At 67.7% G+C, this 57,671-nt stretch carries 45 protein-coding genes and 3 pseudogenes (1 of these 48 running past the window's edge); 27 read left to right on the top strand and 21 right to left on the bottom strand.

What is annotated here, in order from left to right:
- Positions 1-2,084: the 5' portion of a dihydropteroate synthase gene (folP, locus tag DJ82_RS01045; protein ID WP_094580853.1), read on the bottom strand. It extends 361 nt beyond the left edge of the window; the window shows 2,084 of its 2,445 coding nt (coding positions 1-2,084); the start codon lies at positions 2,082-2,084; its stop codon lies beyond the left edge, outside the window.
- Positions 2,085-2,654: 570 nt separating this feature from the next.
- Here folP and DJ82_RS01040 point away from each other — a divergent pair.
- A complete protein-coding gene (locus tag DJ82_RS01040; RefSeq protein ID WP_094580852.1) occupies positions 2,655-3,089 on the top strand; it encodes an ester cyclase in 435 nt (144 codons plus the stop codon).
- A gap of 115 nt (positions 3,090-3,204) precedes the next feature.
- Here DJ82_RS01040 and DJ82_RS01035 read toward each other — a convergent pair whose 3' ends face one another.
- Complete coding sequence (locus tag DJ82_RS01035; RefSeq protein ID WP_094523105.1) at positions 3,205-4,098, bottom strand: bifunctional methylenetetrahydrofolate dehydrogenase/methenyltetrahydrofolate cyclohydrolase; 894 nt, start codon at positions 4,096-4,098, stop codon at positions 3,205-3,207.
- Positions 4,099-4,427: 329 nt separating this feature from the next.
- On the opposite strand from DJ82_RS01035, the gene DJ82_RS01030 reads away from it, so the two are divergent.
- On the top strand, positions 4,428-5,939 hold the full coding sequence (locus DJ82_RS01030) for an anthranilate synthase component I family protein (protein ID WP_094580851.1): 1,512 nt from the start codon (positions 4,428-4,430) through the stop codon (positions 5,937-5,939).
- Positions 5,936-6,571: an aminodeoxychorismate/anthranilate synthase component II gene (locus DJ82_RS01025; protein WP_094523109.1), complete on the top strand. Its 636-nt coding sequence runs from the start codon at positions 5,936-5,938 to the stop codon at positions 6,569-6,571. The genes DJ82_RS01030 and DJ82_RS01025 overlap by 4 nt, the downstream gene beginning before the upstream one ends.
- A gap of 16 nt (positions 6,572-6,587) precedes the next feature.
- On the opposite strand, the gene DJ82_RS01020 is transcribed toward DJ82_RS01025, so the two are convergent.
- Positions 6,588-8,438: a BCCT family transporter gene (locus DJ82_RS01020; RefSeq protein WP_094523111.1), complete on the bottom strand. Its 1,851-nt coding sequence runs from the start codon at positions 8,436-8,438 to the stop codon at positions 6,588-6,590.
- Between the two features lie 71 nt (positions 8,439-8,509).
- On the bottom strand, positions 8,510-9,745 hold the full coding sequence (locus tag DJ82_RS01015) for an NAD-binding protein (RefSeq protein WP_094557265.1): 1,236 nt from the start codon (positions 9,743-9,745) through the stop codon (positions 8,510-8,512).
- A 208-nt stretch (positions 9,746-9,953) separates the two neighbouring features.
- On the opposite strand from DJ82_RS01015, the gene DJ82_RS01010 reads away from it, so the two are divergent.
- Complete coding sequence (locus tag DJ82_RS01010; protein WP_094523115.1) at positions 9,954-10,334, top strand: Rid family detoxifying hydrolase; 381 nt, start codon at positions 9,954-9,956, stop codon at positions 10,332-10,334.
- A 211-nt stretch (positions 10,335-10,545) separates the two neighbouring features.
- Here DJ82_RS01010 and DJ82_RS01005 read toward each other — a convergent pair whose 3' ends face one another.
- Positions 10,546-10,821, bottom strand: a complete 276-nt coding sequence (locus tag DJ82_RS01005) for a hypothetical protein (protein WP_170938286.1) — start codon at positions 10,819-10,821, stop codon at positions 10,546-10,548.
- A 143-nt stretch (positions 10,822-10,964) separates the two neighbouring features.
- Between DJ82_RS01005 and DJ82_RS01000 the strand changes: the two genes are divergently transcribed.
- Both DJ82_RS01000 and fdhF read left to right on the top strand, forming a co-directional pair.
- Entirely contained in the window at positions 10,965-12,476 is a 1,512-nt protein-coding gene (locus tag DJ82_RS01000) for an NADH-ubiquinone oxidoreductase-F iron-sulfur binding region domain-containing protein (RefSeq protein WP_094523119.1), read from the top strand.
- Complete coding sequence (gene fdhF / locus DJ82_RS00995; RefSeq protein WP_094580850.1) at positions 12,473-15,757, top strand: formate dehydrogenase subunit alpha; 3,285 nt, start codon at positions 12,473-12,475, stop codon at positions 15,755-15,757. The genes DJ82_RS01000 and fdhF overlap by 4 nt, the downstream gene beginning before the upstream one ends.
- A gap of 63 nt (positions 15,758-15,820) precedes the next feature.
- Here the strand turns inward: fdhF and DJ82_RS14325 are convergent, their stop codons facing one another.
- From DJ82_RS14325 to DJ82_RS00980, 4 genes are all read right to left on the bottom strand, one after another.
- Positions 15,821-16,402 carry a BBE domain-containing protein gene (locus DJ82_RS14325; RefSeq protein WP_241881361.1) on the bottom strand — a complete coding sequence of 194 codons (582 nt, stop codon included), beginning with the start codon at positions 16,400-16,402 and terminating at the stop codon, positions 15,821-15,823.
- Positions 16,403-16,404: 2 nt separating this feature from the next.
- Positions 16,405-16,818 (bottom strand): FAD-binding oxidoreductase, encoded by a 414-nt coding sequence (locus tag DJ82_RS14320; protein WP_094523125.1) that lies wholly within the window; start codon positions 16,816-16,818, stop codon positions 16,405-16,407.
- A gap of 216 nt (positions 16,819-17,034) precedes the next feature.
- Positions 17,035-18,765 (bottom strand): formate--tetrahydrofolate ligase, encoded by a 1,731-nt coding sequence (locus tag DJ82_RS00985; protein WP_094523127.1) that lies wholly within the window; start codon positions 18,763-18,765, stop codon positions 17,035-17,037.
- Positions 18,766-18,896: 131 nt separating this feature from the next.
- Positions 18,897-19,268, bottom strand: coding sequence for a hypothetical protein (locus DJ82_RS00980; protein WP_094527690.1), 372 nt, complete (start codon positions 19,266-19,268; stop codon positions 18,897-18,899).
- 185 nt (positions 19,269-19,453) lie between these two features.
- On the opposite strand from DJ82_RS00980, the gene DJ82_RS14735 reads away from it, so the two are divergent.
- Both DJ82_RS14735 and DJ82_RS00975 read left to right on the top strand, forming a co-directional pair.
- Positions 19,454-19,627, top strand: a complete 174-nt coding sequence (locus tag DJ82_RS14735) for a hypothetical protein (protein ID WP_158217268.1) — start codon at positions 19,454-19,456, stop codon at positions 19,625-19,627.
- Positions 19,628-19,737: 110 nt separating this feature from the next.
- The gene (locus DJ82_RS00975; protein ID WP_094523131.1) at positions 19,738-20,031 is read left to right on the top strand and encodes a hypothetical protein; all 294 of its coding nucleotides are present in this window, start codon (positions 19,738-19,740) and stop codon (positions 20,029-20,031) included.
- A gap of 190 nt (positions 20,032-20,221) precedes the next feature.
- On the opposite strand, the gene DJ82_RS00970 is transcribed toward DJ82_RS00975, so the two are convergent.
- The 3 genes from DJ82_RS00970 to DJ82_RS00960 all read right to left on the bottom strand — a co-directional run bounded on the left by DJ82_RS00970 (position 20,222) and on the right by DJ82_RS00960 (position 23,481).
- Positions 20,222-21,082 (bottom strand): methylenetetrahydrofolate reductase, encoded by an 861-nt coding sequence (locus tag DJ82_RS00970; protein ID WP_094523133.1) that lies wholly within the window; start codon positions 21,080-21,082, stop codon positions 20,222-20,224.
- Positions 21,083-21,227: 145 nt separating this feature from the next.
- Complete coding sequence (locus tag DJ82_RS00965) at positions 21,228-22,415, bottom strand: hypothetical protein (RefSeq protein WP_094580849.1); 1,188 nt, start codon at positions 22,413-22,415, stop codon at positions 21,228-21,230.
- A gap of 130 nt (positions 22,416-22,545) precedes the next feature.
- Positions 22,546-23,481, bottom strand: coding sequence for a succinylglutamate desuccinylase/aspartoacylase family protein (locus DJ82_RS00960; protein WP_094580848.1), 936 nt, complete (start codon positions 23,479-23,481; stop codon positions 22,546-22,548).
- 296 nt (positions 23,482-23,777) lie between these two features.
- On the opposite strand from DJ82_RS00960, the gene DJ82_RS00955 reads away from it, so the two are divergent.
- The 9 genes from DJ82_RS00955 (at position 23,778) to DJ82_RS00925 (ending at position 34,901) form a co-directional block, all read left to right on the top strand.
- Entirely contained in the window at positions 23,778-26,351 is a 2,574-nt protein-coding gene (locus tag DJ82_RS00955) for an FAD-dependent oxidoreductase (RefSeq protein ID WP_094580847.1), read from the top strand.
- Positions 26,352-26,564: 213 nt separating this feature from the next.
- A complete protein-coding gene (locus DJ82_RS00950) occupies positions 26,565-29,114 on the top strand; it encodes an FAD-dependent oxidoreductase (protein WP_094580846.1) in 2,550 nt (849 codons plus the stop codon).
- Positions 29,115-29,151: 37 nt separating this feature from the next.
- Positions 29,152-30,405, top strand: a complete 1,254-nt coding sequence (gene ilvA, locus DJ82_RS00945; protein WP_094580845.1) for a threonine ammonia-lyase — start codon at positions 29,152-29,154, stop codon at positions 30,403-30,405.
- Positions 30,406-30,456: 51 nt separating this feature from the next.
- Entirely contained in the window at positions 30,457-31,059 is a 603-nt protein-coding gene (locus DJ82_RS00940; protein ID WP_094580844.1) for a cyclodeaminase/cyclohydrolase family protein, read from the top strand.
- A gap of 59 nt (positions 31,060-31,118) precedes the next feature.
- Positions 31,119-31,295 carry a hypothetical protein gene (locus tag DJ82_RS14730; RefSeq protein WP_158217267.1) on the top strand — a complete coding sequence of 59 codons (177 nt, stop codon included), beginning with the start codon at positions 31,119-31,121 and terminating at the stop codon, positions 31,293-31,295.
- A gap of 191 nt (positions 31,296-31,486) precedes the next feature.
- On the top strand, positions 31,487-31,639 hold the full coding sequence (locus tag DJ82_RS14865) for a hypothetical protein (protein WP_170938284.1): 153 nt from the start codon (positions 31,487-31,489) through the stop codon (positions 31,637-31,639).
- Positions 31,640-31,824: 185 nt separating this feature from the next.
- The gene (locus tag DJ82_RS00935; RefSeq protein WP_094523147.1) at positions 31,825-32,256 is read left to right on the top strand and encodes a universal stress protein; all 432 of its coding nucleotides are present in this window, start codon (positions 31,825-31,827) and stop codon (positions 32,254-32,256) included.
- A gap of 152 nt (positions 32,257-32,408) precedes the next feature.
- Positions 32,409-32,642 carry a hypothetical protein gene (locus DJ82_RS00930; protein ID WP_094523149.1) on the top strand — a complete coding sequence of 78 codons (234 nt, stop codon included), beginning with the start codon at positions 32,409-32,411 and terminating at the stop codon, positions 32,640-32,642.
- Positions 32,643-33,080: 438 nt separating this feature from the next.
- Positions 33,081-34,901 (top strand): BCCT family transporter, encoded by a 1,821-nt coding sequence (locus DJ82_RS00925; protein WP_094523151.1) that lies wholly within the window; start codon positions 33,081-33,083, stop codon positions 34,899-34,901.
- A gap of 101 nt (positions 34,902-35,002) precedes the next feature.
- On the opposite strand, the gene DJ82_RS00920 is transcribed toward DJ82_RS00925, so the two are convergent.
- Positions 35,003-35,287, bottom strand: coding sequence for a hypothetical protein (locus DJ82_RS00920; protein ID WP_094580843.1), 285 nt, complete (start codon positions 35,285-35,287; stop codon positions 35,003-35,005).
- A 47-nt stretch (positions 35,288-35,334) separates the two neighbouring features.
- Positions 35,335-35,739 carry a hypothetical protein gene (locus tag DJ82_RS00915; RefSeq protein ID WP_094589381.1) on the bottom strand — a complete coding sequence of 135 codons (405 nt, stop codon included), beginning with the start codon at positions 35,737-35,739 and terminating at the stop codon, positions 35,335-35,337.
- 195 nt (positions 35,740-35,934) lie between these two features.
- Here DJ82_RS00915 and glyA point away from each other — a divergent pair, with 195 nt between their 5' ends.
- On the top strand, positions 35,935-37,182 hold the full coding sequence (glyA, locus tag DJ82_RS00910; RefSeq protein WP_094580842.1) for a serine hydroxymethyltransferase: 1,248 nt from the start codon (positions 35,935-35,937) through the stop codon (positions 37,180-37,182).
- 371 nt (positions 37,183-37,553) lie between these two features.
- Here glyA and DJ82_RS00905 read toward each other — a convergent pair whose 3' ends face one another.
- Positions 37,554-38,930, bottom strand: a complete 1,377-nt coding sequence (locus DJ82_RS00905; RefSeq protein ID WP_094580841.1) for a glycine cleavage system protein T — start codon at positions 38,928-38,930, stop codon at positions 37,554-37,556.
- A 171-nt stretch (positions 38,931-39,101) separates the two neighbouring features.
- Positions 39,102-39,761, bottom strand: a complete 660-nt coding sequence (locus tag DJ82_RS00900) for a helix-turn-helix domain-containing protein (RefSeq protein ID WP_094523161.1) — start codon at positions 39,759-39,761, stop codon at positions 39,102-39,104.
- Positions 39,762-39,935: 174 nt separating this feature from the next.
- Between DJ82_RS00900 and DJ82_RS00895 the strand changes: the two are divergent.
- The 6 genes and pseudogenes from DJ82_RS00895 to DJ82_RS00870 all read left to right on the top strand — a co-directional run bounded on the left by DJ82_RS00895 (position 39,936) and on the right by DJ82_RS00870 (position 47,771).
- A pseudogene (locus DJ82_RS00895) lies at positions 39,936-40,571 on the top strand (IS6 family transposase).
- Positions 40,572-40,784: 213 nt separating this feature from the next.
- Positions 40,785-41,510, top strand: a complete 726-nt coding sequence (locus tag DJ82_RS00890) for a helix-turn-helix domain-containing protein (protein ID WP_241881355.1) — start codon at positions 40,785-40,787, stop codon at positions 41,508-41,510.
- Positions 41,511-41,768: 258 nt separating this feature from the next.
- On the top strand, positions 41,769-43,748 hold the full coding sequence (locus tag DJ82_RS00885; RefSeq protein WP_094580840.1) for an ABC transporter substrate-binding protein: 1,980 nt from the start codon (positions 41,769-41,771) through the stop codon (positions 43,746-43,748).
- A 17-nt stretch (positions 43,749-43,765) separates the two neighbouring features.
- A complete protein-coding gene (locus tag DJ82_RS00880) occupies positions 43,766-44,749 on the top strand; it encodes an ABC transporter permease (protein ID WP_094523165.1) in 984 nt (327 codons plus the stop codon).
- Positions 44,749-45,669: an ABC transporter permease gene (locus tag DJ82_RS00875; protein WP_094523167.1), complete on the top strand. Its 921-nt coding sequence runs from the start codon at positions 44,749-44,751 to the stop codon at positions 45,667-45,669. Before DJ82_RS00880 ends, DJ82_RS00875 begins: the two co-directional genes overlap by 1 nt.
- Complete coding sequence (locus DJ82_RS00870; RefSeq protein WP_094523168.1) at positions 45,666-47,771, top strand: ABC transporter ATP-binding protein; 2,106 nt, start codon at positions 45,666-45,668, stop codon at positions 47,769-47,771. Before DJ82_RS00875 ends, DJ82_RS00870 begins: the two co-directional genes overlap by 4 nt.
- Here the strand turns inward: DJ82_RS00870 and DJ82_RS00865 are convergent.
- A complete protein-coding gene (locus tag DJ82_RS00865; RefSeq protein ID WP_094557257.1) occupies positions 47,768-49,969 on the bottom strand; it encodes an acetate--CoA ligase family protein in 2,202 nt (733 codons plus the stop codon). The genes DJ82_RS00870 and DJ82_RS00865 overlap by 4 nt on opposite strands.
- 143 nt (positions 49,970-50,112) lie before the next feature.
- Positions 50,113-50,256, bottom strand: a pseudogene (locus DJ82_RS14725) (MFS transporter); the annotation flags it as partial.
- A gap of 205 nt (positions 50,257-50,461) precedes the next feature.
- Here DJ82_RS14725 and DJ82_RS00860 point away from each other — a divergent pair.
- Positions 50,462-51,096, top strand: a pseudogene (locus DJ82_RS00860) (IS6 family transposase).
- A 152-nt stretch (positions 51,097-51,248) separates the two neighbouring features.
- Positions 51,249-53,405: an ABC transporter ATP-binding protein gene (locus tag DJ82_RS00855; protein ID WP_094580839.1), complete on the top strand. Its 2,157-nt coding sequence runs from the start codon at positions 51,249-51,251 to the stop codon at positions 53,403-53,405.
- Between the two features lie 25 nt (positions 53,406-53,430).
- Here DJ82_RS00855 and DJ82_RS15100 read toward each other — a convergent pair whose 3' ends face one another.
- Together DJ82_RS15100 and DJ82_RS15095 are read right to left on the bottom strand one after the other, a co-directional pair.
- A complete protein-coding gene (locus tag DJ82_RS15100) occupies positions 53,431-53,868 on the bottom strand; it encodes a hypothetical protein (protein WP_176451065.1) in 438 nt (145 codons plus the stop codon).
- Positions 53,865-54,734, bottom strand: coding sequence for a hypothetical protein (locus DJ82_RS15095; protein ID WP_094580838.1), 870 nt, complete (start codon positions 54,732-54,734; stop codon positions 53,865-53,867). The genes DJ82_RS15100 and DJ82_RS15095 overlap by 4 nt, the downstream gene beginning before the upstream one ends.
- 250 nt (positions 54,735-54,984) lie before the next feature.
- On the opposite strand from DJ82_RS15095, the gene DJ82_RS00840 reads away from it, so the two are divergent.
- Positions 54,985-56,916 carry an aldehyde ferredoxin oxidoreductase family protein gene (locus tag DJ82_RS00840; RefSeq protein WP_094580837.1) on the top strand — a complete coding sequence of 644 codons (1,932 nt, stop codon included), beginning with the start codon at positions 54,985-54,987 and terminating at the stop codon, positions 56,914-56,916.
- A gap of 52 nt (positions 56,917-56,968) precedes the next feature.
- On the opposite strand, the gene DJ82_RS00835 is transcribed toward DJ82_RS00840, so the two are convergent.
- A partial coding sequence (locus DJ82_RS00835; RefSeq protein ID WP_094580836.1) for an NAD-dependent epimerase/dehydratase family protein occupies positions 56,969-57,671 on the bottom strand: 703 nt, incomplete at its 5' end.

Genomic DNA, 57,671 nt, shown 5'->3' with positions numbered 1-57,671 from the left:
GTGTCGTCGACCACGTCGTCGTACTCGACGTCGACGTCGGGATCGACCGGCGTCTCTATCGAGTGCATCACGACCACCGGCACTTGGTGTTCGGCGGCGACCAGCCGCATCTCCGGATCTTCGAGCCCCGAGACGTCGTTGAGCACGTCCGCGCCGGCCGCGAGCGCCGCCCTCGCCACCGCGGCCTTCCGGGTGTCGATCGAGACGAACACGTCGAGATCGGCCAGCGCCTCGACGACCGGGCGCACGCGGTCGATCTCCTCGTCGACCGGCTCGGGATCGGCGCCCGGTCGGGTCGACTCCCCGCCGACGTCGACGATATCGGCGCCGGCTTCGACCATCGCCTCGGCGCGGGCGACGGCGTCGTCCCGGGCCTCGAAGCGCCCGCCGTCGTGGAACGAGTCCGGCGTGACGTTCAGCACGCCCATGACCGCGGTCCCGGAGTCCCACGGATAGACCGCAGCGTCCGTGTCCGTTTCGGACGCCGCTTCGAGGTCCAGCGTCTCCCGGAGGTCGTCGCCCACGACCTCGAGGCCGTGGGGCTCGCCGTCGAGCGCGTCGAGGAGCCGTCGGAACTGCGCGACCGTCCCCATCAATGCGATGTCGACGGGTTCGCGGCCGCGCGTCGAGAGCCCGGAGACGACGCACCGGCCGCCGATCGACAGCAACTCCCGCCTCACGTGATCGGCCTGGCGGGGGGAGAGTCGGGTGGTAACGACTCGGTGCACGCCGTCCGCACGCGCCCGCTGGACGTCGCCGGCGCTCACGTCGGCGGCCTCCATGACCGCGGCGGCGGTTTCGAGGTCGTCGACCCGCCGAGGCACGTGCAGCCGCGTCCAGCGCCGGCGGGCCTCCGCGACGACCCGTAACGATCCGCAGATCAGCACGGCGTCGCCCGCGTCGGCGGCCGACAGCGCGGCGTCGACGGCGTCGGCCAGGGACCCTCGCGTGCCCGCGTCGACGGCGTCGTCGAACGCCGACGCGAGTATCGCTGGCGTCTCCGCTCGTTCGAGGTCCGGCCGGCAGGCGTAGACGCGGTCGGCGTCCGGCAGCGCCGCCGCCATCTCCGCAATGTCCTTATCGCACATCGCGCCGAAGACGATGTGGAGCGAGTCGCACTCGAACGTCGAGAGCGTCTCGGCCACCCCCTCGCAGCTGGCCGGGTTGTGCGCGCCGTCCAGCACGACGAGCGGATTCCGTTCCATCACCTCGAAGCGGCCAGCCCAGTGCGCGTTCCGGAGCCCGCGCTCGACGGCGGCCGGGGAGACGCCGTCGAACTGCCGGGCCAGCGCCGCGGCGACGCCGGCGTTGCGGACCTGGTACGCGCCCAGCAACGGGAGGGACGTCCTCGCCGACCAGTCGTCGGTTTCGATCCCGACGGCCTGTTCTAAGCCCTCGCGGCCGCCGTCGGTCACCCGGAGGTCGGCGTCGGCGGCGGTTCCGACACGGTAGACGTCGGCGACCGACTCGACGGCCGACAGCGCCGCGCCGGTCGCGGCGGTCACGAGGGGCGCGACGGCGGGGGCGACGGCGGCCAAGTCCCGGGCGATCTCCTCGACGGTGTCACCGAGCATGTCCGTGTGCTCGAGCGAGACGCTCGTGACTGCCGCCGCATCGGTATCCAGCGCGCTCGTCGCGTCGTACCGGCCGCCGATGCCGACTTCTAATACGGCGACGTCCACGTTCGCGCGGGCGAACGACCAGACGGCCAACGCCGTGAGCGTCTCGAAGAACGTCGGCGGGTCGCCCTCGGCCGTCCGATCGTTCACGTAGGGTTCCACCCGCTCGACGAATTCGGTGACGGCCCGCTTCGAGACCGTTCGCCCGTCGAGGCGTATCCGCTCTCTGACGTCGTTCAAGTGGGGCGAGGTGTAGATGCCGACGTCGTATCCGGCCTGCCGCAGCACGCTCTCGACCATGCGAGCGGTGCTCCCCTTCCCGTTCGACCCCGCCACCTGAACGACCTGCAATTCCTCGCCGGGGCCGTCGAGGTGGTCGAGCAGGCGTCGCGTCGACTCGACGCCCTCGGCCGGTGGGTACCGGCGGAGGTCGAAGAGGAAGTTCGCCGCCTCGTGGTATTCCATATCAAAGGGAGTAGGGCGAACGGTTTATCGGTTTTTCCCCGCCGGCACGGAGCCGCCTCGGCGAGGAGGTTCGCGGACGCGTATTACGGGCGTTCAGGGCCGTTCCGTCCGGGAGACGGGAAAGAGATCGTCGGCCGGTAGCCGGTGGAAGGCAGATCTCACGGCGAGCGACGGCGCCGGGGACCGAGTCGTGGCAGTTTCCGGGGTCTTGACCGGTTGCGTTCGTCGGGAGCGACGGACCCCCGGATACGCCTCCGCCCCGAGTCCTGTCGTCCGACTGGTCGGTCGTGGATCCGAATCTCTACGTCCCAGTTCACTGGGAAGTTCGGGTTTACCGCGTCCGGAAGGCGGTCGGTTCCCGGGTCCGGGCTCGGATCGGGATCGGGAGACGACGACGAACCGACCGGTCGCCGAAACGAGAACCCGACCGACTGAGGCACCTCCGCAACGCTCCGAACGTCGAATGCGACGATTAATGATAACATCTAACACGAATACGGCCGATCGTTCGAACGGCGCCCACAGCGACCGGGCGGCCCTGATCCGAGCGGAATCGACCGAGGTGTACCTATGTCAGAGACGCAATCCCCAAACCGAGAACTGGTACGCGACTACCTGAAGGCGTTCAACGAACAGGACCGGGACCGGATGACCGAGCTGCTCGCCGAGGATGTCGTCGAGCACGGGATCGTCGAGGAGCTGCACGGGATCGAGGAGATACTCGGCTTCCTCGACGCGCACTTCGAGACGTTCCCCGACTACGGCGGAACCGCGGAGGCGATGACGGCGGAGGACGACCTCGTCACCGTTCGATACACCGTCGCCGGGACCCACACCGGCCAGTACCGCGACATCGAACCGACCGGCCACACCGTCGAGTGGACCGGCATCGCGATGTACCGCATCGAAGGCGACGAGATCGTCGAGATCTGGATCGAAGAGGACCGGCTCGGCCTGCTCGAACAGCTCGAGGTCGTCGACCCGCCGACCCACCTGCGCATCTGAGACGGCCGCTCCGCCCCGTGACGCCATCCCGCTCGAACCGCCACGCTCTCCCTCCAAGTATTTCGTCTTATCTCGGAAGGTGACGAACGGCCCGGATCGGCCGCCGCCGATCGGGCTACGGTAACTCGACGTCGACGCCCGACTGGAGGCCGGCGGCCTTCGTCGTGTTGTACATGAGCATCGCGATCGTGAGCGGGCCGACGCCGCCGGGGACCGGCGTGATGGCCGACGCCTTCTGTTTCGCGCTCTCGAAGTCGACGTCGCCGACGAGTTCGTACCCCTTCTCCGTGTCGGCGTCGACCCGATTCACACCGACGTCGACGACGACGACGCCCTCCGAGAGCATCGATCCGTCGATCATCTCCGGGACGCCCGCGGCCGCGATGACGATGTCGGCGGCGCGGGTCTTCGCCGCCAGATCGGTGGTCCGGGAGTGACACACCGTCGTGGTGGCGTTGCCGCCCGGCGCCTTCTGTACCAGGAGGTTCGCCATCGGCTTCCCGACGATGTCCGACCGCCCGACGACGACGGCGTCTTTCCCCTCTGTGTCGACGTCGGCGGCCGCGAGGAGCTTCTGGATGCCGTGCGGCGTACACGGCTTGTATCGCGCGTCTCCGGCGACCATGCGGCCGACGTTCTCGGGGTGGAAGCCGTCGACGTCCTTCATCGGGTCGATGCTCCGGAGGATCCGCCGGGCGTCGACGTGGTCGGGAACCGGCATCTGCACTAAGATCCCGTGCACCGAGGGGTCCTCGTTTAGCTCCTCGACTCGGTCGAAGAGCCGATCGGCGGGCGCGTCGGCGTCGATCTCGTGGTGGTAACTCTCGATGCCGATCTCCTCGCAGGCCCGTCGTTTCATCGAGACGTACGTCTCGCTCGCCCCGTCGTCGCTCATCAGTACCGTCGCTAGCCCCGGAGTGACGCCCGCGTCCGCGAGCGTCCCCACGCAGTCGCCGACGTCGGCTCGGATCCGATCGCCGATCTCGTTACCGTCGATTATCGTCGTCATGGTGGTGATGTCGTTGTCATGGTGATGATGTCGTTGTCATGGTGATGGTGGTTTCCTCGCCGTCGCCGACGGCCGGAACGCGCCGACGGAACGCGACGGCCGATGTAGCGTTATCAGTTCGCATGCTACTGTTCGGTCGGGGCGTAAAGTCGCGGGCGGGGAATAGTACGGGTATTAAAATACCCACCGATTTTCGTTCCGCTCGTGTGACAATTCGAGTTTGCGTCGGATGGATCGTCACTCCGCAGAACGTTTTTGACCGAACGTCCGTTATCCGTGGTATCAGTTCCGAACGATCTGTGACGGTCGTTCGGAGATGACTGTATCAAATGACAGATCCACTCGTCGTCACGGAGAGGGAATCGTTCATCGAGATTGCCGCCGCCGCCCCGGACGGTTCGCGGGTCCCGGTCGAGGTCCGCGTCACCGTCTCGGACCCGTTCGAGTCGTATCGGCGGGCGAGCGACGCGAACGGCGACGGCGTCTACCTGGAAACCACGGGGGGACAGCCGGGTTGGGGGTACTTCGCGACCGATCCGGTCGAACGGGTGCAGGTGGACGCGGAGGCGCCGTCGCCCGACGGAGCCAGCCCGAGCGTCGAGGCCATCGACGCGCTGCTCGACCGCCAGCACCTCGTCCGCGGCGACTGCGACGTGCCGTATCCGTGCGGCGCGTTCGGCTGGCTCTCGTACGACGTCGCCCGGGAGCTCGAGGACCTGCCGACGACGACGGCGTCGGACGGACTGCCCCGGCTCCAGCTCGGCGTGTTCGACCGGGTCGCCGCCTGGGAGGAGCCCCGCGACGACGACGCGACCCGGCTTCGCGTGACCGCGTGCCCGGTCGTCGACGGGTCGCCGGCTGACGCATATAAGGCCGGCCGAGAGCGGGCGCTCGCGCTCGTCGAGGCGGCGCTCCACGGCGACGGCCGGACCGCCTCGCCTCCGACGCCTGAGAGGCGGGCGACCTTCGAGAGCGAGTGCGGTCAGGAGGCGTTCGCCGACCGGGTGCGGGCGATCAAAGAGCACGTCCGGGACGGCGACACCTTCCAGGCGAACGTCTCCCACCGGCTGGTCGCCCCGGTGACGGTCGATCCGGTCGACGCGTACGCGGCGCTGCGGCGGGTCAACCCGGCTCCCTACTCCGCGCTCGTCGAGTTCCCCGGGGTCGACCTGGTGAGCGCGAGCCCCGAACTCCTGATCGACGTGGAGGGTGACCGTCTGCTGACCGAGCCGATCGCCGGCACACGGCCGCGCGGCGAGACCGCGACGACCGACGCCGACCTCGAAGCGGACCTGCTGTCCGACGAGAAGGAGCGTGCCGAACACGCGATGCTGGTCGACCTCGAACGCAACGACCTCGGCAAGGTCAGCGAGTACGGCACCGTCGACGTGCGGGAGTACCGCCGGGTGGACCGGTACTCGGAGGTGATGCACCTCGTCAGCCTCGTCGAGGGCCGGCGCCGCGACGACTGCTCGATCGCCGACACGGTCGCCGCGGTGTTCCCCGGCGGCACCATCACCGGCGCGCCGAAACCCCGGACGATGGAGATCATCGACGAGATGGAGACGACCCGACGAGGCCCCTACACCGGCTCGATCGGCGTGTTCGGCTTCGATGACCGCGCGACGCTCAACATCGTCATCCGCACTCTCGTCCGGTACGACGACGAGTACCGGTTGCGGGTCGGCGCCGGCATCGTCCACGACTCCGTTCCCGAACTCGAGTACCGGGAGACGCTCGACAAGGCCCGCGCGCTGGTGACGGCCGTCGACGAGGCGCTCGGAGAGCAGGGGGCCCTCGCCGTGGACGCCGCGAGCGACCCGCTGGAGGGCGGCCGATGATACTCGTTATCGACAACTACGACTCATTCGCGTACAACCTGGTCCAGTACGTCGGCGAGTTCGACGACGTCGTCGTGAGGCGGAACGACGCAGTCGACGTCGCGGACGTCCGTGCCCTCGATCCCGACGGGATCGTCGTCTCGCCCGGGCCCGGCACGCCCGAGGCGGCCGGCGTCTCGATCCCGATCTTCGAGGAACTCTCCTACCCGACGCTCGGCGTCTGTCTGGGTCACCAGGCGCTGTGTGCGGCCAACGGGGCCACGGTCGGCCACGCCCCCGAGGTCGTGCACGGGAAGCCCTCGCTGGTCCGCCACGACGGGGCGGGGCTCTACGACGGCGTCGATGACCCCTTCGAGGTGGGTCGGTACCACTCGCTGGCCGTCGAGCGCGACGACATCCCCGGCGAGCTCGAGGAGACCGCTCACACCATCGCGGAGGGGCGGGCGGACGGGGCAGACGGCGTCGACGGGTCGAACGAGGCGGACGGGACGGACGGCGACGACGGCATCGTGATGGGCGTTCGCCATCGAGAACGGCCGCACATCGGCATGCAGTTCCACCCGGAGAGCATCCTCACGAGCCCGGGGAAGCGCATCATCGAGAACTTCTGTACGAGCATCGCGGGCGGGTGAGACGCCCGCCGCGGGGTCAGTCGTTGTCCGGTGGATCGAGATCCGGGTGGGTCTGGATCTCGGGGAGCCGGTTCCGGACGTGGCCGATGACTGAGGTGTGGCCTCTTTCGTGCCGATAGAACGTGCCCGTGAGCCCGATCAACGCCACGAGCGACAGGACGGCGAACGGCCCGCCGGTCAGGACGGCCAGCGCCTGCAGCGTCCCGGCGCCGCCGACGAGCAGCACGGCGACGGCGACGCTTCCCTGTAGGACTCCCCAGAAGACGATGCTCGCGCTCGAGGGCGCCAACCCCCGCTTGGCCGCGAGCGTCGCGACGACGAGCGTCGACGTGTCCGCCGACGTGGCCATGAAGGTGATGATGAGCGCCAGAAAGAGGAACATCAGCAGTTGGCTGAGCGGGAGCGCCTCGAACAGCGGGAAGCCGGCGACGGCCTCGGCACTCCCGTACGACGACATGGCCGCGAGCACGTCCGCCCGTCCGGTATGCTGGACGAACAGCGACGTACCGCCCAAGATCAGGAACCAGGCCATCGTCGCGGCCGAGGTGGCGATCACGCTGACGAACACCACCGTCCTGATGCGGCGTCCGCGGGAGAGGGCGGCGATGAACAGGCCGGCGAACGGCGCCCACGAGAACCACCACGACCAGTTCCAGACGGTCCAGTCGGCGACCCACTGGCCGTCGAGGTAGACGCTCAGCGGGACGAAGTTGACTGCGTAGCTCCCCAGCGCCTGCGTCCCCCGCTCGAAGACGAACGTTCGGGGGCCGACGGCGACGATGAGCGCGGCAAAGAGACCGAAGAGCAGCATCGTCACGCCCGAGATGCGCCGGATGCCGCGGTGGACGCCGCTCACCGCCGACAGGCAGAATATCAGCGTGAGCCCGCCCACGAACAGCACCGGGCCGAGCCGCCCCGCCGTGACGCCCCACTGGAAGCTCGTGCCCGTGAGGAACTGCTCGCTCACCAGCGCGACGGACGTCGCGATGCCGCCGATGATCGCGAACACTGCGAGCGTGTCCACGAGCGTGCTCCACCGGGAATCCAACCCGTCGACGCCGAGGAACGGCGCCAGGATCGTCGAGACGCGGAGCGGGGCGCCCCTGTTGAAGACGAAGTACGCGATTGGGACCCCGATGACGGCGTAGGCGCTCCACGCCGACAGTCCCCAGTGGAACAGGGCGTACGTTAACGCACCGCCGATGGCGGCGCTCGACTCCGGCGCGGCGTCGACGTACGGCGGCGGGGTCTGGTAGTGGAACAGCGCTTCCGCCGGTCCCCAGAACACCACTCCCGCCGCGATGCCGGCGGTGAACACGAGCGTAAAGAGCGTCGGCAGGGTGTACGACGGCTCGACGTCGGGACCACCGAGCTTGATCCCACCCCAGGGACCGAGGAGCAGGAACAGACAGTAACACACGGACACGAAGACGGCGGCGAGGAACACCGGACCGCCGACGCTGAGTATCGCGTCGGTCACGCCGCCGACGACGCCGGAGACGGCGTCGGGAAGGGCGACCTGCAGGAGGAAGAACAGCGCGAACAGGACGACGGCCGGCGCCAGCGTCGCCAGCTCCTGTCGGGCGAGGAACCCGCGCAGCATCTCTCGGACGCCCCGACGACGGACCCGCAACAGATACGACTCCGGCAACGCCCCCTCCTCATCCGACGAGTGAGGGAGAACGGCGAGGTAGCCGAGGCCGGAGCTGAAGAACACCAAGGCGATCGTCAGCCACGCTTCGCCGGAGACGGTTTCACCGATAAAACCGGGAAAAAAGAACCCGGCGAGCACGATGGCCCCTGAGACGGCACACAGCGGCACGAGGACGCTTCCGGCGACTCCACCGCGCTGGCTCCCGGTACTCATACGGACCCATGTTAGCGAATCACACTGATAAATGTGTACCGTGCAGGGAGCGATCGCGCGTCGGTTGGAGCCTACTCGTCGTCGGCGTTGCCGCTGATCTCGCTCAACGGCGATCGCGAGTCGCCACCGAGCACCGATCGGCCGAGGAGCCGCCCGCCGATCTCGAGGGGGTTAATGACGTCGTCGGCCCCGACCGACTCGAGCTTCTCGACGTTCCGCGCCTCGTTGGCGGCCGCGACGATCCGCACGTCCGGGTCGACGTTCCGCGTCGCGAGCACCGCGAGCACGTCCCGTGCGTCGTCGTCGCTGCCGACGACGACCCCGCGGGCGGCGTCGGTCCTGGCGTCGCGCAACACCGACTCGTCGGTCGGGTCGTCGGTGAGGACGTTCACTCCCTCCGTGTTGAGCTGGGAGGCGGTCTCCTGGTCGGGCGTCACCACCACCAGTTCCGTCTCCGCACCGAGTTCTTCCAGGAGCGATTCCGTCACGTCGCCGTACCCGAGGACCACGACGTGGTCCTCTAAGAGTGTGAGTTCAGATGCGGTCATGTTTCCGAACGCCGCGGCCATTCGCGATTCGATCGCCGGACCGATGAGCGCACCCACCGCGACGGTGAAGGCGCCGGTACCGAACAGGATGATGGACAGCGAGAACCACTTCGAGATCCCCGTCGTCGGGGTGATGTCGCCGTAGCCGACGGTCGCGATCGTGACGATGACGTAGTAGAAGGCGTCCCCCCACGTGGAGATGCCGCCGAACTGGTCCCGTAACCCGTAGGAGCCGACCGTCCCGTAGAGAACCACGCCGAGGATGGCGGACAACGACGCGATCTGCAGCGACGAGAGGTCGAGCGACTGGCGGAACTGGTCGCGGTTCCGGACGTGGAGCGGGAAGGTGATCGCGATGAGCACCAACACCGGGATGTCGGTCGGCCGGAGCGTCGTCAAGGGTAACACGGCCAGCGCCGGGACGACGACGGCGGCGGCGAGCCAGGCGATGCGTTTCCGGCGCTGGAGGCCGACCGCGAGGATGCCGAGGACGAACGCGAACAGGACGCCCCCGAACCGCGCCAGCGGCACCGCGAGCGACGTCGGCAACAGGCCGGCCAGCGGTCCCGCCAGCGTCACCGACGGCTGACTGAGGTTCGACAGTCCCGTCACAAACGACAACAGCGTGAGGGCGGCGGTCAGTGACACGGTCGATCGCGCGCCCGAGAACTCCCGCCACTCGACGAGCGGTATCCTATCGGCGGGATAGAAGATCTCCTCGATGGCCCGCTGAACCGGACCGCCTGATGAGTCGGACACCGGGGGTCAATTCTCAGACTCCATATAAAAAACGCTCGCCGTCAGAGGGGCGGACCGCGGAACTGAGCGGGCGGAGATCGACCGCAGTCGGTACCGCCGCCTCGCCGCGTCGAGCGAACCGTTCCACGACCGATCCGGAATCCGATAGGTCGTGTCGTCGGTGGCGGCCACGGCCGGATTTATACGGGGTCCGCGGGTAACTCCGCCCATGAAGCGCACTATCAGCACGGACGATGCGCCGGCGGCGGTCGGGGCGTACAGCCAGGCGACGACGAACGGCAGTCTCCTCATCACCGCGGGCCAGCTCCCGCTCACCGTCGACGGCGAGCTGCTCGACGACGAATCGGTCGCGGAGCAGACCCGGCAGTGTCTCGAGAACGTCGCGGCGATACTCGAGTCGGAGGGGCTCTCGCTCAACGACGTGCTCAAGACGACGGTCTTCCTCGACGACATCGACGATTTCGACGCTTTCAACGAGGCCTACGGCGAGTTCTTCGACGAGGACCCGCCGGCCAGGAGCGCCGTCGGCGCCGGCGCCGTGCCGAAAGGCGCGGCGGTCGAGATAGAGGCGATAGCGACCACCGAGTGACGACGGGGACGGTGGCCGCCGGGCGGGCCATCGATCCCAGGGGGTTCGACGGCCGCTACACCGCTACTACGCCGTCAAGGGCCGGAGCCCCAGGGGCCTCCGACCCGGGCGCTCGCAGAGCGGCTCGACCAGGGCGGCGTCGTCGACGACGACACGCCGATCGCTCGGCTGCCGGCCCGACCCGTCGACGCTGGAGACGACCGACGGAGCGCTACCGGAGCTGCATCTCCTCGGCCCGCTCGACGGCCAGTTCGGCGACAGCCTCGAGGTCGTCCTCGGAGCGGTCCGCGAGCACCCGGAGCAGCATGCCGAGCTGTATCGCCGCGGTCTCGCGGAGTTCGGTCGCGTCGCCGGTGTCGTTGCCGAAGTAGTACTCGTGGCGGCCGTCGTCGTGGACGAGGCCGCCGTACACCGAGCGCAGTTCGCCGTCGGTGATGGCGTCGGCCGCCTCCGTCCGGACCTCCTCGAAGCGTGGATTCGTCACGATGGAAGGGGCGGGCGCTGGCACCTAACCCCTTCGCCGCGCCGGCGCCGCACCCCGGACGTGTCGGCCGACTGGTCGGTTGTGGTATCGGGCGTCGGGGCCGCGGCGGTTGCGGGTTTTTTCCGTTCACGACCACGAGCGAAGACATGTCACGACAGACAGGCGCAGTCGGTCGGTCGCCGGTCGTCCGCATGGCGACGAGCGACGGCGAGGACGCGGTGGCCGCGGCTCGTGCGGCGTCGGAGTCGGTCGCGGTCGTCCGGACGGGACCGACTGGAATCGGCGAGAGCGACCCGCTGGTCATGGCGACCGTCGACGGCAGGACGGCGTTCTTCGCCGGTCCCACGGACGCGGGCGTCGAGGACGTCGTCTCGACGGTGGCCGGCGGCGAACTGCCGACCGACGGAGCGGACACCGTCATCGAACACGAGCCCGGAACGGAGACGCTCCCGGTTCCGGATGCCGGGTCGCTCTCCGTCGGCCGGCGGGCGGTGCTCGGGCCGTGCGGCTGGGTCGACCCGCTGGACCCGACCGAGCGGCCGTTTCTCTCGGCCGAACGGTCCGCCGAGGCGCCCGCCGACGCCGGACTGCTCGGCCGCGGACGCGGTGACGCGGCGGCCGACGACCCGGTCGCAACGGAGTGGACGACGGCCCGGGAGGCGGACGGCGACCCGGTCGTGGTCGCAAACGCGAACGAGGCTTATGCCGAGCAGCGCGCCGACCGGACGCTCCTGTGGGGGGTGCCGATGTGCGTCCTCGACGGGATGGCCGCGGTCGCCGACCGCGTCGGCGCCGACGACGCCGTCCTCTACCTGAACGAGTCCGACGTCGCCCTCGTGCGACACCTCCGCGAGGCCGTCGACGCCGCTAGCGAGCACCTCGACCTCGACGTGCAACTGGTCGCGGGACCGGACGAGCACCGCGCGGGGGCGCCGACGGCGGCGCTGGAGGCGATGGAGGGCGCCGACCGCATCGAGCCACGGCTCCAGCCGCCCTCACCCGCCGAGCACGGCCTCTACGGCCGGCCGACGGTCGTCCACACGCCACGGACATACGCGCAGGTTCGGCACGCGATGGCCGAGCCGGACGCCTTCGACCCCGGGGCCGCGGACCCCGGGACCCGGCTGTTCACCGTGACGGGCGACGTCGCGGCCCCGGCGACGGTCGAACTGCCCTCCGCGAGTTCGCTCGCGGCGGTCCGCGAGGCCGTCGACCTCGAGGGGGCGTTCAAGATGGCCTGCGTCGGCGACGTGCTCGGCGGCTACACCCGTGACCTCGATGTGAGGGCGACGGCGGGGTCGCTCCGGGCGGCGGACCTCGGGACCGGGGGGGTCGTCGAGTTGCTGGACGAGAGCCGGTGTGCCCTGGCCGACGCCGGCGACCGCGCGACGTTCGCCGCCAGCGAGAACAGCGGGCGCTGCGTCCCCGGTCGCGAGGGAACCAAGCAGCTGGCCGAACTGCTGCGGGACGTCTACGACGGCGACCTCGAGGACGAGAAGATACGCGAGCTGGGGCGGGTGATGCGCCGGTCGAGTAACTGCCGGACCGGCGCGCACGCGCCACGGCCCGTGACGACCGTCATCGAGAGCTTCGGGCCGGAGGTGCGCGCCCACGCTGACGGCCGCTGTCCGGCCGGGAGTTGCACGGGGGAACTGTGAGCACCGACGACGCGCTCCCCGGCGTGCCTGACTTCGAGGACCCCCAACCCTCGACGCCGGTCACCGCCGAGTTCGACACCGGCACCGCCAACGATCCGGAGGTCGGGACCGACGAGGGACCGACGACCGTGACCGTCGACGGCGAGCAGGTGACGCTGCCCGGCGGATCGACGCTCATCGATGCGATGGAGGCGCTGGACGACGACGTCGTCAGCGTCGACCCCGGTGCCGACGGCGTCTCCGAGGACGCCGACGTGCCCGCACTCTGCTACTACGACCGCGACGGGGACTGCAGCGGGGAGATCGGTCCGCGTAGTGAGTGCCGGACCTGTATGGTCGAGACCGACGAGCACGGCCTCGTGCCGTCGTGTTCGTTCCCGGCCGAGGACGGCCTCGAGGTCCGGACCGACACGCCCGACGCCGCGGAGGCCCGCAGCGTCAACCTCGACCTGGTGCTGTCGAACCACAATCTCCGGTGTACGACCTGCAACGGCAACGGACGCTGCGAACTGCAGGACGCCGCCATCAGCGAGGGCGTCGACCACCCCCGGTACGGCGTCTTCGACGAGCGGGACGCGTACGAGCCCATCGACGACACCTCGTCGTTCATCCAGATCGACCGCAACAAGTGCATCCTCTGTAACCGGTGCGTCGAGGGGTGTAGCGACGTCCAGGTCGAGGGCGTCCTCCGTATCGAGGGCCACGGTGAGGACACCCGCATCGGCTTCCAGTCGGACGCCGAGACGATGCACGACTCCGACTGCGTCTCCTGTGGCCACTGTGCGACGGTGTGCCCGACGGGCGCGCTGACCGAGAAGGGCATCGGCGGCGTCGCGACCCTGCCGCTGCCGGGGTTCACCCAGCGCAACTCCATCGGCAAGGTCATCGAACACGAAGACGTCGAGACAATCGACGAGACGGACGCGCCGAACCGGACGTTCGGCGGGACCGCCGAGGTCGAGGCCGATGGGCTGGAGGGGTTCGTGTCCGCGGCCAAGCGCCGCGCCGGCGACGTGGCCACGGAGTACGGTCACAAGGCGTTCCTGGCCGGCGAGCACACTGCCGAGAGCATCGCCGCAAACACCCTCCCGGAGGGCCGGTTGTTCGACATCGCCGGCGTGGTCAGCGACTACCGGATCGGCAAAATCGACAAGCAAGAGACGACCTGCGGCTTCTGTGCGGTCGGCTGCCGGTTCGAGATGTGGGGCAAGGACGGCGACTCGCTGGGCGTCGTCCCGGTGGACGACCCCGACGACGCGCCGGCGAACAACTTCTCGACCTGTGTGAAGGGGAAGTTCGGCCACGAGTTCGCCAACAGCGAAAAGCGGCTGACGGAGCCGCTCGTCCGCGACGACGACGGCGAGTTCGAGGCCGTCTCTTGGGCGGAGGCTCTCGATCACGTCGCCGACCGGCTGTCGAGCATCCAGGCGGAGGCTGGCGTCGACTCGGTCGGCTGTCTAGCCTCCTCGAAGGGGTCCAACGAGGAGGCCTACCTCGTCCAGAAGTTCGCCCGCCAGGTGCTCGGGACGAAGAACATCGACAACTGCGCGCGGCTCTGTCACTCCTCGACGGTGGCGGCGCTCCAGCAGACCGTCGGCTACGGCGCGATGACGAACCGGATCAACGAGGACGTCGGCGAGGCCGACGCCTACCTCATCAGCGGCTCGAACACGACCGAGTCCCACCCGGTGCTGGCGACCCGAATCAAGCAGAACGTCCGGGACGGCGCCGACTTGGTCGTCTTCGACCCGCGGAGGATCGGCATCGCCGAGCACGCCGACCAGTACACCCGCACCAACCCCGGCTACGACGTCGCTTGGCTCAACGGGATGATGCGGTACATCGTCGAGAACGGCCTCCACGACGAGGCGTTCGTCGAGCGCAACACGAAGAATTTCGATGCGCTGAAAGAGAAGGTCCAGGCGTTCACCCCCGAGAAGGTCGAGGAGCTGGCGGGCGTCCCGCCGGAGGAGCTGGCCTCGGCCGCCGAGACGCTCGCGGCGGCCGACACCGTCGTTTTCGGCTGGGCGATGGGGATGACACAGCAGTCCCACGGCACCGAGAACCTGCTGGCGATGGCGGACCTGGCGCTCCTGCTCGGTCAGCTCGGCAAGCCCGGTGCCGGTCTCTCTCCCTTCCGCGGCCAGAACAACGTTCAGGGCGGCGGCGGAGACATGGGGACGCTACCGGGCAGCCTGCCGGGCTATCAGGACCCCGTCGACGACGAGGTCGGCGAGAAGTTCGCAGACGCGTGGGGCGAGCGCCCGCCCGAGGAGCCCGGCCTCAAGGTGCCCGAGATGCTCGCTGAGGCCCACGAGGGCAACCTGAAAGCGATGTATGTGGTCGGCGAGAACCCGGCCCTCTCGGAGCCGGACATCCAGCACGCCGAAGCGGCGCTGGACGACCTCGGGTTCCTCGTCGTCCAGGACATCTTCATGACCGAGACGGCCGACCACGCCGACGTGGTGCTGCCGGCGGCGACCTCGCCGGAGAAGCACGGCACCTTCACCAACACCGAGCGGCGCATCCAGCGGGTCCGGCCGACGGCCGACCCGCCGGGGGAGGCGCGGCAGGACTGGGAGATAACCCAGGCGCTGGCCCGCCGGCTCGGCTACGACTGGGACTACGACCACCCGCGGGAGGTGATGGACGAGATAAGCGACCTGACGCCCATCTACGGCGGCGTCTCCTACGAGCGGCTCGAGGGCGGCGACGTGCACGGCCTGCAGTGGCCCTGCACCGACGCCGACGACCCCGGCACGCCGTACCTCTACGACCACGAGGAGGGGAACTTCAACTTCGAGGACGGGAAAGCCCGGTTCGTGCCCGCCGACGGCGGCCATCCGGGCGAGATACCCGACGAGGAGTACCCGCTCACGCTCACCTCGGGCCGCGTGCTTTACCACTGGCACACCGGCCAGATCACCCGCCGCGTCGAGGGGCTGATGAGCCACGTCGGCGAGAGCTTCGTCGAGGTCAACCCCGAGACGGCCGACCAACTCGGCATCGGCGACGCGGAGTACGTCCGCGTCGAGTCCCGTCGCGGCTCCATCGTCGTCGAGACGCAGGTCACCACCCGCGTCGGCCCCGGGACGCTGTTCATCCCGATGCACTTCGCCGCCGGCGCCGTCAACAAGCTGACCGGCGAGACGTTCGACCCGACGGCCGGTATCCCGGAGTACAAGATCTCCAGCGTCCGCGTCGATCCGCTCGGCCCGGAGACCGACGAGACCGTGCTGCGCGCGCCCGGCGCCGGCCGGGGTCGCGCCGGCGACGACTGATGCGGACCGTCTTCGGACCGCCGTCGACGCCGCCAATCGCGGCGTGATCGGACGCTCCGACACTCAGCCGTCCGGCGGGACGTTCCGGTTCGACCGGAAGCGGTTCTGTGGGTCCCAGCGCCGCTTCACGTCGACGAGCCGCCCGTAGTTCTCGCCGTAGGCCGCACGGACGCGGTCGCGTCCCTCGTCGAGGGTGAGGACGTTCATCGCCGCCGCGCCGGTCGTGTACGGCCGGACGGCGTCGTGGAACTCGCGGACCCAGGCGACGTGGTCGTCGTCGCGGGCCGGCTCCTCCCAGCGGGCCTCCGCGAGCAGGTGGTGGGTCGCGTCCCGGTGGGGGTAGGCGGTGGCGTCGGTCGGCGGTGCGGTCTCGGCGCCGCTCCGCGGGGAGACGAACACCGTCGCGCCGGACGACGGCGCCCGGGCCGCGTGCTCCCCGATCGTCTCGATGGCCGAATCGGAGAGCGACGCGAGGTACTGGCTCCGCAGGGACGTCCGTATCGAGCCCCGGCTCTCGCCGGCGGCCTGGAACGACGCGTACGACCGCGGGCGGACGCTGTCGGCGATGGGGTCGCCGGCCGTCCGGAGCGGCGCCAGCGCGTCCTCGCCCTCTGTGGGCGGCCCGGCGTAGCACGCGATGCACATCGTCACGCGCGTGCCGTACACCTCCTCCGGGAGGATGTCGGCGGGGTAGACGAGCGGCCCGCCGAGTATCTCCGGGGCGAGCTCATGCAGCGGAACTGGACGGACGTGACGACGCCGACGTTGCCGCCGCCCCGGAGCGCCCAGAAGAGGTCCTCGTTTTCCTCCTCGCTGGCGCGGACGAGGTCGCTGCCGGCGGTTACCACGTCCGCGGCGAGGAGGTTGTCGCAGGTGAGGCCGTGCTTGCGGCTGAGCCAGCCGACGCCGCCGAGCGTCAGCCCGGCGACGCCGATGTTCGGGTCCTGGCCGCCGAGGACCGCCGGCCCGAACGCCTCCGTCTCGTGGTCGACGTCGCCCCAGGTCGCGCCGGGGCCGACTCGCGCGGTCCGCTCGCCGGGGTCGACCCGGACGGCGTCCATCGGCCGGCAGTCCAGCAGTACCCCTCGTCGGGCAATGCATAGCCGGAGACGTGGTGGCCGCCGCTCCGGACGCCCAACTGCAGGTCGTACTCGCGGGCGTCCTCGTAGCCGGCGTCACCCGGCTCGAGGACGTCGCCGCGCGCTCGCTCGCGGAGGGTCGCCGCTGGGTCGTGTGCCGGGTCGGTCACGCGGGAAGCGGGAGGGCGGCCGAGAGTGTTAGAACAGCCCGGATATGTTGCCGTCGTCGTCGATGTCCATGTCGGCGGCGGCCGGCCGCTCCGGCAGGCCGGGCATCGTGAGCGCGTCGGCGGTGAGCGCGACGATGAAGCCGGCACCCGCGGACGGGTAGACTTCGCTGATCTCGAGTTCCCAGCCGCTCGGGGCGCCCTTCCTGCTCGCGTCGTCGCTGAGCGAGTGGAAGGTCTTCGACATACAGACCGGCACGTCGCCGAAGCCGAGGTCTTCCATGCGCTCGATGTCCTCGAGCGCGTCGCCGGTGAACTTGACGCCGTCGGCGCCGTAGATCTCCGTGGCGACGGTGTCGATTTTCTCCTTGATCGGCGCTTCCTCGTCGTAGAGGAACTCGAACTCGTCCTCGTCGCTCTCGTCGACGGCCTCGATGACGTGCTCGCCGAGGTCCTCGCCGCCCTCGCTGCCCTTCTCGAACACCTCGGACTCGGCGACCCGGACGCCGAGGTCCTCCTCGCAGTGGTCCACCACAGTCTGGACCTCCTCGTCGGTGTCGTCCGGGAACCGGTTGACCGCGACGACGACGGGAACGCCGAACTGCTGGAGGTTCGAGACGTGCTTGTCCAGGTTTTCGAACCCGCGCTCGATGGCCTCGGTGCCGGCGTCGTCGATGGCGTCGAAGTCGGCCGGCCACATGTTCTCGCCGTGGTACTTCAGCGCCCGGACCGACGACACGATGACGACCGCGTTGGGCGTCATGTCGCCGAGCCGGCAGACGATGTTCATGAACTTCTCGGCGCCCAGGTCGGAGCCGAAGCCGGCCTCAGTGACGAGGTAGTCGCCCATCCCGTACGCGGCTTTGTCCGCGATGAGCGAGTTCGTTCCGTGCGCGATGTTGGCGAACGGGCCGCCGTGGATGAACGCGGGCGTCCCCTCGATGGTCTGGACGACGTTCGGTTTGATCGCGTCCCGGAGCAGCATCGCGGCCGGACCGGTCGCCTCGATGTCCTCGACCGTGACCGGGTCGCCGTCCTCGTCGTAGGCGAGGATGATGCGACCGACCCGCTCCTTGAGGTCGCCCATACCGTCCGCCATACAGAGGGCGGCCATGAGCTCCGAGGCGGCGGTCAGGAGGAAGCTGTCCTCGCGAGGCGTTCCGCCGGTCTTGCCGCCGAGGCCGATCACCATGCTCCGGAGCGCCCGATCGTTCATGTCGATGGCCCGGGGCCACCGGACGTCGGTGACGTCGACGTCGAAGTCCTCGTCCCCCGTCAGTTTGGCGTCCAACATCGCCGAGATGAGGTTGTGCGCCGAGGTGAGCGCGTGCAGGTCGCCGGTGAAGTGCAGGTTGATGTCCTCCATCGGAAGCACCTGCGAGCGGCCCCCGCCGGCGGCGCCGCCCTTGACACCGAACACTGGCCCGAGCGACGGTTCGCGGATCGCGATCATCGCCTCCTCGCCGAGGTGGTTCAGCGTCTGTCCCAGTCCGACGGTCGTGACCGTCTTCCCCTCTCCCTTGGGGGTCGGCGTCATCCCGGTCACGAGTACGAGGTTGTTCTCCCGGTCCGCGGCCTCGTCCCGAAGCCGATCGAGGGCGTGGTGTTTGACTTTCGCCGTGTACTCGCCGAAGTACTGGAGGTCGTCGAGGCCGAGGCCCCACGGTTCGACCAGCTCCCAGATCGGCTCCATCTCGGTCGACTGTGCGATGTCGTAATCCGTCGGTATCGGTTCGTTAGTATCTGTCACGTTTTCGTACATCCCAGCATCGCCGTATGAAGGTTAGCATATCTGCTAACACTCGGATAGGATGTGTTTGCGACGCCCCGCGGTGTGTCCCGCAATGAGTGACGCCTCGTTGACGGGATGAGATTTCCCCGGAAAATCGGCGCTCACCACAGTTCGGCGGCGTCACGGATCGCGTCCCGCGCCCGCTTCGCACAGTCCCGCTTGCCGCGCCCGAAGTGCACGGTGTTCTCGTCGACCGGCGTCGAGAGGAACCCACCCTCGTCGTTCTCGACGCCGGCCTGTTCGATCTGGAGGTAGCTGATGACGAGTCGCCCCTCGTAGGTGATGTCGCGAACGTCACCGATCCGGATCTGCTTGTCGGCGAACTTCGAGCGGCCCGGACGCTCGATGTGGATCCGCTCGTCGTAGACGTGTAGCGTCCCGTCTTGGAACCCACAGGAGACGAGTGGGTTCGAGTCGGGTGCGTCGTCGTGCATCGCGTCCGATCCGTCGGACGATCCCGGAACGTCGACCATTACGTCGTGGTCAGACCCAGAGCGGCGAAAAGGTTGTCCATGCAACGAGTGGGACGTGCCGTTCGGACGACCCATCGTAAACGTGTGACATACCCGTGTCTGATATTAACAAACAGAACAATACTACCGTTTTTCGAAAAGATATTTTCAAAATCCTCAAGACCCCTCGGTTCATATATAGTAGTATGACGGAGCCAACAAGCAAACGTCAAAAGAACGGTGCCGAAGACGAGTTCGTGAACTACATGCCGGGCATGCCGAGGCTGTCGAGCGAGCCGGGTCGGATCGAACGGTTCGTGACCCGTCTGTTCCGCCGTCGTGGCCCGCTTCGCGCCGTGTTCCGCGACCGGGACGAGTAGAACCGCCGTCGCCTCGCCCGCAGAACAGAATCGCCGGTCCCGTCCGCACAAAGGTTTATGCGCGGTTGCCTCCACATTTTCATATCCGGCGGGAACCGGAGCGGAAGATCATGTCATCACTCATCGGCGGAGCGCAGAACTGCAAACGATGCGGACACGAGGTAGAGAGCGGGCACGATACCTGTCCGAGCTGCTATTTCAACCCGAAGTCCAAGGGGCTTCGGGTCGCCCTCGCGCTGTTGATGGCCGTTATCATCCTGATGACGGCCGTGCTACTGCTCCCGTTCCTGTCACTGTTGTTCGTCAGGCTCGCTGGAGTCGCATTCCTCCTTGCCCTACTCGTGTTCGTCATCTCGTTCGTGTCGACCCCCTACCGGTTCGGATCCCTGTTCCTCTGGTTTTGAGCGCCGACGAGCGGTCACGTCCTCGCGTTCCCCGGCCCGTCGACCGCTCTCCGGGAACTCCTCGTTCGAAACGCTACTCGTCACGCGTCCGTCCGGTGAGGTCACTCGACGCGGACAGCAATTACGCTAGCGGGAGTCAAACGAACGACGTAGCGGGGATCAAACGAACGACGGCCACGGACGAGAACCGCTATCGGCCGAGCCGTTCAGTGCGCCACGATTCGGTGTCCGGCGTTTGGTTGAACGTGTAGATGTGGATCCCCCTGATCTTGTAGTGATCGTCGTCCGCGTACGGCGCGAGCCCGTCGATGAGGTCGTCGGGCTTGTACACCCCCCGCGATCCGACGAGCTGCCTTACGAAGCCGAGTATGCCGGTCGTCTTCCGAAGGAACTTGATCGAGTCGCCGACGCCGACCTTCTGTGAGATCTGCATCAGGCGCTGGTAGTTCATCACGCCCGGGATGCCGACCTCGACGGGGAGGTCGACGCCGTCGTCGCGGATGTCGTCGATCCACTCGAGCACGGCGTCGGGGTCGTAACAGAGCTGTGTGACGAGGTAGGTCGCGTACGGGCTTTTCTTCGCCATCGCGTCGGACAGGGCCTCCGCGTCGAGGAAGTCGTGTCCCTCGGGATATCCGGTGATGCCGACCTCGTCGAAGGAGTGGCCCAACTCGTCGAGAGCGACCAACAGGTCGTGTGCGGACTCGAACTCGCCGGCGGGCTCCTCGCGGTCGCCGCCCGGCACGAAGATGTCCGTCACGCCGGCGTCGGTGAGGCGCTCGGCGATCTCATCGAGGTGGTCGCGATCCTCGACGTAGCGCGCGGCGATGTGCGGCGAGACGTCGTATCCGAGTGCGGCCGCCTGCTCGGTGCGCTCGACCGTGGTGTCGATCCCGAGCTGTGGAGACGTGGTGACGGCGATCGTCGCGTCGTCCGGCAGGTGCCGGATCTCGTCCTCGAAGCTCTCGAACGGCATCAGTTCGAATCGTGCGTCAGTGAGAAGCGCTCCGACGCCGTCACTCCGCTTGATCGCTTGCGTTCCAGCCGACATTACTGGTCATGCGTAAGTGGTAGACCTATTTCCATCTGTGGGTTCCCCAGTCAACCAGTTTAAATGGTAGTCGTTACCATTACTCGTTCGACGCCCGGATCGCCGCGTAGCGCCGTCCGATCGCGGCTCGAATCGGGTCGCAGCGTCATCCGCTCGCAGTCGTACACTGCCGAACGCGTGCGGCGGCCTCCTCGTAGGTAACCTCCCTGTCGGGGGCTTTAGAGAGGCGGCACATCACGAGGTCTAGGAGGTCGAGTTGGTCCAGCAGTTCCCGGGCGTAGCCGTCGTCAAGGTCGAGGTCCCGTCTGACCTCGTAGACGGTCGACGACCGCACGACCGACTCGATGACATCTCCGATCTCGACGTCGTCCGGCAGGCCGATACCGTCGGCGACGAGTTTGGCGTCGGGGAACGACCGCCGCGAGTCCTCCTCCGTGGACGGTTCCACGGAGGAAGACTCCACGGGGGACCCGTCCCGTTCGGACGCCTCATCCCGTTCCGACGGTCCGTCCGCCGTCCCCTGATCGGTCCGCCCGTCTGTGGTCGCCGTCTCGTAGGCGGTCGGCTCGTGGACCCCGGCGTCGATCATGTACCGCCGGACCGTCTCGGCGGAGACGTCCATCGCGATCGCGTCCCGCATCTCGGAGAACGTATCGCACTCCGCGTAGAGCGCCCGGAGGTACTCGACGTCCTCGTACGGCGGCATCGACTCGTCGCGGACCGCCTCCACGCCGTCACTCGGGCCACTCTCGGACGGGTCACTCTCGGACGGGTCACTCTCGGACGGGTCACTCTCGGACGGGTCACCACCGGCCGGATCACTCCCGACCGGATCAGTCTCGGACGGGTTACTCTCTGCCGGTTCGACATCGCCGACGGCGTCGGTGACGGCCTCACGGCGAGCGTGTTCGACCATCGATCCGCCGTTGCCGTCCGTGACGGCGTCGCCCGTCACGCGGCCCTCCGATTCCGCAGGCCCGGCGGCTGGAGGATCGATGGTCAGGTCGAGGGCCACTTCGAGCGCCCCGTGCGTGACCTCGACCGTTCGTCCGCTCACCTCGACGGTCGCCGCCGTCGATGTCGGGAGCGGAACCAGCTCCGGCACCGTCAACTCGACCGCGAGCCCGCCGTCGTCGGTGAGCGACGTGGCCTCCACGGTCGGCTCCCGGTCCGTCTCGTCAGTCGGCGTCGAGCGGAGAGGCACCAGCACCTCCATATCGACGCGGAGCGCGGAGCCGTCCGTCGTCGCCTCGACGTTCCGGACCGACCTGCCGCGCGACTGCTGGTTCCCGACGAGCGTCGAGAGGACGTCGAAGGTGGTCTGGAGCCCCATGACAATGCTATTCTATGACATAACGTATAATAAGCGTGCGTGGGGAATACTGAACCCGTTTAATATAATAATCGAATACGTGAAGCTCTTTAAACCGGCGGCACGGGGTGTCGCGTCTGTTCGCCGAGTCTCACCCGCGGGTCGCGACCGCCGCGAGACGCTCCCCCTCGACGACGACCCCGCGAGCCAGCGAGTAGACGACGCCGGCCTCGGAGACGGTGACGGTCCCGAGGCGTTCGAACGAGGTCGGACGGTACACCGCACCCAGCGTGTCGCCCGTCTCGAGACGGTCGCCGACCGCGACCGACCGTCGGGGCTCAAACAACCCCGACTCCTCGGCGATGGTGTGTTCGAGACTGTTCCGGAGCACGGTCTGAACCGCCGGTGCGGACGGTTCTCCCTCGAGGACCCGCATCTCCCGGAGTACGTTCATGACGCCGCTAACGCCGGTTTCGACGGCCGATCGATCGACCGTTCGACTGTTCGATAGCTCCGCGGTGATCGCCGGGATCCCGACGCGCTCCGCGGCGTCCCGGAGCATCCCGGTGGGCCCCTCGTCCGGGTCGGCGAGCAGGTACTCCGTCCCGAAGGCCCTCGCGAGCCCGCGCGCATCGGAGCCCTCTCCGAACCTGACGTGTGCCAGCATGTCCGGCGTCCCGGTGTGGAGGTCGACGACCGCGTCGGCGTCGGTCACCAGCTCCCAGAGCCGGGCGGCCACCCGTTCCTGGAAGCTGCCGGTCTCGTCGCCCGGCCAGACCCGGTTCAGGTTCGCGTTCCGCGCGTCGTACGCCGTCGGCGTGACGTACGACCGGTGATCGAAGGCCAGCGGGTTCGCCACCGGCACGGCGACGACGGTGCCCGCGAGGTCAGCCTCGATGAGCCGCTCGTGGAGGTGCCGCAACGTGACCGGCCCGTTGAGTTCGATACCATGTTGTGCCGCCTGCAGGTAGACGGTCGGCCCGCTGCCCCCCGCGTACCGGTGGACCGTTGCGTCGACGGTCGCGCCGGAGGGATGTCGGCTGAGGCGGCGGTCGGTCGTCGTATGAGTTACCGGCTCGTACTCCATGGTCTGACCCGGCGGTACAGGGGCAAAAGCCCCGGGCTCACCCTCGTTCGTCGAGGGGTCGTGATCCCCTCGCGGACCGTCGCGACCGATCGCCACGGGAAACGGGAGGGACGCGACGGACATCGAACGCCGACGCGACGGACGCCGAGATGGGACACCAGACGACTCGAGCGAGGCGGGCGACGGCCGCGAAACCACATTCTGACAGGAGCCGGACGGGTTGAGGGGAAACGGGCCCCAAAGACGGCCTATGCGACAATTATATTCCGCCGCCATAGCGAGATACAGTCGTATTTATGCAGCCCACAGAAAGCCTGCCGACGCAGGCCGACAACGTCGTCATCGGTGCCGGAATCGTCGGCTGCAACGTCGCGTACCAGCTCACGAAACTCGGTCGGGAGGACGTCGTGGTCGTCGATCAGGGCCCGATGCCGACCACCGGCGGGTCTTCGACGCACGCGCCGGGGATCATGTTCCAGACCGCGGAGCCGAAGACGCTCAGCCAGTTCGCCGACTACAGCCGAGAGCTCTACTCGGAGCTCGAGGGCGCCGACGGCAAGCAGGCGTACAACGAGACGGGCGGCATCGAGGTCGCCCGCAGCGAGGAGCGAATGGCGTTCCTCCAGCGGCGGGTGGAGGCGGCGAAGGCGTGGGGGATCCCGGATCCGCAGCTGCTCTCCCCCGAAGAAGTGACCGAGCACCTCCCGCTGGTCGACGAGGAGCGCATCCTCGGCGGCTACTACTCGCCGACCGACGGGCAGGTCTCCGGCGTCATCGCCTGCGACGCGCTGGCGCGGGCCGCGATAGACCGGGGGGCGACGTTCGTTCCGCACACGCGCACGGAGGACGTCGAAACGGCCGACGGCGGGGTTCAATCGGTCGTCACCGAGAACGGCACCATCGAGTGCGACGACGTCGTCGTCGCGACGAACATCTGGGCGCGGCAGCTCGGCGAGAAGCTCGGCGTCCACCTGCCCGTGACGCCGGTCGAACACCAGTACACGATGACGGAGTCGCTCGACGAACTGGGCGACGCCGCCGTCGACGTCGCGAACCACCCGCTGTTCGAGAACTACCGCAACGTCTCCGGCGAGAAGGCGAAACGGTTGCTCGTCGGGCCGGACCGTCCGATCCTGCGCGATCAGGACAACGCGATGTACTTCCGGACCCACGGCGATTCCTACGGCATCGGCTCGTACAACCACGAACCGATCGTGCCGGATCCGATGGAGCTCGGCGGCAACGATCCGGACGGCGAGCAGGGATCGGTCCACGAGTTCACCGACCAGCACATGAACAACGCGACCCACCCGGACCGACCGCACAAGTCCCCCCGGCAGGCCAGCGACGAGCTGCTGCCGGCGACAGAGGGGAAGGAGCTCGAGTTCAAGTACAACGGGATGTTCGCCGAATCGCCGAACGGCCTGCCGGTCATGGGTCCGGTGCAAGAGTGCGACGGGCTCTGGACCGCGGCAGCGATCTGGGTGACCCACGCCGGGGGCGCCGGAAAGGCGCTGGCGGAGTGGATGGTGAACGGGGTCCCGCGGCTCGACGACGGCCCGATCGACCTCGCGGACAGCGACGTGAACCGGTTCGACGCCCACGAGGGGTCGTGGGACTTCGCCCGCGACATCGGCGCCGAGGAGTACCGCATCGTCTACAACGTCATGCACCCCAAGTGGGTCTGGACGGACAAACAGCGGGACATCCGGCGGACGCCGATGTACCACACCCACAAGGAGATGGGCGCGGAGCTGTGGGCCGAGGCGGGCTGGGAGGAACCGCAGTGGTTCGAGTCCAACGCCGACCTCGTCGACCGGTACGCCGACCGGATCCCCGACCGCGACGGCTGGGAGGGGAAGTACTGGTCGCCGATCGAGGGCGCGGAGGCCCTGCACGTCCGCGACGCCGTCGGGCTCCACGACATGACCTCGTTCAACAAGATCGAGGTCATCGGCAGCGACGCCGAGGCGTTCCTCGGGCGCCTCTGTACGAACGCGATCGACCTCGACGTCGGCGACATCACGTACACGCTGCTGTGTAACGAGGGCGGGGGCGTCCGGGCCGACATCACCGTCACCCGGACCGACGACGACCGCTATCTCCTGTTGACGACCGGCAGGGAGGTCGGGAACAACCACGTCGCATGGGTCCGCAACCACTCCCCCGACGACGTGGTCGTCAACGAGGTCACGTCCGACCTCGCGGCGATGGTCTGTACCGGTCCCGACGCTCGAAAGGTCCTCTCGAAGGTGATTGACACCGACCTCTCCGACGAGGCCTTCCCGTTCTACACGAGCCAGGAGACGTTCGTGAACAACGTTCCGGTGCGGGCGATGCGGCTCTCGTACGCGGGCGAGCTCGGCTGGGAGCTCTACACCCCCTCCGAGTACGGCGAGCAGCTCTGGGAGCACGTCCTCGAGGCCGGCAAAGAGTACGACATTCGCCCGTACGGCAACGGCGCGCTGAACGCGCTCCGCATCGAGAAAGGGTTCCGGCTCTGGGGCGAGGACCTCCACACCGAGCACAATCCCTACGAGGCGGGCCTCGGGTGGGCCGTCGACCTCGACACCGACTTCATCGGCAAGGCGGCCGTCGCCGCCGCCGCGGACGGGGATAACATCAGCCACGAGGTCGCCTGCCTGACGCTCGACGACGAGACCGCGACGATCCTCGACGACCGACCGGTGCTTGATGGCGACGAGGCGATCGGCTACGTCCACAGCGCCGAGTACGGCTACACGGCCGGCGCCTGCGTCGCGTACACGTACCTGCCGCCGGAGTACGCCGAGCCGGGCACCGAGGTCGACGTGCTCTTCGAGGGCGACCGCTACGCCGCGACCGTCCGCGAGGAGCCGCTGGTCGACTGAGGGATCGGAGCACCGCTGGATCCCGGGTCGTGCCCCGTCGGGTCACAGATCGTTTCCCATCGCTGTCACGTTGTGGTTTGCCACCGGGGACGTGAGACGGTCCGGTCGTCGCCGGACACCCCGATACCGCCGCACGCTACCGGTTTCCCCGTTCTTCGCCCGTATTTACCGATGTATTTATGAGACGGACACGGCCATTCTTTGAGAGAACTAATGTCTAGCACGAAGCCTCCCACGAAGGCCAAGACCGTCGTCATCGGCGCGGGTGCCGTCGGCTGCAGCGTCGCCTACCACCTGAGCGAACTCGGGGCCGAGGACGTGGTCGTCGTCGACCAGGGGCCGCTCCCCGTCACGGGCGGGTCGTCGGTCCACGCGCCCGGGATCATGTTCCAGACGTCGCCGTCGAAGATACAGACGAAGACGGCCCACTACACGAGCCGGCTGCTGTCCGACGCGGGCGTGTACGACGAGGTCGGGGGCATCGAGTTGGCCCGGAGCGAGGAGCGGATGGACTTCCTGCGCCGGCGCGTCGAGTGGGCGACCGCCTACGGCCTGCCGGAGCCCGAGCTACTGTCGCCCGAGGAGGTGACCGAACACCTCCCGCTGGTGAACGAAGAGGAGATCTTGGGCGGCTACTACTCGCCGACCGACGGCCGCGTCGACGGCATCAGCGCGCTCCAGTGGTACGTTGAACACAGTTCCGCGGACTTCTACGGGAACGTCGAGGTGACGGACATGGAGGTCACCGGCGGCGAGATCGGCGCGGTCGTCACCGACGACGGCCGCATCGAGTGCGATCGGTGCGTCATCGCGACGAACAACTGGGGGTACCAGACGGGTCAGCTCGCGGGGCTGGACCTCCCGATCGCGCCCGTCGAGCACCAGTACGTGGTCACGGAACCGATGGAGGAGCTGGCCGACGCGGACAGCAACGTCGGCGAGAACACGTCGGGGCTCGACGTGCCCGGCAACCGCGACATCCAGGAGCAGATGAGCGAGGGGCCGCACCGACCGGTCGGCCGCGATCAAGACCACTCGCTGTACTTCCGGACCCACGGCGACGCGATCGGGCTGGGGTCGTACAACCACGAGACCCTGTCCGTCGACCCGGAGGCGATGGGAACGAACACCGAGGAGAGTCAGGCGTCGGTCCGCGGCTTCACCGAGGAACACTGGACGAAGCCGACTCATCGGTACCGCGACAAGTCGGCGAAGCAGGCGTTCGACGAACTCCTGCCGGCGACCGCCGACGCCGAGTACGCCGCCACGGAGAACGGCATCTTCGTGTTCACGCCGGACGGGATGCCCGCGGTCGGCCCGACCGAGGTCGACGGCCTCTGGTCCGGGCTGGCCATCTGGTGGACCCACTCGGGGGGCTACGGCCGCATCATCGCCGAGTGGATGGAGAACGGCGTCCCGCGGCTCCCGTCGGGTCCCGTCGACACCGGCGGCATCCACGTGCGACGGTTCGAACCCCACGCCGGCGAGACAGACTACTTCGTCGACCGGGGAGACACCCGCTACGAGCAGGTGTACATGAACGTCGAACCGCGGTGGCAACCCGACGACCACCGCGGGCTGCGGACGAGCCCCTTCTACGCCCAACAGCAGGCTCTCGGGGCGGAGTTCTACCAGTCCGGGGGCTGGGAGACGCCGCAGTGGTACGAGTCCAACGCCGACCTCGTCGACCGCTACGCCGACCGGATCCCCGAGCAGGACGGCTGGCAGGGGATCAACCGGTCGGCGATAGAGGGCGCGGAACACCTTCACACCCGCGAGAAGGTATCGATGTTCGATATGACGACGTTCAGCTCCATCACGGTGGAGGGCGACGGCGCCGGCGAGTTCCTCCAGCGGATGTGCAGCAACGACGTCGACATCGAGGACGGACAGGTCCGGTACTCGCTGCTGCTGAACGAGGGCGGCAACATCCTCGCGGACGTGACGGTCGTCCGACTCGACAGCGAGGAGTACATGGTCACGACCGGCGGCGGCAACTCGCCGGGCATCCACGGCGGCTGGCTGGAGGACCACGCCCCGGAGACGGTGTCGGTTACTATCGAGGAGAGCGCCCGGTCGACAATCGGTCTGTGGGGCCCGAAGTCCCGGCTCCTGCTCCAGCGGTGTACGAACGCCGACGTCAGCGACGAGGACTTCGGCTACTTCACGGCCAAGCAGATCTACGTCGGCGAGGTGCCGGTCGTCGCGCTGCGGGTCTCCTACGTCGGCGAGCTCGGCTGGGAGCTGTGGGCCCCGAGCGAGTACGGGCAGCGGCTCTGGGAGACGCTGTACGAGGCCGGCCGGGACCTCGACGTGCGGGCGATGGGCGGGGGCGCCCTGGAGTCGATGCGGCTCGAGAAGGGCTTCCGACTGTGGGGAACCGACATCGACACCGACTCGAACCCCTACGAGGCCGGGCTCCCGTTCGCGGTGGACATGGACACCGACTTCGTCGGTAAGGAGGCGCTGCAGGCGGCCCGCGAGGAGGGCATCGACGACCGGATCGTCCCCCTCACGCTCGACGACTCGACGGACGTCATGCTGAGCGGACGGCCCGTCATGATCGACGGTGAGGCCCAGGGGTACGTCCAGGCGGGCGATTACGGCTACTCGATCGGGGAGTCCGTCGCCTACACGTACCTCCCCGACGAGTACGCCGAGGCCGGCACGTCCGTGCAGATACGCTGTGAGGGCGAGACGTACGACGCGACGGTGCGCGGCGAACCGCTCTTCGACGCCGAACGAGACAAGATCCTCCGATGAGCGCCAGTATCACGGACCCGACCGTCCAGTTCGCCCGATGACCAGCACGAACTCAGACGACCTCCCCGTCACGTACGCGGACATCGAGCGGGCCCGCGACCGGCTCGACGACGACACCGTCGTCAAGCAGACGCCGATCGAGCGGAGTTCGTCGCTCGACGAGTTCGTCGGTGGGGAGGTGTACCTCAAGATGGAACACCTCCAGTGGACCGGCTCGTTCAAGACGAGGGGCGCGTACAACAAAATCCGCAACGAGGTCGAGGCGGGCGTCGACTCGTTCGTCGCCGCGAGCGCCGGGAACCACGCGCAGGGCGTCGCGCTCGCGGCCACGAAGTGCGGCGCGGAGTCGACGGTCTTCATGCCGGAGAACGCCCCGCAGGCGAAGGTCGAAGCGACCCGGGGCTACGGCGCGACCGTCGAACTCGTCGGCCGGGACTTCCAGGAGACGATGGCACACGCCCAGTCGGCCGTCGAGGGCACCGACGCGGGGTTCGTGCACGCGTACGACGACGTCGACATCATCGCGGGGCAGGGCACCCTCGGGATCGAGATGTACCACGACCTTCCGAACGTCGACACCGTCGTCGTCCCCATCGGCGGCGGGGGATTGATAAGCGGCGTCTCGACGGCGATCAAACACCTGTCGCCGGAGACGAGGGTCGTCGGCGTGCAGGCCACCGGCGCCGAGACGGTCCACGAGAGCCTGGACAAGGGGTTCCCGGTGACCCTCGAGGAGGTCGACACGATCGCCGACGGGATCGCGACCGGCGGCATCTCCGAGACGACGCTCCGGATGATCCAGCAGAACGTCGACGAGGTCGTCACCGTCACCGACACCGAGATCGCCCGGGCGATACTGCTGTTGATGGAGCGGGCCAAACAGGTCGTCGAGGGGTCCGGCGCCGCCTCCGTCGCGGCCGTCCTGAGCGACGACCTCGACGTCAGCGGCGAGACGGTGATGCCGCTGCTCTGTGGCGGGAACCTGGACATGACGCAGCTCCGGACGGTGCTCATCTACGCGCTGGCGGCCCGGAAGCAGATCCTCCGTATCCGCGTCCGGATCGACGACCGGCCCGGACGACTGGAGGAGATATCCGGCGTCATCGCCGACTGGGACGCCAATATCCACGACGTCAGACACGACCGATCGGTCGACGACCTCGACGTCGGGGAGGCGTACCTCGTCTTCGACGTCGAGACGAGCGGCGCGGAACACGCGGCCGACATCATCGACGGCATCGCCGCGGAGGGGTACGAGGTCGACGTGGTCAACCACCGGTCGGACGTCTAACGCCGCGTCGCCGAGGAGGGTTTTGATTAGTCTCCGTCCCCTCGATCGGGTATGGACCACGAGACACAGTCGGTCGCCGCTCTCCTCTCCGACGTCGCGTCGGCGTCGGTGTCACCGGCCAGCGGCACCGTCGGCGGCGTCGTCGGGGCGATGGGGACGTCGCTCTGTGAGATGGTCTGTATTCACCTGCAGGAGGCGGACCTGAACACCGACGCCGACCTCGCCGAGCTCCGGCGGACGCTCGAGTCGGATCGAGAGCGCCTGTTGACGCTCGCGGAGGCGGACGCGGCGGTCGTCGAGGCGGTGTTCGGCACGAACGGGGTCGACGAGGATCCGACGATGGACGAACGAGCGACGGAGGTGCCGCTCGCGCTCGCCGAGACCTGTCTGGCCGTGCTCGAGACGGCGACGGTCGTGACCGGGGCGGCGGACCGTCCCGTCGTCGTCGACGCCGGGATCGGCGCGTCCTTCGTCGACGCCGCGCTCCGGAGCGCGCTCTTCACCGCGCGGATCAACGCCGCGTCGGCCGACGACGAGTCGTTCCGCGCGGAGACGGAGCGCCGCGCGACCGACATCGAGGCGGCGGCGGACGACGCGGTCCGACTGGCGACGCAGAACGCGGGGACCGACCGAATCGACCGCTCGGCGGAGTAGGTCGACACGGCCGAAGCGCTTAGGAGCGTGGTCGTGGTACGCCAAGGCGGCCAGAGGGAATGTCAGTAGAGTTCCGAACGCTGATCCGCGGGTTCATGTGCGTCGGTGGGGTCGTCTTCGCGGTCTCGGGCGCGGTCACGGGATCGCTGTTCGAGGTGGTATTCGGTGTGTTCGCCGCGGTCCTCGGCGGATTCGGGCTGTGGTGGGACCACCGCGAATCGTCGGACGAGACGTAGCTCGTCCCCCGATCCGTCTCCCGGGAGCGGGCCGCTGGGCTCGACGGCGGCGCGACCGTCGCGAGATCCGTCGACGGGGTCCGAACCGGGGTCGCCCTGCGGCCACCGCGTTTCCCCGCCTCTTCACCGGGAGCCGGAGGCCGTTCCGGGCTGCGGAACGTATAAACGACCCGCACGACGTACTGCAGACGATGGACGACCTCGTCCCGAAGGGAGCCACCGTTCTCGCGGTCCTGCTCGCAGTGGGTGCCTTCGTCACGTTGTTCGCGCAGCGCCCGGTCGTCGCCGGCACCCTCTTCGTGTTCACCGCGTTCTCGATCTATATCAGGGAGACCAATAAGTGAAAGAACACTTCGGGGCCGCAGGACGGGTCCGAACGGGCTGATCGGGGGATGCCCCGTATCGACCCGCCCTGCGGCCCCGACCGGACGCCGAGCGGCCCCAGTCGAGTCGCGTATTGCACAACATGTCTGGGATGTGTTATACCCGAACCTATTTCATTTGTACTGAGTGATATCAGTTCGCACCTATGTTCGAGAACATTCTCATCGCTACCGACGGAAGCGAACAGTCGGAGGCATCCGTTAGCAAGGGGCTCGACTTGGCGGAGTCGCTCGGCTCACACGTGCACTCGGTGTACGTGGTCGAAACGGAGGCGACCTACATTCTGACCGTCGGGCTGGGCGACGACGAGATGGAGGAGTACAAGCAGTACGGCGAGGAGACGGTCACTGGCGTCGTCGATCGGGCGGCGGATCGCGGCCTCGACGGGACCGGCGTGGTCCGAACCGGTAACGTCGCCGCCGAGATCGTGGAGTACGCCGAGAACAACGACATCGATCTCATCGTAACGGGCAAGCAGGGACGGGGCGCGATAAGCAAGTACATCGGGAGTACCGCCGAGAAGGTCGCACGGATGTCGGACGTCCCGGTGACGATCGTCGGGAAGGGTGCCAAGTGAGTCATCGACGCGACGGGATCCGAACGGGACGACCGCGCCATCGCACGGGCCGGCCCTGACGCTCCCGAGAGCGACGCTTCCGTTTTATTCGGACATGGATCCCGCTCCGATCGTTTGTAATACTCTTCAGGCTGCAACCCCTAGGGCGTCGTATGGACATGATCGTCGTACAGATATCGTCCGACCTCCTCAGCGGGGCGTTCACGCTCGCGGTTATCGCGGGGGGACTCCTGCTTCTCGGCGGGCTCGTCTCCTTCGGCGTCTTCATCTACCGATCTGTCAAGGGCGACGGCATGCGTGATCCCCAGGAAGTCGCTCCGGAGAAAGCGACCGATTCCGACGAGGTCACCGAGGGCAACCCGGACGACGAGTGGGACTACTACTGACGCGATCGGGTTACCGTTCCGCCGGAGCGCGTTCGCGGCGAGACGGCGGGACCACTCCGCGGAGCGACGCATCACGGCCTGCTCGATACCTACCGATGACCGCGGTGAGCGCGTCGAAATCGAGTCCGAGAGGGCTCACGCGGCGGCGTCTCCTCGGGTGATCCCGATCCGTGCGGACTGAGTCCGAACCACGAAATGCACGTAAACCGACAGTATGTGTTGCTCGGAGCGGATACTGTTGTTCGAAACAACAAGTTCCTTTTTATTTATATTATCCGAAGCATACTTACGGGTACGGCCAAGCCACCTTACGTGTCAACACCACTCATGCGTATAGATAACGCGTATGATGCGTGTACAGCACAACCAGACCGAAGATAACGATCCAAATCATGACGAACAAACGGCGACGTACCACGATTACGAGGGAGGTATCGTATGAGTGATAGCGAAGACGACGGAGGATTCGGTGGTGAAGGCCTCCAGGTAGAGCTGTTCAACGCGGATACCGACCGTGAGCCGGGCGACACGAACAAGCAGTTCAGCATCGGGGACACGAAGGTCCTCGACGTCCACCCGCAGGTGTTCAGCATCTCGGCGTTGGTGATCGTCGCGTTCATTGGATTATCACTGGCGTTCCCGGACCAAGCGAGTACGCTCTACAACGACGTACGGACCGGTATCTCGGAGGTCTTCGGTTGGTTCTTCATCCTGGTCGCGAACGTGTTCATCGTGTTCATGGTGTACCTCGCCCTGAGCAAGTACGGAAAGATCAGGCTCGGGGGAGTCAACGCTGACAAGGAGTTCAGCGACATCTCATGGGTCGCGATGCTGTTCAGCGCCGGGATGGGGATCGGCCTCATGTTCTTCGGCGTCGCGGAGCCGGTCTGGCACTTCTTCGACCCGCACTTGGGTGCAGAGAGCGCGTCGCAGGCTTCGGCGCAGGTGGCTATGGCAGTCTCGTTATACCACTGGGGTTTCCACCCGTGGGCGATATACGCGCTCGTGGGACTGTCGCTGGCGTTCTTCTCGTTCAACCGCGGTCTGCCGTTGACCTTCCGGTCGATCTTCTGGCCGGTTCTGGGTGAACGCATCTACGGGTGGCCCGGCCACATCATCGACATCCTGACCGTGTTCGCGACGTTGTTCGGGCTGACGACCTCTCTCGGGTTGGGGGCCCAACAGATAAACGCCGGACTCAATTTCCTCGGCGGAAACGTCGGTGCGGCGCCCGCGGTCCCGTTCGGAACGCCCGTCCAGGTCGCGATCATCGCCGGCGTGACCGCGGTCGCCGTGTTATCGGTCGCGGCGGGACTCGACGGCGGCGTCCGGCGGCTCAGCAATCTGAACCTCTTCTTGATGTTCACGTTGCTGACGGCGGTCATCGTCCTCGGTCCCACCCTGTTCATCTTCGAGATGATCCCGCAGGGGCTCGGACAGTACTTCGGGAACTTCTTCGACCTCGCGTTCTACGCGGGTGCGGTCACCGAGCCGTACTTCCAGGGGTCGGCCTACTACGGCCCCGGCGGAGACGGCGAGGGACTGTTCCTCGTCGACTGGACCGTGTTCTACTGGGCGTGGTGGATCGCCTGGTCGCCGTTCGTGGGGATGTTCATCGCCCGGATCTCGAAGGGGCGCACCGTCCGTGAGTTCATCAGCGGGGTGCTCATCCTGCCGGTGCTGTTCTCGGTGCTCTGGTTCGCGGCCCTCGGCGGGAGCGCACTCAGCATCGAGCTGTCCAGCGGTGCCGTGAGCGCCGCGATGTTCGCGGAAGGAGTGCAGGTGCCGAGAGCAGTCGCCCTGTTCTCGATGCTCCAGCAACTGCCCGGGACGATAATCCTGTCCTCGCTCTCGGTGCTCCTCGTGGCGACGTTCTTCATCACGTCGTCGGACTCGGGGTCGCTGGTCATCGATCACCTGACCTCGGGCGGCAAGCACGACGCGCCCGTCGCGATGCGCGTCTTCTGGGCCGTCACCGAGGGCGTCGTCGCCTCGACGCTGCTCATCGCCGGCGGCTCGCAGGGGCTAGCCGCGCTCCAAGCCGCGGCCATCTCGACCGGCTTACCGTTCGCGTTCATCCTCGTGTTCATGATGTACGCGATCAAGAAGGGACTGGACACCGAGTACCAGATCCTCGAGTCGAAGGAGTTCCAGGAGCGCGTCCAGGAGATGGCCGAGGAGGGCGAAGTCGTCATCGAGAGAGAGGGCGGCGAGGTCGTTACCGACATCACGAGCGGGGAGGGTGAACCGGGCGACTGATCGTCCGCGGTTCACCTCGTAGCGCGTCGGAAGCAGCCTCGTTTCGCTTCTTTTTGACCGTCACGGCGCCGCAGCGGCGCGTCACGCACTCGAGCGTTCCGTTAGGACCTATCGGACTCGTCGGACTCGTCTTCGACCATCACCCGCGTGAGGTTGGTCTCGTCGGCATCGTAGCCCAACCATAAACCAAGAAACACCGCGACCGAGAGGACGTACACCGGAAAGAGCACGAGGGTCACCGTCGTGTGAAGCGGGTCCGTCACGGAGAGCACGTTGGCCCAGTAGAGGAGCGCGACGCAGGCGACTCCCCCGGCGGCGCCGACCCAGAGACCGACGTCGAAGGTCCGGTCCGCGATTGGGCCCGGTGGTTTGTTCGAGTAAGTCACGATTTCGTTAGGCTGAGCAGGGCAAAAAGCGACTCGGATACGTCCCGCTACAGCTCGTAGTCGTGTTGGTACTCCCAGTGGTACTGACACTCGGTGCAGGACGCGAACTCGGGCACGTCCATCATCTCGGGATGGCGGATGCCGTGGTCCAACCGCCGCTGGCAGTGTGGACAGACGAGCGCGATCAGTTCGAACTCGTCGAACTCCTCGGGGGAGCGCTCCATGGTACAGTTCGGACAGTCGAGGAAGTCGTTGGCAAACTCGTGAGTGAACGAGTGTCGACAGGAGGAACATCGAACGACCGCGGGCGGGCGCTTCGCCCAGCCGACGCTGCCCCGCTTGAACGTCGTGTGCGCCTCGGGAACCGCCATAGTGAACGTCTCGGGACCGTCACGAGTCCACGGCGGGTCGAGGATGAACATCGCTGCCGCCTTCAGCCGATCCAACATCATGCATTTTATGACATCAAGTCGGATAAGCACCGCGGCCGTTCTGACACCGCTCACCGGCGGGAGACGAGCGATCGGCTGAAACCGACTTGAGACCGAAGGACTCCCACGGCGCGCCGTGACGACACAGGTCGTCAACTGACAGTCACGTTCTGCCGAAGACAGATTCATTCGTGCTCAGCGCCCCCTATGTGATACATGACGTACGATACGGTCGCGGCAGTCGATCCGGCGGCGGCGGACGCGCTCGACGGCGAGCGAGAGCGACAGGAGGGCACCTTGGCGATGATCGCCTCGGAGAACCACGCGTCTGAGGCCGTCATGCAGGCCCAGAGCTCCGAGCTGACAAACAAGTACGCCGAGGGGTACCCCGGTGAGCGCTACTACGCCGGCTGCGAGCGCGCCGACGAGATCGAGGAGCTCGCGATCGAACGCGCCAAGCAGCTCTGGGGCGCCGAGCACGTCAACGTGCAGCCGCACGCCGGGACGCAGGCGAACATGGGCGTCTACCTCGCGATGCTAGACCCCGGAGACAGAATCCTCTCGCTTGAGCTCGAACACGGCGGCCACCTCTCGCACGGGCATCCCGCCAACTTCGCCGGGAAGCTCTACGAGGTCGAACAGTACGAGGTCGATCCCGAGACCGGGTACATCGACTACGAGGGGCTCCGGGAGACCGCGGCGGAGTTCGATCCGGACATCGTGGTCTCCGGCTACTCCGCGTACCCCCGCGAGGTCGATTTCGAGCGCATCCAAACGGCGGCCGACGCGGTCGACGCCTACCACCTCGCGGACATCGCGCACATCACCGGGCTCGTCGCCGCCGGCGTCCACCCCTCGCCGGTCGGCGTCGCGGACTTCGTCACCGGCTCGACCCACAAGACGATCCGGGCCGGCCGCGGCGGGATCGTGATGTGCGACGCGGAGTACGCCGACGACATCGACGCGTCGGTGTTTCCCGGCGCGCAGGGCGGCCCGCTGATGCACAACGTCGCCGGCAAGGCGGTGGGGTTCAAGGAGGCGCTCGAACCCGAGTTCGAGGCGTACGCACGCCAGGTCGTCGACAACGCCGCCGCGCTCGGCGAGCAGCTCCAGCAACGCGGTCTCGAACTCGTGTCGGGCGGCACCGACACCCACCTCGTGTTGGCCGACCTCCGCCCATCCCATCCGGATACCGCCGGCAAGGCGGTCGAGGGCGCCCTCGAATCCGCAGGGATCGTTCTCAACGCCAACACGGTTCCGGGGGAGACGCGCTCGGCGTTCAACCCCTCGGGGATCCGGGCCGGCACGGCCGCGCTGACGACCCGTGGCTTCGACGAGGCCGCCTGCCGGGAGGTCGCCGACCTGATCGCCGACATCGTCGACGACCCGGAGGACGGGGCGACGGTGGAGCGGGTGTCGGACCGCGTCGACGCCCTCACCGACGAGTTCCCGCTCTACCGGTAGCTCACGACCCCACCGGCCCGCGCTGTCCGAGGGACCCACCGGCCCGCGCTGTCCGAGGGACCCGCGAGTCCCCGCCCTTCGAAGGACCCGCGAGTCCCCGCGAGTCCCCGCGTACGGGTATCCGACGGTACTTTCCGTCCAGGGTCGCCGCGGAGGGTGCCCTCGCGGTGTCGCCGGCGCGTCCCGTCGAGCGCGACTCGTCACGCCGCGACTGCGCTCGGAAGCCGATAAAAAAGAAAACGTGAGACTGAGGTCTCTCGAACGTCGTCGCGATCGGCGAGGAAGGGACCCCCGCCTCGGGACCCTCCCCGAACGCGGGTCAGGGGCCAAGGCGAGCCGCGACTACTCGGGTCTGAACCGAACGGTGTCGCTCAGTCGTTCGAGCTGGCCTCCTGCTTCGCGCTGAGCTTGGCCTGTTCGCGGGCGCTCGGGTTGACGGACTCCTTGAACGGAATCTTCGCCGCGGTGGCGAACACCGGCTCGCCGGGCTCCTCGGCGTACTCGTCGGGCAGATGTACCTCGAACTCGAGGTCGAGGTCCTCGTCGTACACCGAGTCGTTCAGCGGGACGTCGGTCTCGGCCTCGATCATCTCGGCTGGCACGAAGCCCATCCCGATGTTGGTCTCGAGATCGGGGTTGTACCACGGGGACGTCAGGTAGCCGACCTCGTCGCCGCTGTCGGGATCGGAGACGAGCCAGAAGTCCGGCGCGTAGTCGTGGATCGGCTCGCCGGCCATCTTCATCCCGATCATCTTGTGGTTGAACGGGTAGTTGCCGTTCTCGATCTGTTCTTTCTGCTCCTCGAGCGCCTCCTTACCGATGTAGTCGACGTCCTTGTCGTCGGGGACGTGGTAGCCGAGGTTGACCTGGAACGGCGACGTCTCGTGGTCGAGGTCCTGGCCCCACGACATGATGCCCGCGGCGATCCGTCGGTGGTGGCCGGGAGCGATCTGCATCCCGCCGTGGTCGAGGACGCTCTCGTGGACCTGATCCCAGACCCGCTCGCCGTACTTCGAGGCCTCCTTGACGTAGATCTCGAAGCCCTTCTCGCCGGAGAACCCGGTCTGACTGATAAGCACGTCGACGCCGTCGACCTGCGACTCCATCAGCCCGTAGTAGGGGATCTCGCTGACCTCGTCGCCGACGACGTCAACCATCACGTCCTCAGAGAGCGGCCCCTGGATCTGCATCGGGGCGACGTCGATCTCGTCGATCTCGACGTCGAAGTCCATGCCGACGTTTACGCCTTGCAGCCACTGCATCAGCGTGTTGTCCGAGATGGAGAACCAGAACTCGTCCTTGGCCGGCCGGAGCAGCACCGGGTCGTTCAGGACGCCGCCGTCCTCGTTACAGAGGATGACGTACTTGCCGTCCATCGCGTCCATGGAGCTCACGTCGCGGGTGACAACGTGGTTGGTGAGCGCCTCGGCGTCCGGACCCTTCACGCGGATCTGACGCTCGACGGCGACGTCCCAGATGGTTACGCTGTTGGTCAGCGCTTCGTACTCGGCCATAGCGCCCCCGTCTTCGGGCTCGACCAGCCCGCGCGGGTGGTAGAGACGGTTGTAGACGGTACACCGCCAAGCGCCGTTCTCGTTGAACGATTTATCGAAGAACGGTGACTTTCGAACGCGCGTCGAGACGAGCATCTCGATCCCCGGATCTCCGGTCTGCCGGAGGTTGCGAGGTAGCGTTCGGTCTGACTGGTCAACACTCGGATAGTTTGGATGGTCCTGCTCGTGGGACATTCTTATAGATAGAAAATGTAATGAACAATAAAGCCGAGCATGAAAAACTCCCCCCTTTTATTACAGCACCCGTCTCGGCGGCCCTCGGAGGCCTCGAGTACGTGGTAGTATCGCGTCGACCGGTCCGCTCGAGGATCTCGGGGGCTCAGCACCCGAGGGCCGAGTTGCCGGTCACTGTTCGGGGCCCTCGGTGGCGATCGTCGCCGCGACGAGGTTCCGCATACCGCGCCGCAGCCGACCGCTCACGGCTGTCGACGACAGCCCTAGTTCGTCGGCGAGTTCGTCGAGCGACATCTCGCGCGGTTCGACGAAGTACCCGTTCTCGTAGGCGATCAACAGCGTCTGCCGCTGTTCGTCGGTCAGCCCGTAGGAGGGCCCGGAATCCGTTGTTTCGTTGTCGTGAATCTCGACGATGTCCAGTTGCATGCCGTTCTCCGTGGCGTGGTCCCAGACGTCGCTCAGCGCGGCTCTGTCGGGGAGGAGCAATCGCACCAGCCACCCGTTCCGCTCGGACTCGGTGTGGATGAGGAACCCGTTGGCGTCCGAGACGGCCGTGCTGATCAGCTCCGTCTCCGACGTGTGTTCGATGTAGTACACCCCGGTCCCGTCGGACCACTCGATGAGCTCGTACTCCCCGACGGTCGGGTCCGACTCCAGTGCTCGTTCGAGCCCGTCGCGGTCCCCGTACTCGACGAGAAACGGGAACTCAGAGGACCCGGGGTCCGTGGTACCCTGCGTTACGACCTCGATGTCGGCCCCGTCGAGCCGCCGTAACGTGGGCACCAGCGCGAGACGTTCGTGCTCCACGTGGAGCGTGACTATGATCGACATGCTGGTACGTCAGTGTCCGTGCGCCCGGGAAACGTCGCGTTCCGGAGTCGAAGCGTTTCGGGGCGTCGGTCGTGTTCGCAATTACGCCCGTTTGATATAAATCGTGTTGCTTCCGGGGCGGACGGTGTTCAGAGACGGATTGAAAGGTGAGACGGTGCGTTTTCAAAGTGATCTATGCCCGAAAACGACCGTCTCAGCGGCTGTTTAGACGAGATCAACTTAGAGTTTGTGGAGCGAGAGGCAACACCGAAGTTGTTGATGAAGCTTAGTATTCAGCGCCACCTTGCTTGATTATCGCTTTCGAATACTGTTTCGTTTCTTGAGGTATTCGGTGTTGATCGGGTTCGATCCACCGTTTATAACTGGGTTCACAAGGCCGATCTACAGCCGGAGGCTGGTCGAAGCCCGAATCACGTTGCGGTCGATGAAACCGTGATTCAGCTTGACGATAAACAGTATTGGCTGTACGCCGCCGTCGATCCCGACTCAAACGATTTACTCCACACAAGGCTTGAGCCGACAAGAACAAACGTGATCGCAGATCAGTTTTTCGCGGAGCTTCGCGAAAAACACGACGTGGATGACGCGATATTTCTCGTTGATGGTGCGGTTCCACTTCACCGAGCATGTGAAAAACATGGCCTCGATTTCAGAGACGAACGACATGGAAATCGGAACAGCGTCGAACGTGTCTTCCGTGAGATAAAACGCAGAACTACCAGTCTCTCAAACTGTTTCAGCAACACCAAAGCAGAAACTGCTGACGAGTGGCTCAGATCGTTCGCTTTCGCATGGAATCAGCTTATCTGAACACGAGGCCGGGGCGGTCCGGTCGTGAGCGCTCCGCCGTCGACTCGTGAGCCCCCCGGCCATACCGAACGCAGACCGCTTTGGAGACGAGGCCGTCGAAACCGCAGAGAGGAGGCCGTCGAAACCGCGGAGACGTTTCCGGTGGCGCGTCCGCAGTGCATGACAAGTAAAAGATTAAATATGTTACGTAGCTATTAACCGGTAGGCGGTGAGGTGATCAGCATCCTTCGTATCGAGTTCCAGACGTCGCTGTCGGGGGTCGTCGGCGAGATAACCGACCGGGTTCCAGCGGCGCGTTCGATCACGTTCGAGAACGCGTTCTACGCGGACGACGGCGACTGGATCGAGTCGCTACTCGTCACGTCCGAATCGCCGTTCGACCCCGAATCGGTGTTGACGGACCTCTCTCGCGTCGAACTGTTCCACCACGAGCAGGTGGTGGGCGACTCGAACGAGCCGACATATCGGTTGACGGTCGTCGCTCACGAACCGTATCCGTTCCTGCTCGGCGTCATACTGCGTGAGAGTGCGATTCCGAACCGGCTGGAGCTCCGAAACGGCTACTTCCGAGGGGTGGTCACCGTCAACGAGTGGGAGTCGTTCCGAGCGCTCGCGGACAGGATTCAGGACCGGTTCGGTCGGTTCGAGCTCTTGAGCGTGAACCAGGTCGAGACGACGGGTGAACCGCTCGGAAGCGGACAGCTCGGACGAGCGCTGCGTAACGAACTCTCGCCCGAGCAGGTGACCGTGCTGCGGACCGCTCATCGGATGGGGTACTTCGACGTTCCGCGACGTGTGTCGGCGGACGACATCGCCTCCGAACTCGACATCGCTCAGTCGACGCTCAGCGAACGACTGCGACTCGCCGAGAAGCGGCTCTTCGACCTCGTCTTCTCGGCCGCCGGCGACTCCTCTTCCGACGGCGCCCCCGGCGAATGAACGCGCGGTCCCTTTCCCTTCTCGCTCTCCACCCCGAAGCAGAGCGGATCGCCGCCCGCGACCCGCCGAGAGCCCACGCGCCGGTCTCGGTGGAGCACTCGCGAGGGGTCCCGCGTCGAGAGCTGAGCGCTCCCGGTCGGAACGGCCGACTGGAGCGCCCCGCTCGGTCTCGCCGCCGATATCCCTCATAAAGAATGATGATTATTGACCGGTATCGGGAGTAGGTACAACCAATCGACGGCGATACGTGTGACCGGGATGTCACAAGATACCACATTCGAGATCGAGACGGGCACGAAATCACGGCGACGGTTCATCCAGATCGCGGGCGCGACGGGGATGGCGGGGGTGGCCGGTTGCGGCGGTCTCGGCGGAGACGACGGCGGCGACGGCGGCGACAGCGGGGACGGAACCGACGGCGACGAGATGGACGGCGACGGCGGCGACGGCACGGACGGCGGCGAGGCCCAGTCGATCGAGACGCGGTTCTGGGAGGAGTGGCCGGTCGACACGAAGGGGTCCGACGTCAACGACGAGGCGATCCAGTTCGAGTACACCGCCGTCGAGGGGCAGGCCGTCCCGGCGGTGGACACGCACTTCGCGCAGGCCGAGACCCCGTGGATGCGGGAGTTCGCGCTCCTCGTCCAGCAGTCGCTGAACGACATCGGCGTCGGCGTCAACCTGATTAACGTCCAGCCGAGCACCCGCTACGGCGAGTTCTGGCGGGCCGACGTGGGCCATCCGGTGCCGATAACGATGAACCTCCACGGACCGGACCCGCAGCGCGGGCTCGACCCGAACCCGTTCCTGATGCGGGCGCACCCTGAGACGGGCGGGAACTACTACAACTACAAGAACGACGAGGTCACTGAGCTGCTCGACGAGCAGGCGTCGACGATCGGCGACCAGGAGGCGCGCGCCGAGATCTGCCACGAGGTCCAGCGCAAACTCAGCGAGGACGCCTACCTCATCGCGGCGAACTTCCCGGACGTCATCACCGTGGCCAACACCGCCGACTGGGAGGGGTACGTGCCGACCCCCGGCAACGGGACGACGCGCGACTCGTTCATCTGGACGCAGGTCAACCTCCAGCCGCAGGGCGACTCGACGACCTGGGTGAAGGGGGTCACCTCGGGAATGCAGGGGACGAACCTCCCGTTCTCCAGCGGCGGTCAGGAGGAGAAGCGCCTCCTGAACGTCTACGACGGGCTCTTCGACGCCTCGCCGCAGCTCGAGATCGTCCCGGCGCTGGCGACGAACGCCGACGTCGTCGACGACACCACCGTCGAGATGGACCTCAGGGAGGGCGTCGAGTGGCACGACGGCGAGTCGTTCGGTCCGAGCGACGTGAAGTTCAGCGTCGAGTTCTACCAGGAGAACAACGCGCCCCAGCAGGCCGCGTTCATCCGGACGATCGACTCCGTGGAGGTGCTCTCGGAGACCGGCGGCGGCCGCGTCCGGTTCAACCTCACGGAGCCGGACGCCGCGTTCCTCACCCAGCGGGTCGTCCGCAGCGCCATCATCCCGGAGCACCGCTGGTCTGACGTCGACAGCCCCAGCGAGTACAACCCCGAGAACCCGGTCGGCACCGGCCCGTTCTCGTTCGTCAACTGGGAGCAGGGGTCGGAGCTCCGCCTCGAAAAGCACGAGAACAACTGGATGTGGGACGACGACGTCCGCGAGGAGCTGCTCGGGGAGTACTTCGTCCCCGGCGACGGGATCGACGAGATGGTTCACGCCAACGTCGGGAACGTCTCCACGCTCATCGGCGCGATGCAGTCCGGCGACATCGACGCCATCGGGACGACGGTCTCGAACGCGCAGGCCGACCGCGCGGCGAACCCGAGCGGCGTCGAGAAGCAGACCTCGCGGAACTACGTCCCCACGGACGTCCACCTCAGTCACCTCGTCCCGCTGTTCCGGGACAAGACGTTCCGCGTGGCGCTGTCGCACGCCTTCGACAAGGAGGGGTTCGTCGAGAACACGCTCGGCGGTCGCGGCGAGGCGATCGAGGGGCAGAACCTGATCACGCCGCTTTTGACCCCCTACCACGGCGAGACCGAGCCGTACGAGTACGACGTCGACGCCGCTCGAACGATGCTCCGGGAGGCCGGCTACACGTTCGACGGCGACGACAACCTCGTCTGGCCTGAGGGCGACGCGTGGGACGCCTTCGCCGAGCGCGTCGACAACGGGCACGCGTCCCGCGCCGACCTCGATCAGCCGGACTTCTCGTAGAGGACCTCCAACTATCCATGAGTTTTCGACGATTTTTAATAAAGCGCACCATCATCGCGGCGTTGCTGACCCTGATCGCCGTCAGTATCATCTTCGCCACGCTGCGCCTGCTGCCCGCCGACCCGTTCAGCGCGCTCGTGGCGTCGGGGTCGTTGACGCCGGAGGAGGTCGAACAGATACGGGCGATGTACGGGCTCGACGACCCGATATACGTCCAGTACCTCAGGTACATCCAGAACCTGTTCACGTTCCAGTTCGGGATCTCGCTCACCCAGCAGCGGCCGGTCGGCGAGATCATCATCCCCGCGCTGGTCAACACGCTCGTGCTCCTGCTGCCGGCGCTCGTCACGACCGCGATAGTCAGTTCCCTCGCCGGGATGTACGCCGGCTGGAACCGCGGATCGTGGTTCGAACAGTCGAGCATCGTCGTCACCACGGTGTTCCGCGCCACGCCCATCTTCGTGACCGGCATCTTCCTGCTCATCATCTTCTCGTACGGGTTGGGGTGGCTACCCGCGTTCGGGATGCGGAGTCCGCTGGCCAATCCACAGGGGTACGTCGCGACGTTCGCCTCGGTTGACTTCCTGCGACACTACATCCTCCCGTTCACCGCGACGGTGCTGTTCTACAGCGGCGACTTCCTGATGCTCGCGCGCAACTCGGTCGTCGAGCGGAAGGGGTCGGAGTTCCTCATGCTCCACCGCGCGAAGGGGCTCTCCGAGATGGAGCAGCTGGGCCGCGCGGGCCGGAACTCGCTGCTCCCGCTCGTCACCTACTTCGCGCTTCGGACGGGGATGCTGTTCCAGGGCGTGATCACGCTGGAGGTGGTGTTCGCGTGGCCGGGGATCGGCCGCGCGCTCGTGCAGGCGATCCTCAATCAGGACTATCCGACAGTCCAGGCGGCCGTGTTCATCATGGCGCTCGCGGTCATCGTGATGAACCTCACCGCCGACCTCGCGTACGCGAAACTGGACCCGACCGTCGAAACGGGTGACGTCTGATGTCAGGATACAGCTTCGACACCGACACGGCGAGAGAACGGATCCGCTCCGAGCTCGAGCGAGCGGGACGCACGCTGCGGTTCGTGCTGCAGGACAACGCGGCGAAGGCCGGCTTCGCGGTCATCGTCGCCTTCGGATTCCTCGGCGTCTTCGGCCCGTACCTGGCGCCGTACCACCCGATCGAGGACACGCTGCAACAGGGCGGGTCGATGATGCGGCTCCAGCCGCCCGGCGGGAAGGCCCTGTTCGGGACGACGTCGTTCGGGAAGGACGTGTTGAGCCAGTTCCTCGCCGGCGCGCGGCCGACGCTGATCGTCGGCCTGTTCGGCGGCGTGGGGACGGGCGTCCTGGGCTTCCTCGTCGGCCTCACGAGCGGCTACTTCGGCGGCCGCGTCGACGAGTTCCTGATGCGGCTCACCGACCTCACGTTCGCGCTCCCGTTCCTGCCGATGGCGCTGGTGATCCTCTCGTTCGTGACGCCGAGCGTCTGGCTCATCACCGCCGTGCTCGTCGTCTTCTTATGGAAGATGCCGGCGCGGGTCATCCGCTCGGAGGTGATGACGGTCAAGGAGCGGACGTTCGTCAAGTCGGCCCGCGCCAGGGGCGCCGGCCACGCGCGGACGATGTTCCTCCACGTGGCGCCGAACGTCCTCGGGATCGGGTTCCTCTACACCGCCTACGCCGTCGGCTGGTCGATCGTCGCCGGGGCGTCGCTCGCGTTCCTCGGCTTCGGCGACCCGACGACGACCTCCTGGGGCCGGATGCTCCAGCAGGTGTTCCGGTCGGGCGCGATCCGCACCGCGTGGTGGTGGGTGTTGCCGCCGGCGATCGGCATCGGCGCGGTCACGACGGGCGTCTTCCTGGTCGGGCGGGCGTTCGAGGAGATAGTCAACCCCGACCTACAGACGGAGCAAGAATGAGTCTACTCGAAGTCGACGACGTGAAGATCGCGTATCGGATGCCCGGCGACGACGTCCACGCGGTCAACGGCGTCTCCTTCTCGATCGACGAGGGGGACAACTACGGGCTCGTCGGCGAGTCCGGCTGCGGGAAGTCGACGCTCGCGAAGTCCGTCCTCGGGCTGCTCGACGACAACGGCGAGGTCCGCCGAGGGAGCGTCCGGTTCGACGGGCGGGACCTGCTCGACCTCTCAGAGCGGGAGTGGCAGTCGGTCCGCTGGGAGGACATCGCCTACATCCCGCAGAGCGCGATGGACTCGCTGGACCCGGTGATGACCGTCGGCGCGCAGATCCGACAGGCGATCCGCAAACACCGGGACGTCTCGAAGGCGACGGCGAACGAGCGCGTCGCCGAGGTGTTCGAGATGGTCGGGCTCGACCCCGACCGGACCGGGAACTACCCGCACCAGTTCTCCGGCGGGATGCGCCAGCGCGTCACCATCGCGATGGCGCTCGCGCTGGACCCCGACCTCCTCATCGCCGACGAGCCGACCACCGGGCTGGACGTCATCGTCCAGGACAAGATCGTCGATAAGCTCATCGAGATCCAAGAGGAGATCGGCAGCTCCCTGCTCCTGATCACCCACGATGTCGGCGTCGTCGCCGAGACCTGCGACGAGACGTCGGTGCTGTACGGCGGGAAGGTGATGGAGCAGGGCGACACGGACCGGATCTTCGGGGCGCCGACCAACCCGTACACGATCGGGCTGAAGAACGCCTTCCCGGAGGTCGACCAGTTCGACGAGCAGGCCATCTCCATCCCCGGCTCGCTCCCGGACCTCACCCGCGAGCCGACCGGGTGCGTGTTCCGCAACCGGTGTCCGTTCGCCACCGAGGAGTGCGAGGGGAGTCACCCGGCGCTGGTCGAGGTCGACGGACGGCTCTCCGCCTGCCACTACACCGACCGGGCGGACGAGATGCGGGCGGAGGCCGCCGACCCCGCGACGTGGGGGATCGACGTCCGCGACGAGGGCGACCGGACGGCGGGCGTCGGCAACGCCATCCTCGAGACGCGGGACCTCGAGAAGTGGTTCCGACAGCCACAGGGCATCCTCGACGACCTGCGCGGGGTCGACCCCGACTACGTCAAGGCCGTCAACGGCGTCGACCTCTCCGTCCGCGAGGGCGAGATCGTCGGTGTCGCCGGCGAGTCCGGCTGCGGGAAGTCGACGCTGGCGGAGGTGATCGCCGCGCTTCAGGACCGCACCGGCGGCGAGATCCTGATCGAGGGGACGCCCGTCGACGAGCTCCTCGGCGAGGACACCAAGGAGTTCCGCTCGCGGGTGCAGTTCATCTTCCAAGACCCGTTCGACTCGCTGAATCCCCGCCAGCGGGTTCGCGCCGCGGTGTCTGAGCCCCTGAAGATCCAGGGCCACGACGCCGAGACGATCGACCGCCGCGTCAGGCGGACCGTCGAGGACGTCGGGCTCCGCCCGGCCGAGAAGTACCTCGACCAGCTCCCGACCCAGCTGTCCGGCGGGGAGCGGCAGCGCGTCGCGATCGCGCAGGCGCTCGTCCTCGACCCGACGCTGCTCATCTGCGACGAGCCGGCGTCGATGCTCGACGTCTCGCTGAAGGCCAACATCCTCAACATCCTCAGGGAGAAGGCCGACGAGCGCGACATCGGCATCGTCTACATCTCGCACGACCTCGCGAGCCTCACGCAGATCGCCGACCGGCTGGCCGTGATGTACCTCGGTCGGATCGCCGAGGTCGGGGCCACGGAGGACGTCGTCACGGCGCCGAAACACCCCTACACGGCGTCGCTGCTGGCGGCCTCGCCGAAGACCGATCCCGCCGTCGACAGGCGGCGGGTGCTGTTGCCGGGGGAACCGCCGAACCCGGTCGACCTCCCCGGCGGGTGTAACTTCGCCCCGCGGTGTCCGAAGGCCGAAGAGACGTGTCGCGGCGAGGAGCCGGAGCGGTCGGCGTTCGCGGACGACGGCCACGAGGCCGCCTGCTACTTCCCGGTGGAGGACGTCGAGACCGAGCTGTTGGAGCGCTACGCCGCGGCCCGCGAGGAGGAGGTCGGCGAGGTCGTCGAGGACGGGCCGACGCTCTAGCCCGTCGGTCCCGTCCGGACCAGCGCGTCGACGGCCACGGGGCCGTCGGCCGTGACGACGACCGGGTTGAGGTCGAGCTCGGCGACCGCGTCGACCGCGGCCGCGAGGTCCCCGACGTTCGCGACCAGGTCGACGAACGCGTCGACGTCGAGCGGCTCGCTCCCGCGGCGATCGGTCAGCAGGTCCGCGAGCGCCGTGGCCTCGACGGCGCGGCGCGCGTCGCCCCGGGAGAACGGCGGGACGAGGGTCGCGGTCTCGTCGAGCGCCTCCACGAGGACCCCGCCCGGACCGACGGTGACCACCGATCCGAACACGTCGCCGGACCCGACGCCGAGGATGGCCTCGACGCCGTCCCCCACCATCGGCTGGACGAGCACGCCGGCGACGTCGTCCGCGTCGACGCGCGCCAGCGCGGCGTCCGTCACGTCCGCGTACGCCTCCCGGACCGCCGCGGGCGAGTCGAGCCCGAGCGCGACGGCCCCGGCGTCGGTCCGGTGGGGGAGCGCCGGCGAGTCGACCTTACAGACGACCGGGAAGCCGACGTCGCGGGCGGCCGCGACGGCTTCCTCGACGTCGGTCGCCACCCGCGTCTCGACGACCGGGACGTCGTACGCGTCGAGCAGGGGCTCGGCCTCCCCCCACGTCAACACGCGTCCCCGCGGGAGCTCCGAGTCGGGGGCGCCGGCGCCGCCGTGCGCGTCGACACCGCCGGGCACGTCGAGCGCGCTCGCGAGGGCTTCCCGAGACGGCCGCTCGCTCACCCGAGCGCGGTCGGCGGCGTACTCGACCGTCGAGGCGACCGCGTCCAGACAGCGTCCCGGGTCCTCGTACACCGGCACGGACGCCCGCAGGCGAGCGTACGGCGGCGTCTCCGTCGGATCGTCCGGCGTCTTCCGTCCGGTCCAGAGGACGTACACCGGGTCGTCGGCGTCGTCGACGATCGCCTCGAGGTCCGCGGCGATCGTCTCCGCGCGCCCGTCGACGCCCGACAGCCCGATCGCGAACACGTAGGCGTCGAAGGCGTCGTCGGCCAGCACCGCGTCGGCGATCTCGGGGAGCACCGCCGCGCCGTACCCCCTGATGTCGGCCGGGTTGTTGAAGCCGCCGTACGTCAGGAGCTCCTCGATCCCGAGCAGCGTCGCCTCGGTCTCGCCGTCGACGTCGGGCAGCGACAGGTCGCGTTCGGCCGCCATGTCCGCGAGCAGGCTCGCGAGACCCCCGCTGGTCGAGGCGACGCAGACGCGGTCGCCGTCCGGCGTCCCGTACGCGGCGTGCGCGCTCGCTCGCGAGAGCAGGTCCGGGACGTCCGGGACCCGCTGTACGCCCGTCTGGTCGAAGGCGGCGTCCCAGGCGTCGTCGCTCCCGGTGAGCGATCCCGTGTGCGACAGCGTCGCCGCCTCCGCGAGCTCCGACCGCCCGACCTTCACCGTCAGCACCGGCGTCCCGTTCCGGACGGCGCGTTCGGTGACCCGCATGAACCGCTCCGGCTCGTCGACCCCCTCGACGTAGGCGCACACCACGTCGACGGTCTCCCGCGTCGAGAGGTACGCCACGTAGTCCGTCAGCGTCAGGTCGGCCTCGTTGCCCGTCGAGACGACGTGGCTGAAGTGGCGGTCCCGGTCGGCCGCCCGCTCGAAGAACGTAGTGAACGCCAGCGCGCCGGACTGGCTGACGAGGGCGATGCGCCCCGGCTCGGGGGCGCGCGAACACGTCGACGTGAGCGTCGCCCCGCGGGCGGCCATCACGCCGATGCAGTTCGGTCCGACGACGCGGATCCCGAGGTCGGCGGCGACCTCGGCCAGCCGCGCTTCGAGTTCCGCCCCCTCCTCGTCGGCCTCCGAGAACCCGGCGGAGAGCACGAGCGCGACCGGAACCCCTCGTTCGCCGGCCGCGGCGACGACGTCCACGACGTGCTCTCGCGGGACGCTCACCACCGCCAGATCGACGGTCTCGGGCACCCCGGAGACGCGGTCGTAACACCGGCGGCCCCAGACTTCCTCCCGGTTCGGGTTGACCGGGTAGAGCGCGCCCTCGTACCCGTATTCGAGGAGGTTGTTCACGAGGTTCCCCGAGTAAAACGAGTCGGGGCTGGCGCCCACGACCGCCACCGACTCGGGATCGAAGAGCGGGTCCAGCTCCGGGGCTGTGGGCGTCGCCTCGGCTGTCGACGGCGCGGTCGGAGCGTCGTCTCGTGGCATACGCGCCGGTTCCGCGGGGAGCCGCCTGTACCTGTGCCCGAACGGGCGCAATACACATCGCGTTTTATCACGGAGGCGGCCCGGATCGGCGACGGTCCGCTCGGCCGCGTCCCCTACTCGACCAGCCAGAGGGCGACCGAGATCGCCGTCGAGACGCCGTACACGCCGCCGATCCGCTCGAAGAGCGGCGGGAACGCGAACCGGACGAACTTCCCGAGGAACCACAGCGTCGACGTGAGAACGACCGCGTCGAACCGGCCCAGCCGGCCGAGCGCCGATCGGTCCACGCCTCGTCACCACCCTCGACCGCCGGATCCGACCTTCATCCCGACCGCCCCACGGCCGACCGCCGCACGGCCGGCCGAGAGCCGTCGGTCTCTCTCCCTCGCTCGGACGCGCGAACGTCGCTCGCTCGACGGCCATCGTGGCGGCCGGTTCGACGGTGTTCAGATACGGATTGAAAAGTGAAGCGGTGCGTTTGAAAAGTGATCCATGCCCGAAAACGACCGCCTCAGCGGCCGTTTAGACGAGATCAACTTAGAGTTTGTGGAGCGAGAAGCAACACCGCGGCTGTTGATGAAGCTCAGTATTCAGCTCCACCTTGCTGGACTATCGCTTTCGAATACTGTTTCGTTTCTTGAGATATTCGGTGTTGAAATGGTTCGATCCACCGTTCACAACTGGGTTCACAAGGCCGACTCACAGCCGGAATCTGGTCGAAACCCGAATCACGTTGCAGTTGACGAAACTGTGATTCAGCTTGACGATGAACAATACTGGCTGTACGCTGCTGTCGATCCCGATTCAAACGATTTGCTCCACCCAAAGCTTGAACGGACACGAACAAACGTGATCGCAGATCAGTTCTTCGCGGAGCTTCGCAAAAATTCGATGTAGATAACGCGATCTTTCTCGTTGATGGAGCGGTTCCACTTCACCGATCACGTGAAGAACATGGCCTCGATTTCAGAGACGAACGACATGGAAATCGGAATAGCGTCGAACGTGTCTTTCGTGAGGTAAAACGCAGAACTGACAGATTTTCAAACTGTTTCAGCAACGCTAAAGCAGAAACTGCTGACGAGTGGCTCAGATCGTTCGCTTTCGCATGGAATCAGCTTATCTGAACACGAAGGCCGGTTCGACCCAAGCGTTCATAACGGTACTGAATCCTACTATCATTCGTGATGGTTCTGGGTACGCAGCGGGGGCCGGATCCGGCGCGCGGCGGCGGTCGTCCGAGCGCGCCCGCGGTCGCACTGAACGGGGTGGTGTCCGCGTGACGCTCCTCTCCGTCGACGACCTGACGGTGCGATACGACGCGCGGGACGGACCGCTCCACAGCGTGAACGGCGTGTCGTTCGCCATCGACGACGGGGTCAACTACGCGCTGTCCGGCGAGTCGGCGTCCGGGAAGTCGACCACCGCGAAGGCCATCCTCGGTCTGCTCCCCGACCACGCGGAGATCGAGTCCGGCGAGATCGAATTCGAGGGACGGGATCTGCGGTCGCTGGCGCCGTCGGAGCGGCAGGACCTCCTCTGGGAGGAGATCGCGTTCATCCCCCAGACGGCGATCGACGCCCTCGACCCGGTGATGTCGGTCGGCGCGCAGATCCGGCAGGCGATCCAGACGCATCGGGAGGTCTCCGAGCGGCGGGCTCGGCGTCGCGCGCACGAGCTGTTCGAGACGGTCGGACTCGACCCCGACCGCGTCGGCGACTACCCGCACCAGTTCTCTGACGGGATGCGCCAGCGTGTCGTCATCGCGATGGCGCTCGCGCTGGAGCCGAAGCTCGTCGTCGCGGACGAGCCCACGACCGGCTTGGACGTGATCGTCCAAGACCGGATCATCGACAACATCCTCCAGATCCAAGCGGAGACCGACAGCTCTCTGCTGTTGATCACCCACGACCTGAGCGTCATCGCGGAGACCTGCGACGAGATGTCGGTGCTGTACGGCGGGACGGTGATGGAGCAGGGCCGCGTCGAGAACCTCCTCCTCAACCCGGCGAACCCCTACACGATGGGGCTGAAGAACGCCTTCCCCGCGCTGGACGGCGACGCCGACGGGCTGGTTTCGGTCCCGGGGACACCGCCGCAACTGGACGAGAAGCCGACGGGCTGCGTCTTCGAGCCCCGGTGCCCGTTCGCGACCGAGGAGTGCGCGACGACGACGCCCGACCTCCGGGACCTCCCGTACCGCGACCAGCGCGTCGCGTGTCACAACGCGGAGCGAGCGGCTCAGATGCGCCGAGAGGCCGACTCAGCGACGACGTGGGGCGGTGCCGCGGAGGGGTCGCGTCCCGACGCCGACGACGTCGTCCTCGAAGTCGACGGCTTACGCAAGTGGTACGAGAGCTCGGAGTCCCTCCTCGGCCGGCTCCCCGTCGACGGCGTCTCGCCGACGGTGACCGGGTTCACGAACAGCCTCAGTCGCTGGTACGCGCGCCGCGGCGAACTCCTCCGGGAGGCGTTCGGCGGCGGCTCGCACATCCGCGCCGTCGACGGGGTCTCCCTGTCGGTCTCGCGCGGCGAGATACGGGGCGTCGTCGGCGAGTCCGGCTGCGGGAAGTCCACGCTCGGACAGACGCTCGCGCTGCTCGAGGAGCCAACCGACGGCGGGTTCACCTTCGACGGCCAGTCGCACGAGCACTACCGGGACGGGAACCTCCGGTCGTTCAGACAGAAGCTCCAGATCGTCTTCCAGAACCCCTACGAGTCGCTGAACCCGCGGCTGACGGTCGAGACGCTGGTGAAAGAGCCGCTCACGATCCACGGCTACCGGCTCGACGAGCGCGACGCGGCAGTCCGGGAGACGCTCGAACGGGTCGGGATGGCCCCCGCCGAGCGCTACCTGGACAAGTACCCGAACGAGCTCTCGGGCGGCCAGCGCCAGCGGGTCGCCATCGCCCGGGCGCTCGTCATCGACCCCGAGTTCCTCATCTGCGACGAGCCGGCGTCGATGCTCGACGTCTCGCTCCAGGCGGAGGTGCTCAACCTCCTCCGCTCGCTGGCCAACACCGAGGGGATCGGCGTGCTGTACATCTCGCACGACCTCGCGAGCCTCACGCGGATCGCCGACCGGCTCTCGATCATGTACCTCGGTCGATTCGTGGAGACCGGGCCGACGGAGCGGGTCGTGAGCGACCCGCGACACCCGTACACGGAGGCGTTGCTCGCGGCCGTCCCGGAGACGGACCCGCGCGGGGGCCGCGACCGGGTCACCCTCCGAGGCGAGCCCGCCGATCCGGAGGGGTCGCCGGGGGGGTGTCGGTTCGCACCCCGCTGTCCGAAGGCGACCGAGCGCTGCCGGGAGTCGGAGCCCGAACTCGACGCCTGGACCGACGCCGACCACTCCGCGGCGTGTTTCCACCCGGCCGAGGGGTCGACGGCCGAGGACTCCGCTCGGATCGACGAACCGGCCGAGGTCGACTGAGGACGCTCGGGTCTCGCCGCGCGAGTCACCGGGTCGCTTTGACGAGCAATTTGAGATTGGCGAACGACTCGATCCGCCCGCCCTCGCGGGCGAACTCGAACCGCTCCGCGGCGCCGGGCGGCGCCGCCTCGAACGCGGCGGCGATCCGCTCGCGGCGCTCGGCCGACGCGTCGACGTTCGCGGCCCACTCGCCGAACGCGATGCGCTTGCTCGCGACGCTCGCTGTCTCGACGGTGAACCCGGCGCCCTCGAGCCACTCGATCCAGTCGGCGACGGCGTGTGACCGGACGTGCGTCGGGTCGCGGAGCCGCTCCACGTCGTTGAGGAAGGCGTCGAGGTCGTCGTCCGCGGGGGAGACGTTGTCCTCGAAGGCGAGGGTCACGCCCGGTTCGAGGACGCGCGCGACCTCGTCGACGAACGCGGTCGGCGCCGGGGAGTGGTGGGCCGCGATGCGACAGCTCACCGCGTCGAAGCTCGCGGCGGCTCGGCGCCGTCCACGCGCTCGATCCACGTGTCCGCGGCCGACGCTGGCACCACGTGGTCCCCGAGCAGGGCGTCGCACTCCCGGCAGGCCGACTGAACGGCGACGTGGGGGCGACGGCAGCAGTGGTCGAGTCGCTCGACCGTCGTCTCCGCCCGGGAGTCGCACGCGGGACAGCGCTCGACGCGCAGTCGGAGGCCCGTCAACACGTCGCGCCGGTCGCCGCGGTTGAGGTCCGCCCAGCCGTCGAGCCGGTCGTCGAGCTCGGCGGCGAGCGCCACGTCCACGGCGACCGCCTCCGTCGAGACCCAGCGCTCGATCCCCTCGCCGTCGACCTCGAACGACGTCGGTCCGAGCGCGTCGACCTCGTCCGCACGCAGCGCCGCGCGAACGCCCTCCGCGTCCGGGTTCCCCGAGTCGACCCCGTCGCCGACGGCCGCCCGAAACTCGTCGGTGAGACCGAGGGCGTCGCCGTCCTCGATCAGCACGCCCGCCCGCGACAGCGTCGCCACGACCGCCTCGTCGTCGACCGACTCGAGGACCGGACGGTCGGCCTCCCCCTTACCGAACGCGTCGAGGACCCGGTCGGGGAAGTACCGGCGCGTGATCGCCGGCGTCCCGGGGATCAGGTAGCCGCGCAGCGCGATCGCGGCCAGCGCGACGGCGAACACGACGCCGCCGGCGCCGACCGCGGCGACGCGAGACGCCCCCGCTACGAGACCGCCGGCGCCGACCGCGACGGCGGCGACGACGGCGAGCGCGACGTTCAACGCCGTGCACGGCAGACACCGGTTCCCGCCCGTGTACTCCGGCCGGCGGAGTCGGTCGGCGACGCTCTGACCGCTCATACCCCGAGATACCCGTCAACCGTGATAAACGTAGGGCGTGTGACCGATCGCGACGCGCGCGGCGCGTGCGGTCGGGCACGGCGGTCGGGCACGCCGGCCGAGCACGCCGGGCGGGCGCTCCGGTCGGCCCTCTGTCGTCCTCCCGTCTCCCTTCAGGCGCCCGTCAGACGCGCCGAACCCCTCCCTTATGGGGGGTAGCGATGACAATAATTAACACACAGAAGCGCAAACACATACGTTGGACACTCCCATGACTGAAATGGGCGGCTACAGAGACCGAGTGGCACAGGTCGACCTCGGCGACGGCGACGTCAGCTACGAGGGCATCGACGAGGAGGACGCGGAGAAGTACATCGGCGCGCGCGGGCTCGGAGTGAAGTATCTCTTCGAGGCCGGGCCGGACGTCGACCCGCTGGGGCCGGAGAACCGACTGGCGTTCATGACTGGGCCGCTCACCGGGACCCAGACCGTGATGAGCGGTCGGATCGCGCTCGTGACGAAATCCCCGCTGACGGGGACGGTCACCGACTCGCACCACGGCGGCTGGTCCGGCGCGCGGCTCAAGTGGGCGGGGCTCGACGGGATCCTCCTCGACGGCGAGAGCGACGACCCCGTCTACCTGTTCGTCGAGGACGGCGAGGTCGAGGTACGCGACGCCTCCCACCTCTGGGGGAAGGAGACGGACGACGCGATCGACGCGATCGGCGAGGAGGTCGACGGCGCCGTCGGCAAGAACCTCTCCGTAATGGCGATCGGACCGGGCGGCGAGAACGGCGTCCGCTACGCCTGCGTGATGAACGAGGACGACCGGGCGTCCGGCCGCGGCGGCACCGGCGCCGTCATGGGGGCGAAGAACGTGAAGGCCGTCGTCGTGAAGAGCGGCACCGACATGCCGAAACCCGCCGACCCCGAGACGTTCCAAGAGGGGTATCAGCAGGCGATGGGCGTCATTCAGGAGTCGGAGGTCACCGCGCCCAACGAGGGCGGACTCTCCGTGTACGGGACGAACGTCCTGATGAACGCGACCGAGGAGATGGACGGCCTCCCCACGAAGAACGCGAAGTACACCTCGACCGAGGCGTACAGCGACGCGGAGGGGACCGATCTCGACGCCGAGCGCGTCTCCGGCGAGAACGTCGAGGAGAACATCCTCGTCAACGACCCGACCTGTCACTCCTGCCCGGTCGCCTGCAAGAAGGAGGTCGAGGTCCAGTTCAACCACAAGGGCGAGGACATGAACGTCCACATGGAGTCGTTCGAGTACGAGTCCGCGTTCGCGCTCGGCCCGAACTCGGGACACACCCACCGCGACGAGGTCGCGCTGATGATCCAGCGCTGCAACCAGGTGGGCGTCGACACGATCGAGGTCGGCAACATGATGGCGATGGCGATGGAGATGAGCGAAGAGGGCAAGCTCGACGACGTCGAGACCATCGACTGGGGCGACGCCGAGCGCATGATCGACCTCATCGGTGAGATCGGCCACCGCTCCTCGGACCTCGGCGACCTCCTCGCGGAGGGGGCTGACCGCGTCGCCGACGAGAAGGACGCCCACGACAACTCGCTGGCCGTCAAGGGGCAGTCGATCCCGGCGTACGACCCGCGCTGCATGAAGGGGATGGGGATCGCGTACGCGACCTCCAACCGCGGCGCCTGTCACCTCCGGGCCTACACGCCGGCAGCCGAGATCCTCGGCATTCCGGAGAAGGTCGACCCGTACGAGTGGGAGGGGAAAGGCGAGCTCACCGCCACCTTCCAGGACCTGCACGCGATCTCCGACTCGTTCGACATCTGCAAGTTCAACGCCTTCGCCGAGGGGATCGAGGAGTACGTCCTCCAGTACAGCGGCATGACCGGCCGCGAGGTCACCGAGGACGAGCTGTTCGAGGCGGGCGAGCGGGTGTACAACCTCGAACGCTACTTCAACAACCTCGCCGGCTTCGACGCCGAGGACGACGACCTCCCCGGGCGGTTCGTCGAGGGCCACCCGGACGCCGTCCCCGGACAGGGAGGGAGCGAGGGCGAGCTCTGCGAGCTCGACGAGATGAAGGCGGAGTACTACGAGACCCGCGGCTGGGTCGACGGCGTCGTCCCCGACGAGAAGCTCGAGGAACTCGGCATCGACGTCGGCCCCGGAACCGGCGTCTCCGCCGGCGACTCCGCGGCTCCGGCCGACGACTGAACGCGACCGCGTCGCGGTCGTGCGTCGGCTTTTTTCGGCTACCGCGTCCCTCTCAGCCGAGACCGACAGCGTCGAGGAGCGCGTCCGCGTCGAACCGGAGGGGGTCGGTCGCCGGCGCGCCGAGGCGCTCGGCGAAGTCGGCGACCGCCTCGCGCGCCGCCGGGGGCGTCGCGACGTTCATCGTGTTGAGCGCCCCCGCGAGGACCGCCGTCTCCGCCACCGGCGCGGCGACGCGCTCGTACAGGTCGACGTGTGTCGCGACCGACGGGATGTCGACGTCGTACCCGTGCATGAGTTCGCGGCCGGCCGAGTGGCAGAGGACGAGCCCGTCCGGTCTCGCGCCGTGGAGGAGCCCGCAGATCTGCCCGGACGACCCGGGGTGACAGATGGCCCCTTGCCCCTCGACCACGAGCAGGTCGCGGCGCTCGCCCCGCTCGCGGACCAGCCCGTCGACCACGTCGTGGACCCGCCCGATTGGGAGACGGTCGATCGACGCCCCCCGCCCGTCGAGCAGGGCACCGACGTGGCTCGTCGGCACGAGGGCCGCGTCGACACCGCGCTCCCGGGCCGCGTCCACGAGCTCGAACGCGGTCGAGGAGGTCCCGACGTACCGGTCGGTCCCGACGGTGAGCAGGACCTCCGCGTCGACCCCGGCGTCGCGGCCCGCGTCTCCCGACCGGTCCGGCGGCGGGGCGCCGACGTCGACGACCCGCCCGCCGCCGGCGGCCGTCGCCCGCTCGAACGCGGGGTCGCCG

Origin of the sequence: Halorubrum sp. Ib24 (assembly GCF_002252745.1) — an archaeon.
Taxonomy (GTDB): Archaea; Halobacteriota; Halobacteria; order Halobacteriales; family Haloferacaceae; genus Halorubrum.
This window is presented reverse-complemented; position numbering and strand designations above follow the sequence as displayed.

Excerpts from the sequence above, each read along its gene's own strand:
- DJ82_RS14865 (WP_170938284.1), top strand. The coding sequence starts at position 31,487 with ATGGACGACCTCGTCCCGAAGGGAGCCACCGTTCTCGCGGTCCTGCTC.
- DJ82_RS00960 (WP_094580848.1), bottom strand. The coding sequence starts at position 23,481 with ATGGAGTACGAGCCGGTAACTCATACGACGACCGACCGCCGCCTCAGC.
- DJ82_RS00930 (WP_094523149.1), top strand. The coding sequence starts at position 32,409 with ATGGACATGATCGTCGTACAGATATCGTCCGACCTCCTCAGCGGGGCG.
- DJ82_RS00955 (WP_094580847.1), top strand. The coding sequence starts at position 23,778 with ATGCAGCCCACAGAAAGCCTGCCGACGCAGGCCGACAACGTCGTCATC.
- DJ82_RS00925 (WP_094523151.1), top strand. The coding sequence starts at position 33,081 with ATGAGTGATAGCGAAGACGACGGAGGATTCGGTGGTGAAGGCCTCCAG.
- DJ82_RS01025 (WP_094523109.1), top strand. The coding sequence starts at position 5,936 with ATGATACTCGTTATCGACAACTACGACTCATTCGCGTACAACCTGGTC.
- DJ82_RS01040 (WP_094580852.1), top strand. The coding sequence starts at position 2,655 with ATGTCAGAGACGCAATCCCCAAACCGAGAACTGGTACGCGACTACCTG.
- DJ82_RS00870 (WP_094523168.1), top strand. The coding sequence starts at position 45,666 with ATGAGTCTACTCGAAGTCGACGACGTGAAGATCGCGTATCGGATGCCC.
- DJ82_RS00975 (WP_094523131.1), top strand. The coding sequence starts at position 19,738 with ATGTCATCACTCATCGGCGGAGCGCAGAACTGCAAACGATGCGGACAC.
- DJ82_RS00980 (WP_094527690.1), bottom strand. The coding sequence starts at position 19,268 with ATGGTCGACGTTCCGGGATCGTCCGACGGATCGGACGCGATGCACGAC.
- DJ82_RS00900 (WP_094523161.1), bottom strand. The coding sequence starts at position 39,761 with ATGTCGATCATAGTCACGCTCCACGTGGAGCACGAACGTCTCGCGCTG.
- DJ82_RS01035 (WP_094523105.1), bottom strand. The coding sequence starts at position 4,098 with ATGACGACGATAATCGACGGTAACGAGATCGGCGATCGGATCCGAGCC.
- DJ82_RS00885 (WP_094580840.1), top strand. The coding sequence starts at position 41,769 with ATGTCACAAGATACCACATTCGAGATCGAGACGGGCACGAAATCACGG.
- DJ82_RS00965 (WP_094580849.1), bottom strand. The coding sequence starts at position 22,415 with ATGGGGCTCCAGACCACCTTCGACGTCCTCTCGACGCTCGTCGGGAAC.
- DJ82_RS00985 (WP_094523127.1), bottom strand. The coding sequence starts at position 18,765 with ATGTACGAAAACGTGACAGATACTAACGAACCGATACCGACGGATTAC.
- DJ82_RS00940 (WP_094580844.1), top strand. The coding sequence starts at position 30,457 with ATGGACCACGAGACACAGTCGGTCGCCGCTCTCCTCTCCGACGTCGCG.
- DJ82_RS01030 (WP_094580851.1), top strand. The coding sequence starts at position 4,428 with ATGACAGATCCACTCGTCGTCACGGAGAGGGAATCGTTCATCGAGATT.
- ilvA (WP_094580845.1), top strand. The coding sequence starts at position 29,152 with ATGACCAGCACGAACTCAGACGACCTCCCCGTCACGTACGCGGACATC.
- DJ82_RS00915 (WP_094589381.1), bottom strand. The coding sequence starts at position 35,739 with ATGATGTTGGATCGGCTGAAGGCGGCAGCGATGTTCATCCTCGACCCG.
- DJ82_RS14325 (WP_241881361.1), bottom strand. The coding sequence starts at position 16,402 with ATGTGCATCGCGTGCTACGCCGGGCCGCCCACAGAGGGCGAGGACGCG.
- DJ82_RS15095 (WP_094580838.1), bottom strand. The coding sequence starts at position 54,734 with ATGAGCGGTCAGAGCGTCGCCGACCGACTCCGCCGGCCGGAGTACACG.
- DJ82_RS14730 (WP_158217267.1), top strand. The coding sequence starts at position 31,119 with ATGTCAGTAGAGTTCCGAACGCTGATCCGCGGGTTCATGTGCGTCGGT.
- glyA (WP_094580842.1), top strand. The coding sequence starts at position 35,935 with ATGACGTACGATACGGTCGCGGCAGTCGATCCGGCGGCGGCGGACGCG.
- DJ82_RS00865 (WP_094557257.1), bottom strand. The coding sequence starts at position 49,969 with ATGCCACGAGACGACGCTCCGACCGCGCCGTCGACAGCCGAGGCGACG.
- DJ82_RS14735 (WP_158217268.1), top strand. The coding sequence starts at position 19,454 with ATGACGGAGCCAACAAGCAAACGTCAAAAGAACGGTGCCGAAGACGAG.
- DJ82_RS01000 (WP_094523119.1), top strand. The coding sequence starts at position 10,965 with ATGTCACGACAGACAGGCGCAGTCGGTCGGTCGCCGGTCGTCCGCATG.
- DJ82_RS00880 (WP_094523165.1), top strand. The coding sequence starts at position 43,766 with ATGAGTTTTCGACGATTTTTAATAAAGCGCACCATCATCGCGGCGTTG.
- DJ82_RS01010 (WP_094523115.1), top strand. The coding sequence starts at position 9,954 with ATGAAGCGCACTATCAGCACGGACGATGCGCCGGCGGCGGTCGGGGCG.
- DJ82_RS01020 (WP_094523111.1), bottom strand. The coding sequence starts at position 8,438 with ATGAGTACCGGGAGCCAGCGCGGTGGAGTCGCCGGAAGCGTCCTCGTG.
- DJ82_RS00875 (WP_094523167.1), top strand. The coding sequence starts at position 44,749 with ATGTCAGGATACAGCTTCGACACCGACACGGCGAGAGAACGGATCCGC.
- DJ82_RS00950 (WP_094580846.1), top strand. The coding sequence starts at position 26,565 with ATGTCTAGCACGAAGCCTCCCACGAAGGCCAAGACCGTCGTCATCGGC.
- DJ82_RS00935 (WP_094523147.1), top strand. The coding sequence starts at position 31,825 with ATGTTCGAGAACATTCTCATCGCTACCGACGGAAGCGAACAGTCGGAG.
- DJ82_RS14320 (WP_094523125.1), bottom strand. The coding sequence starts at position 16,818 with ATGGACGCCGTCCGGGTCGACCCCGGCGAGCGGACCGCGCGAGTCGGC.
- DJ82_RS00905 (WP_094580841.1), bottom strand. The coding sequence starts at position 38,930 with ATGTCCCACGAGCAGGACCATCCAAACTATCCGAGTGTTGACCAGTCA.
- DJ82_RS00840 (WP_094580837.1), top strand. The coding sequence starts at position 54,985 with ATGACTGAAATGGGCGGCTACAGAGACCGAGTGGCACAGGTCGACCTC.
- DJ82_RS00970 (WP_094523133.1), bottom strand. The coding sequence starts at position 21,082 with ATGTCGGCTGGAACGCAAGCGATCAAGCGGAGTGACGGCGTCGGAGCG.